The following is a 56434-nucleotide window of genomic DNA, read 5'->3' as shown; positions in this document are numbered from 1 at the left end:
GCTTGACGAGATCGTCGAAGCTCTTCGGCGGTTCCAGCTTGTGATCGGCGAAGTACTTCTTGTCGTAGTTGACGCAGATGTCGCCGGTGTCGACGGGCGTGACCCGGTGCTCGCCCTGGTCGGCCCGGTACTCGGCCTTGATCTGCTCCGAGCCCTTCGCCTCGTACGGCTGGAACAGCCCGTTGTCGAGTGCTCGCGAGAGCAGGGTGTTGTCGACGCCGAAGAAGACGTCGCCCTGCGGGTTGTCCTTGGTCAGGATCGCCTTGTTCACGGCCTGCCCGGCGTCGCCGTCCTCCAGGACATTGACCTTGTAGCCGGACTGCTTCTCGAAGGCGGCGATGACCCCCTTGGACGCGGCCCACGAGTCATGGCTGACGAGGGTCACGGTCTTGGCGTCACCGGACCCCTGGCCGCCACCGGACGACCCGCACGCGGCCAGCCCGCTGACCATCCCGAGCCCGACGACCACGGCCGTCAGCCGCTTCTTGTTGTTGCTCACTGGATTCCTCCTGGATGACCAGGAGAAGACGCGGCCCCGCCCGGGACTTCCGTGGCCCCGGGCAGGGCGCAACAGCTCGAGTGATGACCGATCTCCCTACCCAGAATGACCTGGGCCAGGTTCGGAGGGTCTGCGGCCGTGTGCCGCACTCTCAGCGCTGTGGCGCTCCCCTGTCGGAATATGAAGGTGTTGGTACGACGGTCAGACTACCGTTCGGTGGCCGCGAGCTGACCACACGCCCCGTCGATCTCCTGTCCACGGGTGTCCCGGACCGTCACCGGCACACCATGGGCCGCGATGGCCTCCACGAACGCCTTCTCGTCCTCGGGCCGCGAGGCGGTCCACTTCGACCCGGGCGTCGGGTTCAGCGGAATCAGATTCACATGCACCGGCTTGCCCTTGAGCAGCCGCCCGAGCCGGTCACCGCGCCAGGCCTGGTCGTTGATGTCCCGGATCAGGGCGTACTCGATGGACAGCCGCCGCCCGGACTTGGCGCTGTACTCGAACCCGGCGTCCAGCACCTCCCGCACCTTCCACCGCGTGTTCACGGGGACGAGGGTGTCGCGCAGCTCGTCGTCGGGAGCGTGCAGCGAGATGGCCAGCCGGCACTTGAAGCCCTCGTCGGCGAACCGGTGGATCGCCGGCACGAGACCGACCGTCGAGACGGTGATCCCGCGCTGCGAGAGCCCCACGCCGTCGGGCTCGGGGTCGGTGAGCCGCCGGATGGACCCGATGACCCGGTTGTAGTTGGCGAGCGGCTCACCCATGCCCATGAACACGATGTTGCTGAGCCGCGCGGGCCCACCGGGAACCTCCCCGTCCCTGAGCGCCCGCATACCGTCGACGATCTGGTGCACGATCTCGGCGGTGGACAGATTCCGGTCCAGACCCGCCTGCCCGGTCGCGCAGAACGGGCAGTTCATCCCGCACCCCGCCTGCGAGCTGATGCACATGGTCACCCGGTCCGGGTACCGCATCAGCACGGACTCCACGAGCGTCCCGTCGAACAGCCGCCACAGCGTCTTGCGCGTAGTGCCCTGGTCGGTCGAAAGATGCCGCACTACGCTCATCAGCTCGGGCAGCAACGCCTCCCGCAGCTTCCCCCGGGCACCGGCCGGAATGTCGGTCCACTGCTCCGGCTCGTGCGCGTACCGCGCGAAGTAGTGCTGCGAGAGCTGCTTGGCACGAAACGGCTTCTCCCCGACAGCCGCGACGGCCTCCTTGCGCTCGGCAGGAGTGAGATCAGCGAGATGCCGCGGCGGCTTCTTGGCTCCGCGGGGGGCGACGAAAGTGAGTTCTCCGGGCTTAGGCATGGCTCAACCAGTGTCGCAGATCGTCAGCGGTGGCCCGTGCCCCGCCCGCGGCACCCGGAGAGAGGCGTTCTAGTCGCCCGTGTGCTCCAGCCGGTTCTTGAGGAGTTGCTCGTTGCGCGGGAGTTCCTTGCGAACCTGGGGGCGGACGACGAGCGGTACCAGGACCTTGCCGACGCCGTGGCCCTCGACGTCGACGTCGATCGTCACGTGGGAGCGCTTCCCCTCGTCGAACGACTCGACCTCGCCGTGCACCCGTGGTCGGACGGGTCCGTCGACACCGCGCATGCCCCAGCTGTGCGGTGGGTCGTACTCCGTGACCTCCATGGTCATCGGCATCACACGGCGACCGATGTGCCGGGTGACCCGGACCCGGGAGCCGATACCGAAGGGCCCCTCGTCGAGGCGTTCCGCGGACACGGCGCTCAGCTGCCACTCCGGCATGCGCGGGGTGTCCATGACGTAGTCGTAGACCTCCTCAGGACGGCGGTCGACGTCGATGCTCTCTCGGATGATGGCCATGATGGCCTCCTTTGGGAGGTACATCTAAATCGTCCCACTTCGCCCCCTTGGACGTCTCCCCGAGACGGCGACGAGCCCCCGCCCTGACGGACGGGGGCTCGCTGACGAAGTCGGTCGGCTCAGCCGGACCCCACGAACAGCACGAGCAGCAGCCACACCACCGGAGCCGTGGGCAGCAGGGAGTCCAAGCGGTCCATGATGCCGCCGTGACCGGGCAGCAGCGTGCCCATGTCCTTGATGCCGAGGTCCCGCTTGATCATGGACTCGCCGAGGTCGCCGAGCGTGGCGGTGACAGCGACCGCGAGGCCGAGCACCAGGCCCTGCCACCAGGCGCCGTCGTCGATGAGGAACTCCATGCACAGCGCCCCCGCGACCATGGCGAAGGCGACCGCGCCGAGCAGGCCCTCGCGGGTCTTGCCGGGGCTGATGCGCGGGGCGAGCTTGGTCCGGCCGAAGCGCCAGCCGACGGCGTAGGCACCGGTGTCGCTGACGACCGTGAGCAGCAGGAAGGTGAGCACCCGCTGCGGCCCGTCGTCCGCGGTGAGCATCATCGCGACGAAGGTCGCCAGGAACGGCACGTAGAACGCCGCGAAGACGCCCGCGGTGACATCCCTGAGGTAGCCCTCGGGCGGTTCCGTCATGCGCCAGACGAGCACGGCCAGCGTGGTGAGCGCCATGGCGACCCAGGCGCCCTCGGCGCCCCGGACGTACCCGGAGACGACCATCGCGGCACCGCCGAGCGCGAGCGGAACGAGCGGCGCCCGGATGCCCTTGCGTTCGTCCAGCCGCTTGGTCAGCTCCCACAGACCCACCACGACGGCGACCGCGACGACGCCGACGAACACGGCCTTGACGACGAACAGCGACGCGACGATCACCGCGCCGAGTCCGACCCCGACCCCTATGGCGGCACTCAGGTCGCGGCCCGCGCTCTTCTTCGGCGGCTTGGGGGCCGGCTGCGAGGCGTCGGGCATGGGTTCCGGATTCGTCTCGTTTCGGACCGAGGGGCCGCTCAGCCGAGCAGCCCTCCGGCCGTCATCCTGGTTTTCGCCGTGGTCGGCTACGTCAGGCACGATGGGCATGGGGCGAGTCTGAGGCGCTTCATACGCATCGTATGCGGGACCCGCCGGAGCGGCCCCCTGGACGTGCCCATGGCCAGGGCTCTGGACGTGGCCCGGGCTCTGTACGTGCCCGTGGCCATGCCCTTGGTCGGTGGGCCCCCAGTACCCGGCCTGTGGCGGCGCCCCCCAGGAAGAGTCGTTCATCAGACCTCGAGCAGCTCCGCTTCCTTGTGCTTCAGGAGCTCGTCCACCTGCGCGACGTACTTCGCGGTGGTGTCGTCGAGCTCCTTCTCCGCACGGCGGCCCTCGTCCTCGCCGACCTCGCCGTCCTTGATCAGCTTGTCGATGGCCTCCTTGGCCTTGCGGCGCACGGAGCGAATCGAGATCTTCGCGTCCTCGCCCTTGCCCTTGGCGACCTTGATGTACTCGCGGCGGCGCTCCTCGGTCAGCTCGGGGAACACCACCCGGATGATGTTGCCGTCGTTGCTCGGGTTGACGCCCAGGTCGGAGTCACGGATCGCCTGCTCGATGTTGCGCAGGGCCGTCTTGTCGAACGGGGTCACTACCGCCATGCGCGGCTCCGGCACGGAGAACGAAGCCAGCTGGTTGATCGGCGTCGGCGCGCCGTAGTAGTCGGCCACGATCTTGTTGAACATCGCCGGGTGCGCACGGCCGGTGCGGATCGCGGCGAAGTCCTCCTTGGCGACCACGACGGCCTTCTCCATCTTCTCCTCGGCCTCGAGGAGGGTCTCTTCGATCACCACTTGCTCCTGCGTGTCTTGAAGTAGGCCCGGCTGCGGTTCCATGTGGGGCGGCGGCCGGCTGCGTCGCGTCTTCTTCCTGCACGGTTCCCGACCGGCAGGACATTGTCCATCCCCCGGCCCGCCTCCGTCCCGTCCGTCCCCCGGACGGGGTGGTGCGGGTCGGTGCTCAGTCCCGGTCGGCCGCGTCCCCGACGAGCGTGCCGATCTTCTCACCCTTGACGGCGCGTCCGATGTTGCCCTCCGCCAGCAGCTCGAAGACCACGATCGGGAGCTTGTTGTCGCGGCACAGCGTGACGGCCGTGGCGTCGGCGACCTTGAGGTCGCGTGTGATGACCTCGCCGTAGCCGAGGTGGTCGAACTTGACCGCGTCCGGGTTGGTCTTCGGGTCGGAGTCGTAGACCCCGTCCACGCCGTTCTTGCCCATCAGCAGCGCCTCGGCGTCGATCTCCAGGGCGCGCTGTGCGGCGGTGGTGTCGGTGGAGAAGTACGGCATGCCCATACCGGCGCCGAAGATCACCACGCGGCCCTTCTCCAGGTGCCGTACGGCGCGCAGCGGGATGTACGGCTCGGCGACCTGACCCATGGTGATGGCGGTCTGCACGCGCGTCTCCACTCCGACCTTCTCCAGGAAGTCCTGGAGGGCGAGGCAGTTCATGACGGTGCCGAGCATGCCCATGTAGTCGGAGCGGGCACGGTCCATGCCGCGCTGCTGGAGTTCGGCACCGCGGAAGAAGTTGCCGCCGCCGATGACGACCGCGACCTGCGCGCCGTCACGCACGACGGCCGCGATCTCGCGCGCGATCTTGTGCACCACGTCGGGGTCGACGCCCAGGCCCCCGCCACCGGAGAAGGCCTCTCCGGACAGCTTCAGCAGAAACCGGCCGCGCACTTTGCCGTCGTCGCTCTTCTGGGGCTTGGTGGTCATGGGGGATTCCGCCTCTTTCACGTGTTGCGCATACCAAGAAGGCCATTGCCGGTGGGGCGTGTTTCGCATCCCATACGGCAATGGCCTCCTTGTCAGATCTGCTGTCGTCCGCCACCCATGTGACGGCGTACACGGACGACTGCTGCCGACCTTATCGGGGTCGGGCGTCGATCGCGGTACGGACTCAGATGCCGACCTTGATGCGCGAGAAGCGCTTCAGGGTGACACCGGCCTCGTCCAGTACCTTCTGGACGGACTTCTTGTTGTCCAGCGCGTAGGGCTGGCCGAGCAGCGTGGCGTCCTTGAAGAAGCCGTTGAGGCGACCCTCGACGATCTTCGGCAGGGCGGCCTCGGGCTTGCCCTCGGCGCGGGTGGTCTCCTCGGCGACGCGGCGCTCGGACTCGACGACCTCGGCCGGCACGTCCTCCTTGGAGAGGTACTTCGGCGCGAACGCGGCGATGTGCTGGGCGACGCCCTTGGCGATCTCGGCGTTCGGCTTGTCCAGCTCGACGAGGACACCGATCTGCGGGGGCAGGTCGGGCATCGTGCGGTGCATGTACGCCGTCACGTAGCCGTCGGCGAACTGCGCGAAGCGGTCCAGGACGATCTTCTCGCCCAGGTTGGCGTTGGCTTCGTCGACGAACGCCTGGACGGTCTTGCCGGCCTCGATCTCGGAGGCGAGCAGGGCCTCGAGGTCGGCCGGGGAGGTCTTGGCGACGTGCTCGGCGATGGTGGTGGCCACGGCCTGGAACTTGTCACCCTTGGCGACGAAGTCCGTCTCGCACTTCAGCTCGACGATGACACCGGAGGAGTTGTCGTCGGCGATGATCGAGACCACGGCACCGTTCTCGGCGGAACGGCCTTCGCGCTTGGCGACGCCCTTCTGGCCCTTGATGCGGAGCGCCTCGACGGCCTTCTCGACGTTGCCCTCGGCCTCGTCCAGCGCCTTCTTGCAGTCCATCATGCCGGCGCCCGTGAGCTCACGGAGCTTCTTGACGTCGGCGGCGGTGTAGTTCGCCATGAGTCTGTGAATCTTTCTCGAAGTCTGGAAGATCGAAGATCTGCGGATGCGCCCCCCATGGAGCCGGAGGGCGCTGTCTTTCCGCTGACCTACGGGTGAACGGCGGGAGCGGACTTCACCGCGCCGAAGGCGCTATTGGTTGCGGTCTCGCTCCCGCCGTCACCTCGGACTGACGGGTCAGGCCTGCTCGGCCTCGGCGGCCTTCTCGCCCTCGGCCGGCTTCTCGGCCTCGGCGGCCGGAGCAGCGTCGGCGGCCGGAGCGGCCTCGGCCTCGGCGGCCGGAGCAGCCTCGGCAGCCGGAGCGGCCTCAGCGGCGGGGGCGGCCTCGTCGGCCTTCTTCTCGCCCTCGAGCAGGTCGCGCTCCCACTCGGCCAGCGGCTCGCCCGCGGCCTTCTCGCCCTTGTCGCCGGTGGCGACGCCGGAGCGGGCGATGAGGCCCTCGGCGACGGCGTCGGCGATGACGCGGGTGAGCAGGGTGACGGAGCGGATCGCGTCGTCGTTGCCCGGGATCTTGTAGTCGACCTCGTCGGGGTCGCAGTTGGTGTCGAGGATCGCGACGACCGGGATGTTCAGCTTCCGGGCCTCACCAACGGCGATGTGCTCCTTCTTGGTGTCCACGATCCAGACGGCGCTGGGCACCTTCTGCATCTCGCGGATACCACCGAGGGTCTTCTCCAGCTTGGCCTTCTCGCGCGAGAGCACGAGAAGCTCCTTCTTGGTCAGACCGGACGCGGCGACGTCCTCGAAGTCGATCTGCTCGAGCTCCTTGAGGCGCTGCAGACGCTTGTAGACGGTCGAGAAGTTGGTGAGCATGCCGCCCAGCCAGCGCTGGTTGACGAAGGGCATGCCGACGCGGGTGGCCTGCTCGGCGATGGCCTCCTGCGCCTGCTTCTTCGTGCCGACGAACATGACCGTGCCGCCGTGGGCGACGGTCTCCTTGACGAACTCGAAGGCGCGGTCGATGTACGACAGCGACTGGAGCAGGTCGATGATGTAGATGCCGTTGCGCTCCGTGAAGATGAAGCGCTTCATCTTCGGGTTCCAACGACGGGTCTGGTGACCGAAGTGGACGCCGCTCTCCAGCAGCTCCCGCATCGTGACGACGGCCATGGCCGTATCTCCTTGAATTTCTCGGTTGTGCCGCGGATGCCGGACGGCTTCCGCTCCTGACGCCCACTGCGCGCCGTTCCACGAGGGACCGAGGGGCGCTGATACAGCCCGTTGCCGGGGTGCGTATCGGGGCGTGCGAAGTCGACCCGGTGACCCGGGTCGCCACCAGAAGTGTACGGGACCCGCAGGGTGCCGGGTGACGCCGTTGTCCACAACCGGGCCGTGGTCCACAGCCACGCACGGTGATCGCGGTGGTGCGGGACGCTCTGCGCATGCGAGCGAAGCGATGTGTGCGTGTGTGTACGCGGCTGATCCTGCTGCTGGTTCTGACGCTGGCCGTCCTGCTGTCCCCGCCGCCACGGCTGTTCGCGGCCCCGCCCGGCCCGGACACCGGCGTGCCGGCGGTGGGACGCGCCTGGCCTGTCGGATTACGCCCGCACGTCCTGCGCGGCTGGGAGCCCCCGGCGACGGCGTACGGCCCGGGCCACCGGGGCGTGGATCTGGCGGTGGCCCCGGGAGCGCCGGTACGGGCGGTGGCCGGGGGCCGGGTGGCCTTCGCGGGCCGGGTGGCCGGCAAGGGGGTCGTGTCCGTGGAACTCACGGGAACCGGCGATCCACCCCTGCGCACGACATACGAACCAGTGACGGCGACGGTGGAGGAGAGCGAGGAGGTGGAACCGGGCGAGGTGATCGGCACGGTGGACACGACGGGCTCCCACTGCACGGCCACCTGCGTGCACTGGGGCCTGCGCAGGGGCGAGACCTACCTGAACCCGCTGCTCCTGCTCCCACCCTGGCTCCTGCACAGGGGCCCGTCGAGGCTGTTGCCCGTGTACTGAGCCACTGAGCCTGCGGGCAGTCGCGCCTCCCCCGTGCCCTGAGGGCCTGGGAGGTGCCCCCATGGGCGGCACGGGTGGGCGGTGGCGGTGTCCCCCCGCTCGAGCGAAGCCGAGAGTGCGGGAGGCACCCCGCTACGCCGGGCCGCGCACCCACCCGGCCTCAGCACCCACGCTCCTCAGCCCAGCACACCCCGCAGCGCCATACCCACCGCCGCATCCGCGATGGCGTCCGGCTCCTCCGCGGCCCCCAGTTCGATCCGCCGTACGGCCGCGTCGACAACCCCCTGCAACAGCATCGCCGCGAGCCGAGGCTGCGCATGCCCCATCTCGGCCAGCGCCTCCACGATCATCGCGACCAGCCCGCCGTGCGCCGCCCGGATCTTCTCCCGGGCCCCCGCGTCGAGCTCGCTCGCGGAGATCGCGACCACGGCACGGTGCCGCCGGTCGCCGACCAGCTCCAACTGCTGGCGTACATACGCCTCGACCTTGGCCTCGGCCGTATCGGCCCGCTCCATCGCCGCCGACACGTCCGCCGCCCAGACGGGGAAGTCGACCTCGCACAGCTCCTCGACCACGGCCGCCCGTGACCGGAAGTACTCGTAGACGGACGATCGCGCGAGGCCCGTCCGCTCGGCGAGGGCCGGGAAGGTCAGCGCTTCCGTACCGCCCTCGGACAACAAGGAACGAGCCGCGTCCAGCAGGGCGGCTCGCTGCATCGACCGGTGCTCGGCCACGGAGGCCGCTCGAATCCTTGGCACGTCAACACTCTACGGACGCGTCGCGCCCGGCGGGAGTGGCTCACCCCGACCGATCGGTATCCGCCCAGGTCAGCGGCCGAAGCTCGCCAGTTTCGCTCTGAGCTGCAGCACCGACTTGGTGTGGATCTGGCTGACACGGCTCTCGGTCACGCCCAGCACGTTCCCGATCTCGGCCAGGGTGAGCCCCTCGTAGTAGTACAGCGTGACCACGGTCTTCTCCCGCTCGGGCAGCGTGTTGATCGCCCGCGCCAGGAACCTCCGAAGCTCCCGGTCCTCAGCGACCTCCACGGGGTTGTCGGCGGCGGTGTCCTCCAGCGTGTCCATCACGCTCAGCCCGTCGCCGCCCTCGCCGCCGCCGTGCAGCAGCTCCTCCAGGGCCACCACGTTGGCCAGCGACAACTGGCTGAACACCGCGTGGAGTTCCTCCACCGCGATGCCCAGCTCGCCGGCCACCTCACCCTCCGTCGGCGTCCGCCGCAGCCGAGCCTCCAGCGTGGCGTACGCCCGCTCCACGTTGCGGGCCTTCTGCCGCACCGAGCGGGGGATCCAGTCGAGCGCACGCAGCTCGTCGATCATCGCGCCCCGGATCCGGGTGATCGCGTACGTCTCGAACTTGATCTCCCGGTCGATGTCGAACTTCTCGATCGCGTCGATCAGCCCGAACACGCCGGACGAGACGAAGTCCGCCTGCTCCACGTTGGACGGCAGGCCCACGCTGACCCGTCCCGCGACGTACTTCACGAGCGGCGAGTAGTGCAGGATCAGCTGCTCCCGCAGCCGCTCGTCCCCCGTCGCCTTGTACGACCGCCACAGCTCGTCGAGCGTCGAGGGAGCGGGCGGCCGTACGCTGCCACCGTCACGGGCGGCTGGGGGGATCGCCGCCCGGTCGGACCCGGAGGTGTGCTGGGGCATTCGTCGCCTTGTGCCGTTCTGCTGCGGAGTGGTGCTGCCGGGGTGAGCTGTCTGTCTGATGTCGAGTTGCCTGTCCGTATCGGAATCCTCGTGAGCGTAGCGTGACTGTGGTGTCGCGGTGTGCGAAGAACAGAGGCCAAGGCGGACACGGATGCGTTCCGGAGGCGTCCCGGAGGATCGCCGCGGTCGCTCAGCGTGATCACAGGAAGACCCCAACTGGGCGCATTTCCAAGGGATGTCGAGGTTCCCCCGGACGGCCGAACACGTGCGGTCAGCATGGTTCGGGATCACCGCGGACCGACATCACCGCCTGGCGTGTCAACTTCCAGCCATCGCCGTGTCGTTCGACGTAACCGAGTGCCCTGAGTTCGTACAGTCTCGCGACTGCGTCCTCCTGCGCGGTCTGTGCCCGGCGCGCGATCTCGTCCGGCCGGGCGGCCCGGCCACCCGGCAGGGCGGCGAGCACCTGCCGGGTGGCGGGTTCCAGCAGATCCCGGGGCAGGACGGGGCCACGCCGGACGGGAGCCAGCTGTCCCATGTCGCCCACCAGCTCGACGACGTCCGCGGCGTCGGTGACCAGGACCGCCTCGCCGCGCAGCAGTTCGTGCACTCCGGCGGAGAGTCCGCTGGTGGCCGGGCCCGGTACTCCCATCGTGTGACGGCCGAGGCGCTGCGCCGCCCGCGCCGTGACCAGAGAGCCGCTGCGGTGGGCGGCCTCGACGACCACGGTGCCGCGGGTGAGGGCCGCGATCACCCGGTTCCGCAGGATGAACCGGCTCGGTGTCGGATGATCCCCGGGCGGCAACTCGCCGACGACCAGGCCCTGTTCGGCGATTCTGCCGATCAGCTGGGTGTGTCCGCGAGGGTAGGGGCGGTCGACGCCGCAGGCGAGGACCGCGACGGTGGCGCCGCCCGCGCCCAGGGCCCCGCGGTGGGCGGCGCCGTCGACTCCGTAGGCGCCGCCGGACACCACGACCCAGCCCTGCTCGGCCAGGCCGGCGGCGAGGGTGGCCGCCATGTGCGCCCCGTACTCGGTGCAGGCCCGGGCGCCGACGAGGGCCACGGACTTCAGCGCCCACATCCGCAGGCCGGCCGGGCCCCGCACCCACAGCCCGAGGGGCCGGGAATCCCCGAGATCGTCGAGCTGCCCGGGCCACTCCGGGTGCCCGGGGCACACGAACCGCACACCGGCCTCCCGGGCGACGGCGAGGTCCTCGCGGGGCCGTGCCGTCCCGGCCCTGGCGAGCATGCCGGTCCACCGCTTGTGGCTGACCCCGGGAAGGGGCCGCGCGCCCTCCCTCAGCCGCCGAACCACTTCCCCGGCGCCGAACTCCCGCACCCACCGTCCACCGGCCTCGTCACCGGGCTCGAGGACCCGGGTGAGGAAGACCCGGGCGAGCAGTTCGCCGTCCGGTTCGCCGACGCCGCTCACGTCAGTGCTCCGATGGCCATCGGGACGCCTCGCGGCACACCGGTGCGCAGCTGGAGCGCGAGGGCGACGTCCGTGGCATCGGGCCGGTCGTGGCCGACGAGGTCGGCGACGGTCCAGGCCACCCGCAGGACGCGGTCCAGTCCGCGGGCGGTCAGGACGCCCCGCTCCAGGTTCCGCTCGGCCTCCTCCATCGCGCCGGGCAGCGCGTACCAGCGGCTGCGCAGCTCGCGGCCGGGTGCCTCGCTGTTGGTGCGCCAGGGAGTCCCGGCGAATCGCTGCGCCGCCCGCTCCCTGGCCGCGCGCACCCGGTCGGCGACCGTCACCGTGGACTCGCCCCGGGAGCCCACGGCTGTCAGCTCGGTGCGGGTGACGCGATCCACCTCGACGCGAAGGTCCACCCGGTCGAGCAGTGGGCCGGAGAGCCTCGCCTGGTAGCGGCGGATCGCCGAGGGCGGGCATTCGCACAGGTCGTCCCGCTGCGAGAACCGGCCGCACGGGCAGGGGTTGGCCGCGAGCACCATGAGGAACTTCGCCGGGAAGCGCACGACTCCCGCGCTGCGCGCGATCACGACATGCCCGGCCTCCAGCGGCTGGCGCAGGGCGTCCAGGGCCCGAGTGCTGAATTCGGGTGTTTCATCCAGGAACAACACCCCGCGGTGGGACAGCGACACCGCGCCGGGCCGCGCGATGCCCGGGCCGCCGCCGACGAGTGCCTGCATCGTGGCCGAGTGGTGCGGGGCGCAGTAGGGGGCGACGTCGATCAACGGCTTGCCCGGGGGCAGCAGGCCCGCCACGGAGTGGACCGCGGTGACCTCCAGCGACTCCTGCCGGCCGAGCAGGGGCAGGATGGCCGGCAGCCGCTCGGCGAGCATCGTCTTGCCCGCGCCGGGAGGCCCTTCGAGGAAGAGGTGGTGCCCGCCCGCCGCGGCCACCTCCACCGCCGTGCGCGCCGATGTCTGCCCGACGACGTCCGCGAGGTCGTGACCGTGGTCGTGCTGGGCCGCGCCGACGCTGTGCATGCCCGTGGCCGCGCCCGTACCGGGCACGCGCAGCCCGGCGAGGAGCGGGTCCGGGCGGCCCTGCTCGTCCGGCTCCTCGTCGGGCACGGGTTCGTCGGCCAGGATGGCGATCAGCTGCCGCAGGCTCCTGACGCCGAGCACCGACACACCGGGCACCAGGGACGCCTCGGCGGCGGCGCACTCCGGCACCACCACCTGTTCATACCCCGCGTCCGCCGCCGCCAGCACCGCGGGCAGCACCCCGCGGACCGGCCGCACCCGCCCGTCGAGACCCAGTTCCCCGATCATCACGATGTCGGCGAGGACCCTCGGGTCGATGCGCTCCGCCGCGCCGAGGACGGCTGCCGCGATGGCCATGTCGAAGCCGCTGCCGGACTTCGGGACGGAGGCCGGGCTCAGGCCGACCGTGAGCTTCTTCTGCGGCCAGGCCGTGCCCGAGTTGACGACCGCGGCACGCACCCGGTCCCGGCTCTCCGTCAGGCTCTTGTCGGGGAGCCCCACCAGCGTGAACGCCGCGACCCCCGGTTCGAGATCGGCCTGGACCTCGACGACCACACCCTCGACGCCCACCAGCGCCACCGAACACGTACGGGCGAATCCCATCAGGCCACCCCCCGCACATGCTCGACCACGGCCGCGCCACGGTTCGGCAGCAGTACGCCGACCACGTCGATGCGGACCCCGCCGGGCGGTGCGCCCCCATGGCTCTGGATCCACCGCTGGGCGAGATCTCTCAGTCGCTCCGCCTTCTGCGGGGTCACGGCCGCCATCGGATGCTCGAAGGGGCCCTCCCTGCGGGTCTTCACCTCGCAGACGACCAGGACGTCACCGTCTCTGGCCACGATGTCGATCTCACCCGTCCGGCCGGAGCGCCAGTTGCGCTCCACGACCGTCAGACCGGCCTCGGCCAGCCGCCGCGCGGCCAGGCTCTCGCCGTACTTGCCCATGGCGCTGCGCGCCCGATGTGCGTTCATGTCGGCACCTCCGGCGCCAACGATCACGCACCCGCCTCCACGAAGTGGATCTTGGTGGATGGCTCAGCGGTTGTGGACAACTCCGTCACCCGCACGAGGAACGTCAGCCGCTCGGCAGCTCGAGATCGCTCTTGTTCAGCTCCTCGATGTTCACGTCCTTGAACGTGAGTACCCGAACCTGCTTCACGAACCGCGCCGGCCGGTACATGTCCCACACCCAGGCGTCCGCCATGGACACCTCGAAGAACACCTCACCCTGGACCGAGTGCACCTGCATCTCGTAGTCGTTGGTCAGGTAGAAGCGCCGCTCGGTCTCGATCACGTATTTGAACAGACCGACGACATCGCGGTACTCCCGGTAGAGCTTCAGCTCCATCTCGGTCTCGTACTTCTCGAGGTCCTCGGCGCTCATGGCATGTTCCCCTTCAGCCGTGCGATCCCACCATTGTGCGCCAGTCCTGTGAGCCCCTAGACGATTTCCGGGTCAAGGATCACGGGCCTGGCCGGGGGACCTTCGTCGAGCAGCGTACGCAGCAGCCCGGCGAGTCTGGTCGGATACACCGTCTCATGTGCCCGGGTCAGTTCCGGACACGTCCACCAGCGCGCTCCGGCGACACTGCGCCGCTCCAGCTCGGTCAGCCCGGCGGCGGCGATCTCCGTACGGTCCGTACGAGCCAGGTAGTACCACTCGTCCTGGTTCCAGCGGCGGCCCGCGAACGGGAACGAGCACTTCCGCCGCCACAGCACCGGGCCGAGCTCGACCTCGGTGATGCCCGTCTCCTCGGCGAGTTCCCGCAGGGCGGCCTGTTCACGGGTCTCGTCGCCCTCCACTCCGCCACCGGGGGTGAACCACCAGTCGTCGGCCGGATCGTCCGGCTCGTGCCCGTGCAGCAGCAGGATGCGGTCCTGCGGGTCGAGCAGCACCACCCGGGCGACCTTGCGCAGCCCGCCCTCGTAGGAGTCCTGGCCCGCTCCCACGGCCTCAGCGGACACCCGTGGGCTCCGCACCGCCCCGCCGGGCACGGGCCGCACCCGCCCGCTTGGCGATCGGTCCGTATGCGCCCCCGCCCAGGACGAGCACGGCGCCGGCGATCACCGCGGCGGTGATCGTCCGCAACGGTCCGGGCGAGGAGAGGCTGCCGAGCGCCTCGAAGCCGGTCGGGCTCTCCAGCATGCCCTTCATGGGGTACACGACGGAGTCGACGCGGGCGTCGACGGCGGAGCGCGCCACCGTGCCACTGGCGGCGTCGGTCAGGTGGGCGGTGGAGTCCACGGAGCTGCCGCGCTCGTCGCCGAGCAGGAACAGCCGCCCCTTGGGGACGGTCACGGTGGGGAAGTTGCTGATCTCGGCCGGCGTGCCCTTGGGCAGGTAGGGCTCGTCGATCTCCTTGCCGTTGACCTTGAGCCTGCCGTCCTGGCAGCAGGAGACCGTGTCGCCGCCGATGGCGACCACGCGTTTGACCATCGGCGCGTTGGCCCAGGTCGTGTCCTTGAAGACGACGACATCGCCGCGGCGCACCTCATCGCCGTCGACGCGCTGAGCGAGGATCCGGTCGCCCGCGTCGATCGTCGGCGTCATCGAACCGGTGGGCACGGTGTACGGCCGGTAGACCACGGCTCCCCAGGCGAACCCGCCGAGGAAAAGCACGAGGCCCAGTGCGACGGCCAGCCCGGACAACCGCTGTCCGGTCCGGCTGCCCACCGGGCCCGTACCTGTGCCACCGCTGCGCGGGGCCGTGTGCGTCATGCTCTCGCCACCCATGGGTCCGCACCCTACCCGGGGGTACCAGCCGGGGTCAGCCCGCGGTCGGAATCACCGCTTCCGGCGCCACCACAGCACCACGGGCACCGCGCCGACGAGCGCCAGCCCCTGCGGCGCCACCGTCAGGGCGGCCGCGGCCGGCAGGGCGTTCAGACCGGACTGGTCGAAGGTGTCCGGCACCGGCAGGTTGTCCCAGCGGTTGATCGGCCAGGCGATGACGACGGCCCGTCCGACGACCTCCTTCACCGGGACCATGCCCTTGTGCCGGTCCGCCTGGTTGTAGCGGGAGTCCCTGGAGTTCTGCCGGTGGTCGCCCATGACCCAGATGTAGCCCTCGGGGACCTTCACCTTGAACTGGCCGCCCTGGTCGTCGACGCTGCACGGCGTGTTGCCCGGGTAGACGTACGCCCCCTCGTTCAGCGCCTGGCCGTTGACCGTCAGCGGGCCCGTGCCCTTGCACTCGATCGTGTCGCCGCCGACGCCGACGACGCGCTTGATGAGGTCCTTCTCCTCGGCGGACGGCATGAGGCCGATCCAGCTGAGGAAGGTCTGCAGGGCGTTCGGATCCGTGGTCGGCTCCCCCGCCAGCCAGTTGTCGGGGTCGTGGAAGACCACGACCTCGCCGCGCTCGGGCTCGGAGCCGAACCAGGGGGTGAGCTTGTCGACCAGGACACGGTCGCCCTGCTGGAGCGTGTTCTGCATCGAGTCGGACGGAATGGAGAACGCCTGCACCAGGAAGGTCTTGATCAGCAGCGCCAGCACCAGCGCGATGCCGATCAGGATGGGCAGCTCCTTCCAGAAGGAGCGTGCCTTCTTCGGCGTCCGGTTCGTACCGCCCGGCCCCTGGCCATCGGCTGTGCTGTGCGTGCCTGTCACCCTGTCGCCCTCGGCTGCCCCGGAGTCATTCCCGGAGGTCACGGCGCTGTCCGTGGCCGGGACGGCGGATTCCGCGGGGCGCCCGCGATGCTCCTCGCCGTCGTGTCCGGACCGTGCGCCGACCGCCACATCCCCCACGCCAACTCCTCACTCTGTGCCGCCGCCTGCCCCATACACGGCGCAGGCCCACCACTCCCATAACGAGCGGGAGTTCCGCAGGGGTCGGGAGCTGGATCGTTCCGTTCGAATCGTCGGAGGCAACCCTATGCGACAGCGGGGCGGCAGCGGTCGACCCGGTGGCCGAGTCGGACACGGAGGCGTACGTGGTCGGTTCCTCCAGCATGTTCCAGTGGCCGAAGGGCCAGGCGATGACCATGGCGCGGCCCACGACCTCGTCCTCGGAGACCGTGCCTCCGTAGTCGGTGTCCTGGTGGGCGCGGGAGTCCGCGGAGTTGTTCCGGTGGTCGCCCATCACCCAGTACCGCCCTTGGGGAACCGTGACCTCGAACGGCGTGTCGGACGGGGCGTTGCCGGGGTACAGGTAGTCCTCGTTCAGCGGGATGCCGTTGACGGTCACGCGCCCCTGGGTGTCGCAGCACTTGACCTTGTCGCCGCCGACGCCGACGACCCGCTTGATGAGGTCCTTCTCGTCCTCGGAGGGCAGCAGGCCGATGAAGGTGAGCCCTTCCTTGACCTGCTTGATGACGACGGGGTCTTCCTTCGGGGTGGCGGTCTGGTCGTCCTGGAGCCAGCCGCCGGGGTCCTTGAAGACGACGACGTCCCCGCGCTGCGGCTCGGAGCCGAACCACGGGGTGAGCTTGTCGACCAGGACGCGGTCGCCGATCTGGATCGTCTGCTCCATGGAGCCCGACGGGATGACGAAGGCCTGGACGAGGAAGGTCTTCAGCACGAGGGCTATGAGGACGGCGACGCCGACGAGGAGCGGTATCTCCTTGACGGCGCCGCGCCTGCGCCGCCGCTTGACCTTGCGCTGGAGCTTGCGCCGCTCGGCGCGGGTACGTCCGCCGGACGGGCTCGCGGCGCGCCGGGCGCCGGTGGGCAGCAGGTTTTCCGCGGCGGTCGTGGCGACGCCGCGCGGCTTGCCGCGGTTACCCATGGGCGCCCGCCCCGTCCGCGGCGGGAGCGGGCACGCGCGCGTAGGCGTCCGGACGCTGCAGCCGGGTGGCGTGGCCGAAGGGCCAGACGATCCAGTCGGCGCGGCCGATCACGTCGCCGACCGGGATCATGCCGCCGCCCGGGGAGCCTAGGTGGTCGCGGGAGTCGCTGGAGTCGCCGCGGTGGTCGCCGAGCACGAACAGGGTGCCGTCGGGCACCACTACGTCGAAGGGAACCTCGGAGGGGCTGTCCCCGGGGTACAGGAAGCCCGACTCGTCGACCGGCCGGCCGTTCACCTGGATCCTCCCCTGCTTGTCGCAGCAGACCACGCGGTCCGCTCCCACACCGACAACGCGCTTGATGTAGTCCGCGTGCCCGAAGTACCCCGTCCCGTCGAACACGACGATGTCTCCCCGCTGCGGCTGGGCACCGAAACGGTACGCCAACTTATTTACGAGAACCCGGTCCCCGATCCTCAATCCCCGCTCCATGGATCCGCTGGGGATCTGGAACGGCCGCAGCACGAACGTACTGAGCAGCAGCAGGAAAAGCAGGCAGGTCAACAAGGTCAGAGTGACCCGGCCGCCCGGCACCCATGCGCTGACACGCGACACCAACGCGAAACGCGACCGTTCCTCCGGCCCTCCTGGGTCCGAGGTCTCCTCGGAGTCGGAAGGGCGGGAGGAGCGGTCGCGCTCCGTCGGCTGTGCTTCGGCGTCCATCGGAGCCAGATGCTATCCGGCTCCGACGCGAACCCCGGAGAGCGCTCAGTTCTCGCGCTTCTCCTTGATCTTCGCGGCCTTGCCGCGCAGCTCGCGCAGGTAGTACAGCTTGGCGCGGCGGACGTCACCCTTGGTGACGAGCTCGATCTTCTCGACGATCGGGGTGTGCACCGGGAAGGTGCGCTCGACGCCGACGGAGAAGGAGACCTTGCGGACCGTGAAGGTCTCGCGCACGCCGGAACCCTGGCGGCGGATCACAACGCCCTTGAACTGCTGCACACGGGAGCGGTTGCCCTCGATGACGCGGACGTGCACGTTGACGGTGTCGCCCGGGCGGAAGGCGGGAACGTCGCTGCGCAGCGACGCGGAGTCGACGGTGTCGAGCAAGTGAGACATTTCGTCTGCTTTCTTCGCTGATGCCACAGGTCATCAACGGAAACTAGGTGTTTCGGATCAGGGCTGTACGCGTCGGAACGGGCGTCATCTCCCCCTGTGGCAGGGGCGCACGCCGGACGGACGCACAACAGCGAGCTATTCTTCCACGCCGTCGGTCCTGCGCCAAAATCGGCCGTACGGCTCCCCCTCGGGGTTTGGTGCCCAGCCCAGGATGGAGAGCATCTCGCGGTCCTTCTTGTCGAAGGCCTTGGGGTCGCACCGCTCGATGAGGTCGGGCCGGTGGGCGGTGGTGCGCTTCAGCGCCTCGTCCCGGCGCCAGCGCGCGATCTTGCCGTGGTGCCCGCTGAGCAGCACGTCGGGGATGTCCCGGCCGCGCCACTCGGGCGGCTTGGTGTAGACGGGCCCTTCCAGCAGGCTCGCCATGGCACCGGGGGCGAAGGAGTCGTCCCGGTGGGACTCGGCGTTGCCGAGGACACCCGGCAGCAGCCGCGCCACGGCCTCCGTGACGACGAGGACGGCCGCCTCGCCGCCGGCCAGGACGTAGTCGCCGATGGACACCTCGTAGACCGGCATCCGGGTCGCGTACTCGTCGACGACCCGCCGGTCGATGCCCTCGTAGCGGGCCGGCGTGAAGATCAGCCAGGGGCGCTCGGAGAGCTGGACGGCGAGTTCCTGGGTGAAGGGGCGCCCGCTGGGCGTGGGCACGATGAGGGCGGGCTCGCGGGAGCCGGCCTCGTAGCCGTCGGCCAGGACCGAGTCGAGCGCGTCCCCCCAGGGGTCGGTCTTCATGACCATGCCGGGGCCGCCGCCGTAGGGCGTGTCGTCGACGGTGTTGTGGCGGTCGTAGGTCCACGAACGCAGGTCGTGCACCTGGACGTCGAGCTGCCCACGCGCGCGTGCCTTGCCGACGAGGGAGACGTTCAGCGGTTCCAGGTACTCGGGGAAGATCGTGACGACGTCGAGGCGCATTACGACTCGTCCCGGCTGGAGGCGATCTCGGCGCGGTCGTCGATCAGGCCCGGCGGCGGGGTGATGACGGCCTTCTGCTCCTCGAGGTCGATCTCGGCGACGATCTCCTCGACGAAGGGGATCAGCACCTCGCTGCCGTCGGGGCGCTCCACGATGAACAGGTCCTGGGAGGGCAGGTGCGAGATCTCCGTGATCCGGCCGACCTCCGTGCCGTCCGCGGTCACCACGTCGAGGTCGATGAGCTGGTGGTCGTAGTACTCGTCCTCGCCCTCGGGCAGTTCCTCCGGGTCGATCTCGGCGATCAGGAGGGTGTTGCGCAGGGCTTCGGCGCCGGTGCGGTCGCTGACGCCCTCGAAGCGCAGGAGGAGACGGCCGCTGTGGACGCGGCCCGTCTCGATGGTGAGCGGTCCCGTGGCGGCGGGATCGGTGGCGAGTACGGCGCCGGGCGCGAGCCTGAGCTCCGGCTCGTCGGTACGGACCTCGACGGTGACCTCGCCCTTGATGCCATGGGCACGGCCGATCCGTGCGACTACCAGCTGCACGTGTCCATTCTCCTGTCACTCCTGTCATACGACTGCGGGCCGGGGACGGCCCTGTGGCCCTCCCCGGCCCGAGCCGGTGCTACTGCGAAAGCGTCAGCGGACGTGGTCCACGTCGACGAGGTCGACGCGGACACCGCGACCGCCGATGGCGCCCACGACGGTACGCAGGGCGCGTGCGGTGCGGCCGTTGCGGCCGATCACCTTGCCGAGGTCGTCCGGGTGGACCCGGACCTCGAGCACTTGCCCGCGGCGCAGGTTGCGTGAGGCGACCTGCACATCGTCAGGGTTGTCGACGATGCCCTTCACGAGGTGCTCGAGAGCCTCCTCGAGCATGCTCAGGCCTCGGTCGACGCGGACTCGGCGGCCGCCTCGTCCTTCTTCTCAGCCTTCTTCTTCTGGGTGATGGCCTCACCCTTGCCCTCGTCGTCGCCACCGAGGGCCTCGAACGACGGGCGGGCCGACTTCTCGGCGGCCTGCAGCAGCGGAGCCGGGGCGGGCTCGCCCTTGTACTTCTGCCAGTCGCCGGTCTTCTTGAGGATGGCGAGCACGGGCTCGGTCGGCTGCGCGCCGACACCCAGCCAGTACGCCACACGCTCGGCGTCGACCTCGATCACCGACGGGTTGTACGTCGGGTGGTACTTGCCGATCTCCTCGATCGCACGGCCGTCACGGCGGGTGCGGGAGTCGGCGACGACGATGCGGTAGTGAGGCGAACGGATCTTGCCCAGACGCTTCAGCTTGATCTTGACTGCCACGGGAGTGGATTCTCCTGGATTTGACGTGGTTGGGCACGGCGAGACTGCCGCGTGGGGTTGCGGTACCCGAGTGCCCGATGGACGCGTCAGCCGGAGGAGAGAGGGGTCCTGTGCGACTGTCGAGTACAGCTAGCCATTGTGCCACACCCTGCCGGGCGGCTCTGCCGGGGGTGCGCCGCTCCATGGACATGCCGGGCCGGCACCCGGCGCGGAGGTGAGGTGCGTCGGGTGCACACCCCGGCAGCGCGTCTCGACCGGCAGCCACGAGATGCCGGTGCCGACGTCAGCCCGCCACCGCTCCCGCCCCCACCACGTCCGGGATACGGAACGGCTTGCCGCAGCCGCCGCAGACGATCGGCGCCTGGGCGAGCACGGACGGCACCACGCGGACGTTGCGACCGCAGTCGCAGACCGCCTTGACGCGTACGCCGCCGCCGGAGGAGCCATGGCGCGCGGCCGGGCCCCGGAAGGTGCGGGAGGTGTCGGAGGAGGTCGCGGCCGTGTGGGCCTTCAGGGCTCGCTGGAGGCGCTCCATCGTCGGGCGGTAGCGGCGCTTCGCCTCGGGGGTGAGCGTGACCAGGGAGAAACCGCTGCTGGGATGCGGTTCCTCGGGGTGGTCCAGGCCCAGCTCCTCGGCGATCGCGAGGAATCTGCGGTTGTGGTAGCGGCCGGCACGGGAGGTGTCGCGGACGCCGCGCGAGGCGGCGATGCCATGGACTGCCTCATGGAGCAGTCGCTCGAAGGAGAGCTCGTGACCGCACGCGGACGACGACTCCCCGATCAGGGACTCTGGCGCGGCAAGGTCGGGCAACTCGGGGTGGTACCGCTGAATGTCGGCCCACGCCTGTGCCAGCTCTGCGGCGAGAACAGGTGGTGTCTGTGTCGTGCTCACGTAATGACAACGAGCCGGGGTGCCACAGTGTTCCGATTCCGGGCCATCCCAAATAATTTGCACGTACCCGTCAGTTGCCTCTGATGCGTCCTGACGAGGGCGCGTGCGCTGATCTGTGGAGAAGCCTCGCAGCTCACCACAAGGTGGTGCGTAGTTCCGCGTACGCCCCGGCATGTAGATCGTGTCCGCGCGCCGAGGAGCCAGAGGTCCGCACATACGCAAGAGGCGTTTCGGCCGCCTTGCGTCCCGCTCAGTAAGCGCGTGCCACGACGGCGACGTTACCGGGTGCGTCGTCGGCGTCCGGCACCGCCCCGTCCTCGGTGACCAGACACCGTACGGTCGCGGCGTGATCGGCGAGCTTGGACTCGCCCTCCTCGCCGAGCACGGCCCAGGGGATGCGCGCCCAGCCGCCGGCGGTGACCGCCTCGACGGCCTCCTCGAACGTGGAGACCTCGGTCGTACGGGACTCGCGGCGTTCGCGGGACTGCTTCAGCAGCAGCGCCTGGTCCTCCTCCAGGACCTTGGGCAGCAGCGACACCAGGGAGTCCAGGGACACCGGCTCCTTGCCGCCCGGGATGCGGCGCGCCAGCATCGCCGTGCCGTTCTCCAGGTCGCGCGGGCCGACCTCGATGCGCACCGGGACCCCCTTGAGCTCCCAGTCGACGGCGCGGCGGCCGAAGGGGATGTCGGTGCGGTCGTCGACCTGGACGCGGACACCGGCCGCCGTCAGCCGGTCGCCGAGTTCGCGGACCTTGGCCAGAACCGCGTCGTCGCCCTTGATCGCGAGCACCACGGCCTGGATCCGCGCGAGCCGCGGCGGGACGCGCAGGCCGTTGTCGTCGCCGTGCATCATCACCAGGGCACCGATCATGCGGGTGGTGGAGCCCCAGGAGGTCTGCCAGACCAGCTCCTGCCGGCCGTCCTTGGACAGGTACCGGGTGTTGAAGGCCTTCGCGAAGTTCTGGCCCAGTTCATGGCTGGTGGCCATCTGGAGGGCTTTGCCATCGCCCATCATGCCTTCGAGAGTGAGGGTGTTGACGGCGCCGGCGAACCGCTCCTTGACGGTCTTGCGGCCCGGGACCACGTCCATCGCGAGCACGTTCACCATGAAGTCCTCGTAGACCCGCCGGTGAATGCGGGCGGCGAAGTCGCGCGCCTCCTCGTACGTGGCGTGCGCGGTGTGGCCCTCCTGCCAGAGGAACTCGGAGGTGCGCAGGAAAAGGCGGGGCCGCAGTTCCCAGCGCACGACGTTCGCCCACTGGTTGATGAGCAGCGGCAGGTCGCGGTAGCTCTGCACCCACTTCGAGAAAGAGGCATTGATGATCATCTCGGAGGTGGGCCGGACCACGGCGGGCTCTTCGAGTTCCTTGCCGCCGCCGTGGGTGACGACGGCCAGTTCGGGCGCGAAGCCCTCGACGTGCTCCGCTTCCCGGGTCAGGTACGACTCGGGGATCAGCAGCGGGAAGTACGCGTTCTGGGTGCCCGTCTCCTTGATGCGGGCGTCCATCTCGGACTGCATCCGCTCCCACAGCCCGTATCCGTACGGTCGGATGACCATGGTGCCGCGCACCGGACCGTTGTCGGCGAGTTCCGCCTTGGTGATCAAGTCCTGGTACCAGCGCGGGAAATCGTCCGCCCGGGGGGTGAGAACGGGTGCCTTGGCCATGGCGAGATCGTACGGGCCCAAGTTGCCGGAATGTGAAATCTCGCCATAGGCACATGACAACTCACATGCCCGGGCGCATTCCACTGGACGACGGGTCGAGGGGGGAGTTTCCTGGCATACGGGGGTAGTGCGAGCGCACTGTCACGGGGGCCATGGAATCGGGCAAGAGGCAACTCTCGGCGGATTGGGGCGCTTACTTATGACACCTACGCTCGTGCGGCAGCACCTGCCTCACGCGGGGGCCGCACCCCGCGTGGACCTGCGTGCACGCGCGCGTGACTGGTCCGAGATCCAGGAGCGGATGCTCGTGCCGCTCTACGAGGCCGTCCACGAGCGACTGGACGTGGGTCCCGCCACGCGGCTGCTCGGCCTCGGCTGCGGTTCCGGGCTCGCCCTGCTGATGGCCGCCGCCCGGGGAGCGGCGATCACCGGTGTCGACTCCTCCCCCGAAAGAATGACCTTCGCGCGGGAGCGGCTGCGGCCCGAGGCATGGGGCACGCGCGCGCGTGCGGAGGCCCGGCTGGTCGAGGGCTCACCCCGGGACGCGGCGGTGCCGGGTGCTCCCGCTTACACCCTGGTGACCGCCTTCGAACCGATCGGGTGCCTGGCGGGCGACTCGGAGGGGATGAGCGGGCTGCTCGCGGAGGCGACGCCGCTCGCCGAGCGCGGTGCGGCCGTGGTGCTGGCCGGCTGGGGTCCGCCGGAGCGGTGCGCCACGACGTCCGTGCTGCGGGTGGCCACGAAGCTGGCCGAGCCGCTGCGCAGCACGGGCAGCTGGCGTCCCGCCCTCCGTGACGACCTGGAGGACGTCGCCCAGCGGGCCGGGCTCAAGCCGGACGGGTCCGGGCGGGTGGCGTGCCCCTTCGGCTACGCGGACGTGGACAGCGCGGTACGCGGGCTCAAGTCGACAGGGCTGTTCGACGCGGCGATGACCGCGACCGACCAGGCGCAGGTCGACAAGGAGCTGACCGAGGCGCTGCATCCGCACCAGCGGCAGGACGGGACCGTGTGGATGCCCAATGTGTTCCGGTATCTGATCGCCCGGGTTCCTTGAGTATCGAGCTTTGTCCGGTGCAGGTGTGAATGGCGTGAAGAAAGCACGGTGGGGTGCTTCTGGTGCCATCAAGTGGATCTTGACCGCTTAATCTGATCCACCGTTCGGGGGATCTACACATCTGCATACAGGAGCTGCTTTGCCGCACCACCAGACCGCGCTGCGTCTCGTCGCGCCCGTCGCCGTCCTCGCCCTGTCGCTCACCGCCTGCGGAGGCGGCGGCGACAACGCCGAAGCGAAGAGCCCGGCCACCGAGAAGGCCAAGGTCTTCCCGTCGCCGGAGCCGACGTCCGGCGGCGAGATGGATAGCGGCGAGAGCGCCACGGGCAAGGTCGACGAGGACCCGGGCAAGGTCACCTACGAGATCCTGGCGCAGAAGGTCGACGTGGGCACCGAGGCCGAGGCCGCCAAGGCCGTCTCGGAACCGGACAAGGTCAAGGGCAAGGTGCTGGTCACCGCGTACCTGAAGTACACGCACAAGAGCGGCCCCGCCCTCACCGACGGCTCCGACGTGCACGACAGCACCACGGTCTCCGCCGACGGGCAGCGCGGCAGCGTCCTCATCGGCGCGGCTGAGGACGCCCCGGGCTGCGAGGACCCGTACGACGTCGACAGCTGGAAGCAGGGCGAGAGCCACGTCTTCTGCGAGACCTACGTGATCCCGGCGAACGCCAAGAGCGTCGAGGTCAACTGGTCCGAGGAGGACGGCGAGCCGTTCGTCTGGAAGTTCCCCAGCGCCTGACCTGCCGACGAACGACCGAGGGCGCCCCCTTCCGTTCCGGAAGGGGGCGCCCTCGGTGTCGTGCGCTACGGGCCGTCAGCCCATGAACTTCTTGAACTCGTCGGGGAGCTCGAAGTCCTTGCCGCCCTGCTGCGGCAGCCCGAAGGCACCGCCGCCCTCGGCCGCGGCGGCCCGGCGGGCGGCCTCCTCCTGCTCCTGCTGCTTGCGCTTCATCGGGTTGCCGGAGCGCTGCTTGCCCTTGGCCTGCTTCTGCTTCTTCTTCGTCCGGCCGGGGCCGCCGCCCATGCCCGGCATGCCGGGCATCCCGGGCATCCCGCCGCCCTGAGCCATGCGGGACATCATCTTGCGGGCCTCGAAGAACCGCTCGACCAGGTTCTTCACCGCGCTGACGTCGACACCGGAGCCTCGCGCGATACGGGCGCGGCGCGAGCCGTTGATGATCGTCGGCTCCTGGCGCTCGGCCGGGGTCATCGACTTGATGATGGCGGCCGTGCGGTCGACGTCCCGCTCGTCCAGGTTCTGGATCTGGCCCTTCATCTGGCCCATGCCCGGGAGCATGCCGAGCAGCTTGGAGATGGAGCCCATCTTCCTGACCTGCTCCATCTGGGCCAGGAAGTCGTCCAGGGTGAAGTCCTGGCCCTTCTTGGACGCCAGCTTGGAGGCCATCTTCTCGGCCTCTTCCTGGCTGAACGTCTTCTCCGCCTGCTCGATCAGGGTGAGCAGGTCACCCATGTCGAGGATGCGGGAGGCCATCCGGTCAGGGTGGAAGGCGTCGAAGTCGTCGAGCTTCTCGCCGTTCGACGCGAACATGATCGGCTTGCCGGTGATCTGCCGGATCGACAGGGCCGCACCACCGCGGGCGTCGCCGTCGAGCTTGGAGAGCACCACACCGTCGAAGCCGACGCCGTCGCGGAAGGCCTCGGCGGTGTTGACCGCGTCCTGGCCGATCATCGCGTCGACGACGAACAGGATCTCGTCCGGGGAGACGGCGTCGCGGATGTCCGCGGCCTGCTGCATCATCTCCTGGTCGATGCCGAGGCGGCCGGCGGTGTCGACGATGACGATGTCATGGACCTTGGACTTCGCGTGCTCGATGGAGTCCTTGGCGACCTTGACCGGGTCACCGACGCCGTTGCCCGGCTCCGGGGCGTAGATGCCGACGCCCGCGCGCTGGGCGACGACGCTGAGCTGGTTCACGGCGTTCGGGCGCTGAAGGTCGCAGGCGACCAGCAGCGGCGAGTGGCCCTGCTCCTTCAGCCAGCGGCCGAGCTTGCCCGCGAGGGTGGTCTTACCGGCACCCTGCAGACCCGCCAGCATGATCACGGTGGGCGGCTGCTTGGCGAAGCGCAGGCGCCGGGTCTCGCCGCCGAGGATGGTGACGAGTTCCTCGTTGACGATCTTGAGGACCTGCTGGGCGGGGTTCAGCGCCTTGCTGACCTCGGCACCGAGGGCTCGCTCCTTGACGTTCTTGATGAACGCCCGGACGACCGGCAGCGCCACGTCCGCCTCGAGGAGGGCGATCCGGATGTCCCGGGCCGTGGCGTCGATGTCCGCTTCGCTGAGACGCCCCTTGCCGCGCAGGTTCTTGAAGGTCGCTGAGAGGCGATCGGAAAGAGTATCGAACACGGCGCTCGCGGTCCTCAGGGTTGGTGGCTACAGGGAATCGCCCTCCAGGGTATCCCGGCGTGACAAGTCGCCGGGTCGGCCTCACCCACGCAGTGTCTCCTCCAGCTTCCGCGCCACCGACACCGCCTCGTCCCCGGGCAGGGGCGCGCCCTCCGGGCCGGTCACATAGAAGGCGTCCACGGCGTTGGCGCCGAGCGTCGAGACATGCGCGCTGCGCACCCGTACGCTCGCGTCCTCCAGCGCGCGGCCGATGCGGAACAGCAGGCCGGGGGCGTCCTGGGAGCGCACCTCGATGACCGTGGCCAGCCGGGACGCGGCCGGGTGGACCGACACCCGGGGCGGCGGGGCGACCACGCCCCGGCGGCGCGGATAGGCCGCGTCCCGTTCGGCGAGGCGGCCGGCGATGTCCAGGGAGCCGTCCAGGGCCCGGACCAGGTCCGCGCGCAGCCGGGCGGCCTGCGGCAGGGAGCCGTACTCGGCGGCGACCCGCCAGTCCAGCAGCAGGACGGAGCCGTCGACGCCGTCCGGGAGGGTCAGGGAGCGGAGTTCAGCCGTGCGCACGGTCAGCCGGTGCATGGCGAGGACACCGGCCACGGCGGGCAGCACGCCCGGCTGGTCGGGGACGGCGATGAGAAGTTCCACACCCAGCGGCTCGGGGTCGCCGGACGGCTCCTGACCTGCGGGCGGCTCGGTCTGTGCCCGCAGGGCGAGGACCGGGCTGCCCGTCGCCGCCGCCTCCAGGGCGAGCCGCTCCTGCTCGGCGGTCGGCGCGCCCTCCTCCGGGTCGTCCGGGGCGTCCCCGGCGAGCACCGCCGAGACCCGCTTGACGAGGTCGGCGACGAGCGAGCCGCGCCAGGACGACCAGGCGGCCGGTCCGGTGGCCAGGGCGTCGGCCTCGGTGAGCGCGTGCAGCAGTTCCAGGGTGCCCTGGGAGCCGACGGCATCGGCGACGGAGCGCACGGTGGCCGGATCCTCCAGGTCACGCCGGGTGGCCGTCTCGACGAGGAGCAGGTGGTGCCGTACGAGGGTGGCGACGACCGTCACGTCGTGGCGGTCGAAGCCGATGCGGGCGGCCACGTCCTTGGCGATGATCTCGCCAGCCACGGAGTGGTCGCCGGGCCAGCCCTTCCCGATGTCGTGCAGCAGCGCGGCGACCAGCAGCAGGTCGGGGCGGCTGACCCGGCGGGTGAACTCGGAGGCCTGCACGGCGGTCTCGATGAGGTGCCGGTCGACGGTCCACAGGTGCACGGCGTTGCGCTGCGGGCGGCAGCGCACCCGCTCCCAGTCGGGCAGCAGCCGGGTGATCAGCCCCTCGGCCTCCAGCGCCTCCCAGACCTCGACGGTCGGGCGGCCGGAGCCGAGCAGGGTCACGAGCTGTTCGCGTGCCTCGGCGGGCCAGGGCGTGGGCACCGGGCGCGTCGCGGCGGCCATGCGCCGTACGGCGTGCAGGGAGAGCGGGAGTCCGGCCTGCGCGGCGGCAGCGGCGGCGCGCAGCGGCAGCACCGGGTCGCGCTCGGGGCGCGCGGCACGGGCGAGCACCACCTCGCCGTCCTGCTCCACCACGCCCTCGGCCAGCGGAGAGCGCTCGGCGGTCGGTTTCCCGCCGCCCAGCATGGCGCGCAGCCGGGGCCGCACGGCGCGCGACCGCAGCACGCGCCCCACCTCGCGCCAGGTGACATCGCTGGCGTACGAGACGAGCCGCGCCGCCTCGTACACCTGCCGCAGCAGTGTGTCGGCGTCGAGCAGCCCGAGCTCGGCGGCCACCTGGTCCTGCTCCTGGAGGGCGAGCCGGTCGGTGGCGCGGCCGGTGGCCAGGTGCAGGGCGTCCCGTACGTCGAGGAGCCGGCGCCGGGCGTCGGCGAGGCCCTCGCGCGGGGCGTCGGCGAGCCAGGAGGCGGCGACGGCGCGCAGGGCGGTGGCGTCGCGCAGCCCGCCCCGGGCCTCCTTCAGGTCGGGCTCCAGCAGGTACTGCAGCTCGCCCTGGCGCTCGGCGCGTTCGGCGCAGAGTTCCTGCAGTTCGGGGAGGCGTTTGGGCGCCTGGTTGCGCCAGTCGGCGAGCACGGCCGTGCGCAGTCCGGCGGTGAGGCCGAGGTCACCGGCGATGTGCCGGGCGTCCAGCAGGCCGAGCTGGACCTTGAGGTCCTCGCCGGCCGTCTTGCGGGCCTCGGCGGGCGTGCGGACGGAGTGGTCGAGGTCCAGACCCAGGTCCCAGACGGGGTACCAGAGCCGGTCGGCGAGGGCGGCGACCGCCTTGGTGTCGCCGCCGTCGTGCAGCAGGAGCAGGTCGAGGTCGCTGCGTGGCGAGAGCTCGCCGCGTCCGTAGCCGCCGACGGCGACCAGGGAGGCCCCGCGCAGTCCCTCCGCCCCCGCGGCGAACAGGCCGGTGAGCCACTCGTCCGTCAGTTCGGCCAGGGCCGCACGGCGCGGCGGCCCGGACCGCGTCTCCTCGGTGAGGAGACGCAGCCGGGCCGCCGCGTAGCCGCTGGGTCCCGAGTCCTCTGCTTCCTTCTGCACGTCCGTACCCGTCACCCGGCGACTCCTGTTCTGTTGCCTGCCTCAGCGAGGACCCTCAGAGCGCGTCAGGGCCGCGCTCGCCGGTCCGGACCCGTACGGCCGTCTCGACCGGGATGGACCAGACCTTGCCGTCACCGATCTTGCCGGTGCGGGCGGCCTTGACCACGACATCGACCAGCTGCTCGGCGTCGTCGTCCTCGACCAGGACCTCGATGCGGATCTTGGGGACCAGGTCGACGGTGTACTCGGCACCGCGGTAGACCTCGGTGTGGCCCCGCTGACGACCGTAGCCGCTGGCCTCGGTGACCGTCAGGCCGTGTACTCCGAAGGCCTGCAGGGCCTCCTTGATCTCGTCGAGCCGGTGCGGCTTCACGACGGCGGTGATGAGCTTCATGCGTCCACCTTCTTGCTCGCGGCTGCGGCGACCGGGGCCGTGACGGCCGTCTTGGCGGCACCGCCACCGGCGCCGCTGAAGTCGTATGCGGTCTCGGCGTGCTCGGCCTGGTCGATGCCGGCGACCTCCTCGTCCTCGGAGACCCGCATACCGATGGTCTTGTGGAGGACGAAGGCGAGGATCGCGGAGACGATCAGGGAGTAGGCGAGCACACCGCCGACACCGGCGAGCTGCTTCCACAGCTGGTCGAACTTGTGGTCGCCGTAGAACACGCCCGTCGCGTCGGACTGGCCCTTACCGCTGGCGAAGAAGCCGATCAGGATGGAGCCGGCGATACCGCCGACGAGGTGGACACCCACGACGTCGAGCGAGTCGTCGTAGCCGAACTTGTACTTCAGGCCCACGGCCATGGCGCACAGGACACCGGCGACGGCGCCGACGGCGATCGCACCCATCGGGGTGACCGAACCACCGGCCGGGGTGATGGCGACCAGACCCGCGACCGCGCCGGAGGCAGCGCCCAGCGTGGTGAACGCGCCGTGGCGGATCTTCTCGTAGGCGAGCCAGGCCAGCATGGCGGCGGCGGTGGCGACCTGCGTGTTGACGAACATCAGGGTGCCGACGCCGTCGTCGTTGCCGAGCCACGAGCCGGCGTTGAAGCCGAACCAGCCGAACCACAGCAGACCGGCGCCGAGCATGACCAGCGGGAGGCTGTGCGGGCGCATCGGGTCCTTCTTGAAGCCGACGCGCTTGCCGATGACGAGGATCACGCCGAGCGCCGCGGCACCCGCGTTGATGTGGACCGCCGTACCACCGGCGAAGTCGATCACGCCCATGTCGAAGGCCCAGCCGCCCTCGCCCCAGACCCAGTGGGCGACGGGGAAGTAGACGATCGTGGCCCACAGCGCGATGAACAGCGCCCAGGCGGAGAACTTCACGCGGTCCGCGAGAGCACCGCTGATCAGGGCGGGCGTGATGATCGCGAACATCAGCTGGAAGACCATGAAGGCCAGGAGCGGGATGTTGTACGTGCCCCACAGCTCGCCCTTGTCGACCCCGGTGAGGCCGACCCAGTCCGAGTTCCAGCCGATGAGGCTGCCGGAGTCGGTGCCGAACGCCATGGAGAAGCCGTACAGCACCCACAGGATGGTGACGATCCCGAGGCTGATGAAGCTCATCATCAGCATGTTCAGGGTGCTCTTGACGCGGACCATGCCTCCGTAGAAGAAGGCCAGACCGGGGGTCATGAGCATCACCAGGGCGGAACAGATGAGCATGAACCCTGTGTTGGCGGCAGACAGCTTGGGCGCCTCTGCGGCAAGGGTGATGGCTGGTGCCATCGGCGTCTCCTCGTCGTTGGTACGGCCCCGTGCGGGCGAAGCCTCGAGCGGATTGAGGGGCGGGCCGGTTATGCGCCACGAGATTGGCGCAGCGCGGTTTCGGTGGAAGCCCCTCGTTGTTTCGCCGCCGTGACGAAGGCGCGTGCTGTGTTACGCGTCGATGAACTGCCGGATCGCGGGCGCGCCGATCGTTATCTTGGCGCAACCTTCGGCTCCCGCGGCCGTGGGAACGGAAGGCCGGCCGCGGCCGGCCTTCCGATGACCTGGCATGGGGGAGCCGAGTCGGGCAGTTCGGGAGGGCCGGCCGCGGCCGGGGTTCAGGGGGTTCGGAGGGTGGCGGTCAGACCGCCTCCGCGGCCTCGGGCAGCTCGGCGGCGAGCCGCTCGGTGAGATCGACGACCTCGCCGAGGTCGCCGAAGTCCCGCGCGGCCGTGTCGACCGTCTTTCGGATACGAGTGTTGACCCGCTCGGAGCGGACCTTCTTGGCCACGTGCATGGCCTGGGTGGCGAAGACCGTGCTCTGTTCGGCCTCGCGCCGGAGGAGGTGCACGGTGGCCATGCCGATCAGGTTGAGCGCGTACGACCGCTGGTGCTCGCCGTCCTCGGCGAACAGCCGCACGGCCCGCTCCATCAAGGGCTCGGCCAGTGAGGCGTAGGTCGGGCTGCGGCCGGCGACATAGGCCAGGTCGCGGTAAGAGTGGGAGTTCTCGCCGTACAGCTCGGCCTCGGAGAAGAAGCGGATCCAGTCGGGGTCCGGCTCGTCCCAGTCGCCGGCGTCGGCGAAGGTGTCCTCGGCCATCCGGACCGCCCGCTTGCACTTGCCGGGCTGTCCCATGTTGGCGTAGGCGCGGGCCTCCATCGCATACAGCATCGACTGGGTGCGCGGGCTCGCGCAGTCCCGGCTGCCGTACTGCGCGAGGTGGATCAGCTCCAGAGCGTCGTCGGGCCGCCCGAGGTGAATCATCTGCCGGCTCATGCTGGACAGCACGTAGGAGCCGAGGGGCCGGTCACCGGCCTCCTTCGCGGCGTGCAGCGCGAGGACGAAGTACTTCTGCGCGGTCGGCTGCAGCCCGATGTCGTACGACATCCAGCCGGCCAGCTCGGCGAGTTCGGCGGCGACCTTGAACAGCCGCCGGGTGGTGGCCTCGGGCTGGGGCTCCTGGAGCAGGTCCGTCACCTCGTGCAGCTGGCCGACGACCGCCTTGCGGCGCAGACCGCCGCCGCACTGGGCGTCCCACTGCCGGAACATCACGGTCGTGGACTCCAGGAGGTCCAGCTCCGGCTTGGAGAGCCGGCCCCGGGCGCGCCCTGCCGAGCCGGGCTCGGGCTCCGACCGCTGGGCCGGGGGCGAGGGGACGAGCCAGCGCTGCATGGGCTCGATGAGGGCCGGGCCCGCAGACAGGACCAGCGAGCTCCCGAGGAAGCCGCGCCGCGCCAGCATCAGGTCGCTGCGCGAGAACTCGCTGAGCAGGGCCACGGTCTGCGGGCCCGTCCAGGGAAGGTCGACACCGGTCGCGGAAGGTGACTGGCGCGCGGCGCGCAGCCCCAGGTCCTCGACGGAGACGACCACACCGAAACGCTCCGAGAACAGCTCGGACAGGATCCTGGGAATCGGCTCGCGGGGGTTCTCGCCGTCGAGCCAGCGGCGCACGCGCGAGGTGTCCGTGGAGATGTGGTTGGCGCCCAGCTGGCGTGCCCGGCGGTTGACCTGGCGGGCGAGCTCGCCCTTGGACCAGCCGCTGCGGACGAACCAGGAGGTGAGCAGCTCGTTCGGGCGCTTGTCAGCGTGCGTCGCGCCCGCAGCGTTCGTTCCGCTTCCGCCGTTGCCGCTCACTGGAACGCCCCCATCCCTGAGACCACTTGTCGCCGTGTGCGCCAAGCCCTATCAGCATGCCGGTTCGTACGGCCGTCCGTCCGGCCCTTGTCACCCATCGAACGGAAGAGCGACTTACCTCCGGCATACCCACGAGTGCATATGCCCCCAGGACTCGTGCACACAAAGTAATCCTACGATCACCCGTCCAGCCACGGCTCACACGGAAACGCCACCATTCGCCACCCCTTCGAATGAACTCACGTACGGCTCCTCGCGATTCACTTGACACAGCACAACCAGGAGCGGGTGCAGCGATGCACTGAGGGGCGCGTGTCGTCGAGCACGCAACCCTGGGCACTTCCGGGCGCCGAGTGAACGGGACGACGCCCGGGAAGGCGGAAACAGAGAGTCACGCAGAGCGACCACTGCGTAACCACCGGTGCGTCGGACCCGTTGGAGGGGGCATGGTCTTCACGATCGGCATCAGCCGGGGCATGCGCGACATCCGGTCCGGTTCGCGCCGCCGCGGCCGCACGTCGGACGGCACCGCCGTGGCCGAGTACACCGGGCTGTGGGGCTGGGACGTGGTGCCGGGCGCACGGGCCTCCGCGGGCGCCTGTTCCTGCGGCCGCCGCGACTGCCCGGCGCCGGGTGCGCATCCGCTGGACTTCGCGCCGGTGATCCCCGCCGGGGCGACGCTGGACGACGTGACCGACTCCTGGGGCGAGTTCCCCGGGGCCTCGGTGATGCTGCCGGTCGGCAGGGCGTTCGACGTCATCGAGGTGGCCGAACCCGCCGGCTGCCGTGCGCTGGCCCGGCTGGAGCGCATGGGTCTGCCCGTCGGCCCGGTCGCGGCGACCCCGGACGGCCGCGCCCACTTCTTCGTCGCCCCCGGCGCCGCCGCCGATCTGTCCGGCCTTCTCTACCGCATGGGCTGGGACGACCCGGCCTCCCTCGATCTGCGGGGCCTGGGTCCCGGCACGCACATCACGGCGCCGCCCTCCGACCGCGGCGGTCTCGGCCCGGTGCGCTGGCTGCGCTCCCCCGCCCTGGACTCGGCGTCCAGGGCACCGGAGGCCCGCCTGGTGCTGGGCACGCTGGCGTATGTGGCGCATCGGTCACGGGCCTAGCCACAACACAGGAGTACACAGCGAAGCGCCCGACCCGACGGTGTCTCGGGTCGGGCGCTTCGCTGTGTCCACCCGGTTCTCCGGAGGTGCTCCACTCGGCTGGTCCGGAGCTCACTCCCCGATAAGGGCGTCAACGAACGCCTCCGGCTCGAACGGAGCCAGGTCGTCCGCGCCCTCGCCGAGCCCGACGAGCTTGACCGGAACGCCCAGCTCGCGCTGGACCGCGACCACGATGCCGCCCTTGGCCGTGCCGTCCAGCTTGGTGAGCACGATGCCGGTGATGTCGACGACCTCGGCGAACACCCGGGCCTGGACCAGGCCGTTCTGACCGGTGGTGGCGTCGAGCACGAGCAGTACCTCGTCCACCGGGGCGTGCTTCTCCACGACCCGCTTGACCTTGCCGAGCTCGTCCATGAGGCCGGTCTTGGTGTGGAGGCGGCCGGCGGTGTCGATGAGCACGACGTTCGCGCCCGTCTCCTTGCCCTCCTTGACCGCGTCGAAGGCGACGGAGGCCGGGTCGCCCGCCTCCGGTCCGCGCACGGTGTGGGCGCCGACGCGCTCGCCCCAGGTCTGGAGCTGGTCGGCGGCGGCGGCCCGGAAGGTGTCGGCGGCGCCCAGGACCACGCTCTGGCCGTCCGCGACCAGGACGCGGGCGAGCTTGCCGGTGGTGGTGGTCTTGCCGGTGCCGTTGACCCCGACGACCATCACGATGCCCGGCTTGCGGTCCTCCGGCTCGGTCTTGACCACACGGTCCATGTCGCGGCCGACCAGTGTGAGCAGTTCCTCGCGCAGCAGGGTGCGCAGCTCGACGGGGGTGCGGGTGCCGAGCACCTTGACGCGCTCACGCAGCCGCTCGACCAGTTCCTGGGTGGGCTGCACGCCGACGTCGGCGGTGAGCAGCGTGTCCTCGATCTCCTCCCAGGTGTCCTCGTCGAGGTGCTCGCGCGACAGCAGCGTGAGCAGCCCCTGGCCGAGGGCGTTCTGCGAGCGGGAGAGACGGGCCCGCAGCCGGACCAGGCGACCCGCGGTGGGCTCCGGGATCTCGATCTCGGGAGCCTCGGCGGGCGGCTCCTCGACGGCGACGGGAGCCGAGCCGTCCGGGAGATCCACCTCCTCTATGGTTCGCCGCGGTTCCTCCCGCGGCGTCTCGGCCTCGTCGCCGACGTGCGGCTCGGCCGGTGGGGCGGTGATGTCGGGCGCTGCGGGCGGGGGCGGCGGCGGCTGCTTCTTGCGCCGGCTGCCGACGATGAGCCCGCCGAGCGCGACGAACACGACCACGGCGATGACTACAGCAAGGATGACGATTTCCATAACAAGCCCAGTATGGCGTGACCACCCGCCCGGCTGTTCGTTGTCCACGCGGGGCCGCGAAAGCCCCACCGGGCTGGTTCCAACCCGGCTGGTGTTGATCGCAGTCAGACTCGGCCGCTCGCCGAGCGACCGAGCGGCGTGAGCCAGGAATCCCCCTCCAGGGGAGGGTTCAAAACGCGTCCAGTATCAGCTCGGACACGCGGGGTGTGCTGAGCAGCGCCCCCAGGGTGTGTCACGACCCATGCGGTGTGTCGTAACACACCCTTATCGTTTCCGGGAAAGCACCTATAGCAACCTGACGACACGTCAGCTACTGTCTCCCGACCCAACGCCGGTGGAGGGAGACGTCCCCATGCCCGTCTCGGTCGCACGTTTCAACCTCGTCGCTCCGGGGGCCTCCCCCGCCGAGCTCGGCGCCCGGTACCGGGCGGCCCTGGAGATGGCCTCGTACGCCGACGACCGAGGCGTCACCACCGTGCAGACGGAGGAGCACCACGGCGCCGGCAACAACTGGCTGCCGTCGCCGTTCGCCTTCGCGGGGGCCGTCTTCGGCGCGACCCGGCGTGTCGCGGTCACCGTCTCGGCGATCATCGGCCCGCTGCACGACCCGCTGCGGCTGGCCGAGGAGATCGCCGTACTGGACCTGCTGAGCGGCGGCCGGCTGGTGACGGTCGCCGGGATCGGGTACCGGCCCGAGGAGTACGACCTGTTCGGCGTGGACTTCGCCCGGCGCGGCCGGCTCCAGGACGAGCTGCTGGAGACGTTGCTGAAGGCGTGGACGGGCGAGCCCTTCGCCTACCGGGGCCGCACGGTCCGCATCACCCCGCGCCCGTACACCGACCCGCATCCGCTGCTCCTGGTCGGCGGTTCCTCCCAGGCCGCCGCCCGCCGGGCCGCCCGGCTCGGCCTGCCCTTCTTCCCCAGCGCGCACCTGCCGGAGCTGGAGGCGTACTACAAGGACCGGCTCGCCGAGTACCGCACCGAGGGCTGGGTCATGATGCCCGCCGCCGAGACGCCGCTGCTGCACCTGGCCGAGGACCCGGACCGGGCCTGGGCGGAGTACGGCGAGCACTTCCTGCACGAGGCGCGGACGTACGCCGCCTGGCAGTCGAGCGGGGTGCGCTCCGCGGTGAAGTCGGCCGCGACGACCGTCGGGGAACTGCGCGCCGAGGGCGTGTACCGCATCCTCACGCCCGAGGCGTGCGCGGATCTGGGCCTGGACTCCTATGTACTGCATCCGCTGGCGGGCGGGATGCCGGTGGAGGAGGGGTGGCGGAGCCTGCAGCTGTTCTGCGAGCGGGTCCTGCCGAGGCTGACCGCGTGAGACGACAGACCGCCGCCCCGGCTCGGGCAGTGGCCGAACCGGGGCGGCGGCGGGTTACGGGGAGAGGGGCAGCGGGGACTTTGGCCCTTCTCCCCGAGTGCGGGGGCGGGCTCAGCCCATCTCCTCCAGGGCCTTGCCCTTCGTTTCGCTGACGAACTTCAGGATGAACGGGATGGAGAGCGCGGCGAAGGCCGTGTAGATCACGTACGTCACGGAGAGGTTCCACTCGGCCAGCGACGGGAAGCTCGCGGTGATGGCCCAGTTGGCGATCCACTGCGCGGCGGCGGCCACGCCCAGGGCGGCGGCGCGGATCCGGTTGGGGAACATCTCACCGAGCATGACCCAGACGACCACACCCCAGGACAGGGCGAAGAAGAGGACGAAGACGTGCGCGGCGATCAGGGCGATCCAGCCCTGCGCGGCCGGCAGCGTGCCGTCGACCAGGGGGTGGGAGAACGCCCAGGCCTCCAGTGCCAGGCCGACGACCATGCCGACCGAGCCGATGATCGCGAGGGGCTTGCGGCCGATGCGGTCGACGAAGATCATCGCGATGACGGTGCCGACGATGTTGATGATCGACGTGGTGAAGGAGTAGAAGAACGAGTCCGCCGGGTCGACGCCGACCGACTGCCACAGCGTCGAGGAGTAGTAGAACGCGACGTTGATGCCGACGAACTGCTGGAAGACCGACAGGCCGATACCGATCCAGACGATCGGCTTGAAGAAGAAGCTCCCGCCGAGCAGGTCCTTGAAGCTGGACTTGTGCTCGCTGGTCATGGCGTGCTCGATCTCGGCGACGCGGGCGTCCAGGTCGATGTCCTTGCCCTCGACCTGGGTGAGGATCTCGCGGGCGCGCTCGTGCTTGCCGACGGAGATCAGGAAGCGCGGGGACTCGGGGATCGCGAAGGAGAGCAGGCCGTACAGGACGGCCGGGACGACCATGACGCCGAGCATGACCTGCCAGGCCTCCAGGCCCATCAGCTTGCCGCGCTGGTCGCCGTCGGCGGCGTTCAGCAGAGCCCAGTTGACCAGCTGCGACACGGCGATGCCGATGACGATGGCGGCCTGCTGGAAGGAGCCGAGCCGACCGCGGTAGGCGGGCGGGGCGACCTCGGCGATGTAGGCCGGGCCGATCACGGAGGCCATGCCGATGGCGAAGCCGCCGACGACGCGCCAGAAGGCGAGGTCCCACAGGGCGAAGGGCAGCGCGGAGCCGACGGCGCTGACCGTGAAGAGGACCGCGGCGATCTGCATGCACCGGATGCGGCCGATGCGGTCGGCTATCCGGCCGGCGGTCGCGGCGCCGATGGCGCAGCCGATGAGGGCGACGGCGATGACCTGGGCGAGGGCTGCGGAGCCGATGTCGTAGCGGCCGCGGATGGCCTCGACGGCGCCGTTGATCACGGAACTGTCGTAGCCGAAGAGGAAACCGCCCATCGCGGCCGCCGCCGCGATGAAGATGACGTGCCCGAGATGTTCGGGGTGAGCCGTCCTGGCTCCGGACTTGGGTGCCTGCGCTGTGCTGGTCACGTGAACTCCTCAGGCCACCGGCAACGCTGCCGGAGGGGATCAGCCCTTCGAGGTGCCACCTGAAGGTACCTGAAGGTAAAAGGAACGTTGCCGAGACTATGCCTTCAAGTTTCGAAGTCAATAGGTCAGGAGACGTGAATCTGCGTTAGGGGTGTGGGGGTCATGTGTTCAAGAATTGAAGTCATCGAGCGTCGCAGGTGAGGCAGGTGTATACAGCATCCACCTAGCGCAGGCGCTGGCTGATGACCTTCGACACACCGTCGCCCTGCATGGAGACGCCGTACAGCGCGTCGGCGACCTCCATCGTGCGCTTCTGATGGGTGATCACGATCAGCTGCGAGGCCTCCTGCAGCTCCTGCATGATCCGGATGAGCCGCTGCAGATTGGTGTCGTCGAGGGCGGCCTCGACCTCGTCCATGACGTAGAACGGACTGGGCCGCGCCTTGAAGATCGACACGAGCAGCGCCACGGCGGTCAGCGACCGCTCCCCGCCCGAGAGCAGCGACAGCCGCTTGACCTTCTTGCCCGGCGGCCGGGCCTCGACGTCCACGCCCGTGGTGAGCATGTTGTCGGGGTCGGTCAGGATCAGCCGCCCGTCCCCACCGGGGAACAGCCGGCTGAAGACGCCCTCGAACTCCCGGGCCGTGTCCCGGTAGGCCTCGGTGAAGACCTGCTCGACGCGCTCGTCGACCTCCTTCACCACCTGGAGGAGGTCCGCCCGCGTCTTCTTCAGGTCCTCGAGCTGCTCGCTGAGGAACTGGTGGCGTTCCTCAAGTGCCGCGAACTCCTCCAGGGCGAGCGGGTTCACCTTGCCGAGTTGCTGGTAGGCGCGCTCGGCCGACTTCAGCCGCTTCTCCTGCTCGGAACGGACGAACGGCCTCGGCCGGTTGCGCGGGTGCTCCGGGTCCTCCGGCAGCTCCTCGCCCTCGGCGGGGGGCGAGGGCGGCACGAGCTGGTGCGGTCCGTACTCCGCCACCAGTCCGGCCGGTTCGACACCCAGCTCCTCCAGCGCCTTCGTCTCCAGCTGCTCGATCCGCAGCCGCTTCTCGGCGCCGAGTACCTCGCCTCGGTGGACCGAATCCGTCAACTTGTCGAGTTCGGCCTTGAGATCGCGACCCTCGGTGCGGGCGCGGGCGAGTTCCTGCTCGCGGCGGGCCTTGGCGGCCTCGGCGGCGACGCGCTCCTCGTCGGCGCGGGCCAGGGAGACCTCGACGTGCGCGAGCAGCTGCCGTGCGCCCGAGCCGACGGCCTCGGCGACGGCCGCCTCGTGCCGCAGGCGGGCCCGCCGCTGCTCCGCACGCGCGCGTGCCTCGCGTTCCGCGCGGGCGGCCCGGTCCAGCGAGTCGGCCCGTCCGGCCAGGCCCTTGACCCGTTCCTCGTGCGTACGGGCCTGAAGGCGGGCCTCCATCTCGGTCTGGCGGGCGTTGGCACCGTCGGCGGCGAGCCGGTCCCGTACGGAGGTGTCGGGCTCCTCCTCGATCGGCATCTCCTCCGCGACGGCGAGCCGCTCGGCGAGCTCCTCGACCTCGGCGAGGGCCTTGTCGAGGGCCTCCTGCGCGCGGGCGGCGGCGGCCGTGGACCGCTCGGCCTCCCCCGCCGCGCCCCGGGCCTGCCCTGCGAGCCGGCCGAGCTGCTGGGCGACGGACGACTTCTCCCGGTCTGCGGCCCGGCGCCGCTCCCCCACGTCCTCGACGAGCGCGGCGCACTCCTTGCGCCGTTCGACGGCCTCGTGCTGGACCTCGGTCAGCTCCTCGCAGCGGACGGCCAGCTCTTCCAGCTCTGCGGCGGCCTCGTCGACGGAGGCCTGTACTTCCAGGAGGCTGGGGGCGCCTGCCGATCCGCCGTGGGCGATGTGGGCGCCGAGGAGGTCGCCCTCGGCGGTGACGGCGGTGAGGTCGGGGTGGGTGTAGACGAGGTCCTCGGCGTCTTCGAGGGTGTCGACCACGACCATTCCTCGCAGGAGGCGGCGTACGGCGGGCATCAGCTCGGCGGGGCCGCGGACCAGGTCGGCAGCGAGATCTCGGCTTGCGTCTGCGGGTACGTCGTGGTTGTTCGCGCAGTTCCCCGCGCCCCCGAGGACGGGAGCTCCTGCCAGGAGCAGAGTCGCTCTGCCTCCGTCCTGTTTGCGCAGGAGTCTGATGGCGTCGGCCGCCGAGGCCGGGGTCGTGACGGCGATGGCGTCCGCAGCCGCTCCGAAGGCCGCTGCCAGGGCGACTTCGTAGCCGGGGGTCACCGTCAGGAGTTCCGCCGCCGGGCCGAGCAGGCCGGAGAGGCGGTCCTTCGCCGCGAGCAGTATTCCGGTGCCGTCCTTGCGGCGCAGGCCCAGGGCCAGGGCCTCGTGGCGGGCCTGGGTCGCGGCGCGCTTCCGTTCGGCCGCCGTGGCGGCCTCGCGGGCTGCCGTGAGGGCGGACTCGGCGTCGGCGAGCCGCTGCTTGGCGGCCTCGTGCTGTTCGGCGAGTTGGGCGTCGCCCGCGTCGAGGCCGTCGACCTCGGCCTTGAGCGCCTCGTATTCCTCCTGGGCGGCGACTGCTCGCTCTTGGGCCTCGTCGCGGGCGGCGGCCAGGCGTTCGATCTCGGCCTGGGCGGAGGCCGCGCGCGAGCGGGCCGCGTTGACCTGGCCGTTCAGCCGAGCCAGGCCCTCGCGCCGGTCGGCGATGGCGCGGGCGACGTCCTTCAGGCGCCGCTCCTCCTCGATGAGTGCGCGCTCCAGCTCGGCGCGGTGGGCGACCGTGTCCTCCAGGGCCCGTTCGGCCGCCTCCAGGGCCGCTTCCAGCTCGGCCTCCTGCTCACGGATGCGGGCGGCCTCGCGCTCCATGTCCTCGGGGTCGCGGCCGCGTCGCTCCTCGGGGGGCGCGGAGGTGGCGCTCTTCACGCGGGCGTCGGCCAGCGAGATCGTGCCGCGCACCCGCTCGGCGAGCTGGGAGAGCTCGTACCAGGTCTGCTGGGCGCGCTGGAGGCGCGGCGTGAGCTGCCGTACCTCGTCCTCCAGGAGTGCCTCGCGCTGGAGCGCCTTCTTCAGCTGCTGCTCGGCGGCTTCCTTGCGCTCCTTCAGCGCGGCCTCGTCGGCGACCTCGGCGTTGAGGGCTTCCTTCAGTCGTACGAGGTCGTCGGCCAGCAGCCGCAGGCGGGCGTCGCGCAGGTCGGCCTGGATGACGGCGGCCCGGCGGGCGACGGCGGCCTGGCGGCCGAGGGGCTTGAGCTGGCGGCGCAGCTCGTCGGTGAGGTCCTGGACGCGCGCGAGGTTGGCCTGCATCGCGTCCAGCTTGCGCAGCGCCTTCTCCTTGCGCTTGCGGTGCTTGAGGACGCCGGCGGCCTCCTCGATGAAGGCGCGACGGCCCATGGGGTCGGCGTGCAGTACACCGTCGAGCTGGCCCTGCCCGACGATCACGTGCATCTCGCGGCCGATGCCGGAGTCGGAGAGGAGCTCCTGGATGTCGAGGAGGCGGCAGGTGTCGCCGTTGATCTGGTACTCGCTGCCGCCGTTGCGGAACATGATCCGCGTGATGGTGACCTCGGCGTACTCGATGGGCAGGGCCCCGTCGGAGTTGTCGATGGTCAGCGACACCTCGACGCGGCCCAGTGGGGGGCGGCCGGTGGTGCCGGCGAAGATGACGTCCTCCATCTTGCCGCCACGCAGCGACTTGGCGCCCTGCTCGCCCATGACCCAGCTGAGCGCGTCCACGACGTTGGACTTGCCCGAGCCGTTCGGTCCTACGACGCACGTGATCCCCGGCTCGAACCGGAGGGTGGTGGCCGAGGCGAACGACTTGAACCCGCGGAGGGTCAGGGCCTTGAGGTGCACGCCGCCGGACTCTACCGCCCGGGTTCGTCTCACTCCATGAACCCACGGTTTCGCCGCTGAACGCGCAGGGCACACCACACGTTAAAGACGGTGAAAGGATGCGGGGGAAAGAAAGAAGGGACGCCGACGGCGTCCCTTGCACTTCTGACAACTCAGCGGTTATGACGGGCGGCCCAACCACTGCTGTGCTGTTGTGGAGCGGTGCAGTGATCAGGTGAGCGCAGGCTCCGCCTGGTGTGCGTCAACGCTCTCCATGATCCTGTCGTGAGAAGCGGCAGCCGTCAGCGCCTCGTTCTCGGCCTGGATCCGTCCGAGCTCGGATTCCAGGTCCTGGACGCGCTGCTGGAGCCGTCGCATCTCGGCGAGGAGTCGAGGGTCGGAGCCGCCGACGTAACCGAGAAGCGCCTTTGCCATGATGGATGGTCCTCCACAATACGTGACCGACCGATGCGGTGTGGGTCGTGAGGGATTCGCACCCGCGATGCTTGGCAGGGCCTGGAGTTGTACCGCCGTTCAGCCATGCCAAACAGCTAAGGTGCGCGGGGCTTTCAGCGTCTCACCAAAAAGTTTGACGGTCAACACGATCACGCCCCGTATTGGGGGCCGACCGGGCGCGCGCGGCCGGATACGGCGGCACAGCGGCTTCTGCGGGGCCCTCGGGGCGTGGCGATCATCCTTGCGTGCCGAGCTTGCCAAGGCAAGCGATTCTTGGCAATCACCAGCCGGTTTCCGTCCGGGGCGGCCTTCCACGGCCTGCCGTCGGGCGGCCCTGCGGGCGGTCCGGCGGTGCGGGATCAGCGGATGGCGAAGCCGTCGTAGCCGCCGCGAGGTGTGTCCCAGATCTCGGTGACGCCGTCCACACGGCCGGGCGTGTCGTCGCCCTCGAGCCACTCCAGCAAGCCTTCACAGCCTTCTCGCGCGCCCTCCGCGACCACTTGGACCCGGCCGTCGCCCAAATTGAGAGCAAAACCACTCAGGCCGCCGATCTCCAGCGCCTTGGCCCGCGTGAACCAGCGGAAACCCACACCTTGGACGCGTCCCCGCACCCAGGCGACCAGTCGCACATCCTCGCTCATGACTGCAACCTAACCGCCCAAACTCCCTCGGGCGCACTTCCTTCACTTGCGCCATGCGGTACCGTCCCCACCCAACGAATCTCATATGAAACTCACACCATCGAGTGAGTTTGGTGTTGATCTCGAGGACGAGTCGACCGCCAGGACGAGGAAGGCCAGAACATGGGACGCCACCGTCGCTCCGACGCCGGCCGCGCCGCCACGGGCAGCGCCACGGGGATCACGCAGGCCGACGGCACCGCGGAGGGCCACGATCCGCTGCGCGGCACGGATGACGGCCCGACCATGGGCATCGCGCCCTATCTGAACCCGGAGGCCTACGCCGACACCTACGCCCGGAGCGAGGCCTACCTGTTCGAGACGGAGGCCACCGCGGCGGGTGACGGGTATGTGCCCATCCCCCGCCAGCGGACCGCCGAGACGGCCGTCTTCGCGAGCGACGGCTTCACCCCCGAGGGCGGCTCCCCGCGGGCGGGCTCGCACCGCCGCCGGAAGAAGGCCGCACGGCCGATGCGCACGGGCCTGCTCGGCGTGTCCGCGGCGGTCGCCATCGGTACGGTCGCGCTGGCCACCGGCGCGGTTCCCGGCCTCGAGAACTACAAGCTCGGCGGAGACGGTGGCGCCGACAAGGTGCAGGCCGCCGACACGCCGACCAACACCCCGAGCGGGCAGGGCGGCACCTCCGGCAGCACCGACAGCCGCGGGGGCACGCCCACGAGCCGGGACGCCGAGCGCTCCCTGTCGCCGTCGCCGTCCGCCTCGAAGTCGTCGGCCGCGCCGACGAAGACGCCCGAGAAGCCGGAGAAGACGCAGGAGAAGACGCCGGAGCAGAAGAAGCCGGCGGCGACCCCCAGCAAGAAGCCGGAGAACACGCCCTCCCGCACGGCCACGCAGGCGCCCGAGAAGCCCAGCGCCCCCGCCGCCCTCTCCGAGGAGTCGGCCGCCGCGGCCCAGGTGCTCAAGCTGGTGAACGAGGAGCGGGCCAAGGTGGGCTGCAGCGCGCTCGCCGCGAACAGCGCGCTGACCGAGCTGGCGCAGAACTACAGCGAGGACATGCGTGCCCGAGGCTTCTTCGACCACACCGACCCCGACGGCAAGACGCCGTGGGACCGGGCCGAGGCCGCCGGGATAGCCAACCTCGGCGGGGAGAACATAGCGCGCGGCCAGGCGGACGCCGCGGCCGTGATGGACGCCTGGATGAACAGTCCCGGCCACCGCGCCAACATCCTGAACTGCGACTTCAAGACGCTGGGCGTCGGTGTCGAGATGGGGTCGGGCGGCCCGTGGTGGACCCAGAACTTCGGCTACTAGACCCTCAGGCCGCACTAACCAGGAGTTAGCGCAACCTGTTGGCCAGCGCTGTGCTGGCGTATTCTTGGAGGATGACCACCACCCAGGAGCTCACGGAGGGGCTGGGCGACCTCCCGTACAGCGTGTTCGCCAAGGCCTGCCCTTCACGTGGCACGCTGGAGCACGCCACGGGCCGCTGGGGCGGGCTCGCGCTGGGCGCTCTGTACGAGGGCTCGCTGCGCTTCAACGAGCTGCGCCGCCGGGTCGACGGTGTGAGCGAGAAGATGCTGTCCCAGACACTGCACGCGCTGGAGCGCGACGGCCTGGTCCACCGCGAGGCCCAGCCGACCAACCCGCCCCGGGTGGACTACGAACTGACGCCGCTGGGACGCGGGGTGGCCGAGCGGCTGCTCGCCCTGATCCACTTCGTGGAGGGCAGCATGGACGACGTGCTGGCCGCGCGCGAGCGGTACGACTCCGCTAGGGCGTGATCCGCGGCGGCCGCTGGCACTTCGGGCAGTAGTAGCTCGACCGGTTCATCCAGGGGCGTCGGCGCATCGGTGTGCCGCAGCGCCGGCACGGCAGGCCCTCCCGGCCGTACGCGTCGAGGGACCGGTCGAAGTAGCCAGACTCGCCGTTGACGTTGACGTAGAGGCTGTCGAAGCTGGTGCCGCCCACCGCGAGGGCGGAGTTCATCACGTCCCTGACATGACCCAGGAGCAGCAGTGTGCGCGGGCGCGTGAAGGTCGCGGTCGGGCGTTCGTAGTGGATACGGGCGCGCCACAAAGCCTCGTCCGCGTAGATGTTGCCGACGCCGCTGATCAGCGACTGGTCGAGCAGGGCCCGTTTGATCGTGGACCGTTTGCGGCGTAGCGCCTGGTGGAAGGCTTCGTCGTCGAAGAGTTCGTCGAGCGGGTCGCGGGCGATGTGCGCGATGACGTCGGGCAGGCCGTCGGGGGTGTTGTCGTGCAGCGACAGACCGCCGAAGGTGCGCTGGTCGACGAAGCGGAGTTCGGTGTCCAGGGCGTCCGTGAAGCGGGCGCGGATACGCAGGTGCTTCTCGTCGGGAGCCGTGTGCGGCTGCACCAGCAGCTGGCCGCTCATGCCGAGGTGGGCCAGGATCGACTGGTCCGTGTCCTCCAGGGGCAGCCACAGGTACTTGCCCCGGCGGCTGGGCGTGCCGATGCGATGGCCTTTCAGGCGGTCCGCGAAGTCGCCGCCGCCCGCGAGGTGGCGGCGGACCGCGCGCGGGTGCAGTACCTCGACCTCGGCGACGGTCCGGTGGGCGACCCACCGCTCCAGGCCGCGCCGGACGACCTCGACCTCGGGCAACTCGGGCATGGGCTCCCCCGCTGTACGAGCCGAGCGCCCGCCCCCAGGCAGGGGCGGGCGCTCGGGTGCGCTGTTTCTGTTCGGTCAGGCGGACGCCGGCTCGGGACCGGCGCTCTCGTCGGCGGCCTGTTTCGCGGCCGCCTCCTTGGCGCGCTCGTCCGCCGCGGCCCGGATGGACCGCCAGGCGGACTCGGCGGCCTGCTGCTCCGCCTCCTTCTTGCTGCGGCCGGTGCCGGTGCCGTACGAGACGCCTCCGACGCGGGCGGCAGCAGTGAAGGTCTTCTCGTGGTCGGGGCCGGTCTCCGTGACCAGGTACTCGGGCACGCCGAGCCCCTCGGTCGCGGTGAGCTCCTGGAGACTGGTCTTCCAGTCCAGGCCGGCTCCGAGGTTCGAGGACTTCTCGATCAGGGGGTCGAACAGGCGGTGCACGAGCTCCGCCGCGGACTCCAGTCCCTGGTCGAGGTAGACCGCACCGATCACCGCTTCGAGGGTGTCGGCGAGGATGGACGCCTTGTCCCGGCCGCCCGTGCCCTCTTCACCGCGGCCGAGCCGGATGAAGGAGCCGAGGTCGAGCCCACGGCCCACCTCCGCCAGCGCACGCGAGTTGACCACCGCGGCCCGCAGCTTGGCCAGCTGGCCTTCGGGCAGGTCGGGGTGGGTTCGGTACAGCGTGTCCGTGACCACGAGACCCAGGACGGAGTCCCCGAGGAACTCCAGGCGCTCGTTGGTCGGCAGACCGCCGTTCTCGTACGCGTAGGAACGGTGGGTCAGCGCACGCACCAGAAGGGCGGACTCGAGCTTGTACCCGAGCCGCCCTTCCAACAGCGTGTGGGACGAGGCCTGGTTGTCCGCAGAGTTTTTCTTCGGCGTGGACACAGTGCCTCTCACCAGCCGCTCAGACCTCGAGGACCTGGCGCTTGTTGTAGGTGCCGCAAGACGGGCACGCGATGTGCTGCTGCTTGGGCTCGTGGCAGCGCTCGCACGCAACCAGGGTGGGGACCGCAGCCTTCCACTGCGACCGGCGGTGGCGCGTGTTGCTGCGCGACATCTTCCGCTTCGGAACAGCCACGGCTACTTCTCCTGCTTCTCGTCGACGCCAGGTTCGGCGCCGCTCATCTCGTCCTTCTCGCCGTCCTTCATGGTGCCGGCGAGTCCCTGCAAAGCCGCCCAACGGATGTCGACGGCGTCGTGGTGGTGGTCCGGGTCGTCCGCCAGTCGCGCGCCGCACTCGGCACACAGACCAGGGCAGTCTTCCTGGCACACCGGCTGCATCGGCAGTGCGAGCACCACCGCATCACGCAGCACGGGCTCGAGGTCGAACAAGCCGTCCTCGAGGAAGAGCCTGTCCTCGTCGTCCTCGGCGTCGTCGCCCGGTTCCGCGATCACGCGGCCCCGGTCGTCGGCGTCAGGGTACGAGAACATCTCCTGGAATTCCGCTTCGACGTCGAGCTGAAGCGGCTCCAGACACCTTACGCACTCCCCCTTGGCCCCGGCACGGGCGGTGCCTGTGACAAGCACCCCTTCCATGACCGACTCCAGACGGAGTTCGAGCTCCACCGGGGCGCCTTCCGGCACTCCGATGACTCCCCCGATACCGAGGTCCTGGGGAGCGTCGACCGTGCGGGTCAGGCGCTGTAGCGCACCGGGCCGCCGGCCCAGCTCGTGCGTGTCGAACACGAGGGGGTTGCGGTGGTCGAGGCGGGCGTTCAGAGCCATTCCTGCTTTCGATCTTTCGAGCTGAGAGGTTGCCGCCCTTGAGCGTTCCGGGCAGCGTTGATCGCGGACGTACGCGCGACCGAAGAGCCAGGATACTGGACCTTTCGCTGTCGGCCCAATCCGGTGCTCAGCCGTTGCCGCGGCCCTGTTCGTAGGCCCTCAGCTGCTCGGCACTGATCATGCCGGTGTCGAAAAGGCTGGTCTCGTCGAGGGCGTATCCCTGCTGGGCTTGTTGGGCCTGCTGGGCCTGCTGCACCTGGTTCGGGTCGTACGCGGCCTGCTGGGCGTCGTAACCCTGGTAGGAGTAGGGATCGGCGTGCTGGTAGCCGTACGGGTCCTGCTGAGCCGCGTAGGCCTGCTGCGGGTAGCCGCCGCCGTAGGGGTCGGGCTGCTGCTGGTAGCCATAGGCCGGCTGCGGCTGTGCGTAGTCCTGCTGCTGCGCGGGCTGCTCGGCCGGGGGCTTCTGGTCCGCGAGGGCGGCCAGGTCGGCGAGGTAGTCGGCGTCGCTGGAGTGCTGGACCGTGCTGAGATCGTCGGCGAGGGCGCCGAGGTCGTCGCTGGCGATACGGCCGTGCAGCTTCTGCCGGCCGCGGCCGACGGCCTCCAGGGTCTTGGCGAGGACCGCCTCGAAGGAGCCCAGCTTGGCGTGGACGTACTCGTCGGCGGTACGGCGCAGGGTCTCCGGGTCCTGGCTGCGCTCGGGGGCGTCCTCGTCCTCGTAGCCCTGCTCGTCGACGCCGGGGCCGGTACCGAGGAGCTTCTCGCGGCCGCGGCCGACGGAGCCGAGGGTCTTGGTGAGGACGACCTCGAAGTTGGCGAGCTTGGAGTCGACGTACTCGTCGGCCTCGGCGCGGACCTCCTCGGCCTCCTGGCGGGCCTCGGCGAGGATCCGGTCGGCCTCGGCCTGGGAACGGCGGGCGACCTCGGTGTCGGAGATCAGCGAACCGCGCTCGGCGTGTGCCTGCCCGATGATGCGCTCGGCCTCCTGGCGGGCGTGCTCGACCATCTGCTCGCGGCCGCCGATCAGCTCCTGGGCCTGGGCGAGCGAGTCGGGCAGCGCCGCGCGCACCTCTTCCAGCAGCGCGAGCAGTTCGGCGCGGTTGACCACGCACGAGGCCGACATGGGCATGGACCGGGCGCCGGAGACCGCGGAGACGATCTCGTCGAGCTTCTTCTGCACGTCCACGGTGTGCTCGCCACTCTCTACGGATGCGTTGGAGACGGACGGGACGACTGTAGTCCCCTCAGTGGCCCCATCAGTCCTTGCGCAGGCGCTCGTTGAGGACTTCGAGGACCTCCGGCGGGACCAGGTGGGAGACGTCCCCGCCCCAGGTCGCGACTTCCTTGACCAGGGAGGACGACAGGAAGCTGTAGGTGGGGTTGGTGGGGATGAAGAGGGTCTCCACGCCCGAGAGGCCGTTGTTCATCTGGGCCATCTGCAGCTCGTAGTCGAAGTCGCTGACCGCGCGCAGGCCCTTGACGATGGCGGGGATGTCGCGCTGCTTGCAGAAGTCGACGAGCAGGCCGTGGAAGGCCTCGACCCGGACGTTGCCGTACTCGGCGGTGACCCGGCGGATCAGGTCGATCCGCTCCTCGATCTCGAACAGGCCCTTCTTGGCCTGGTTGATCATCACCGCGACATAGACCTCGTCGTACAGCCTGGAGGCGCGGGAGATGATGTCGAGGTGTCCGTTGGTGATCGGGTCGAACGACCCGGGACAGACGGCGCGGCGCACTTGTGTTCCCTCGCTCTCCGGTCCGGTCATCGTGCGTCTTCGCACGTTGAGGCGGCGCGACCGTACCAAAACGTTCCCTCGCCGTAGCGGCGGGCCCGCAGGGCTTCGAAACCCTCGGGCCACCGGAATTCACCGCCTCTGGTGCTGCGCTCCACGGTGACGAGGGCTTCTTCGGCGAGCCAGCCCTCCGTGCGGAGTGTGAGCAGGATCTCGCGAAGATCGTCGTCCGTGACGGCGTACGGGGGGTCGAGGAAGACGAGGTCGTAGGGGTCGCCGGGGTGTGATGCTCGGATGATCTGTTCCGCTTTGCCCGATCTGACTTCGGCGCCGGGGAGGCCGAGGGACTTCACGTTCTCGCGGACCGTGCGGGTCGCTCGCGCGTCGGCCTCTACGAGGAGGGTGTGGGAGGCGCCTCGGGACAGGGCCTCCAGGCCTACCGCTCCGGAGCCGGCATAGAGGTCGAGGACGCGTTCGCCTTCCAGGGGGCCGCCGAGGAGAGACTGCCAGGTGGAGAAGAGGCCCTCTCGGGCGCGGTCCGATGTGGGGCGGGTTCCGGTGCCTGGCGGGACGGCCAGGCGGCGTCCGCCGGCCCGGCCGGCGATCACGCGGGTCATCTGTGGTCCTTGGTCGTGGGCGGCTTCGGGTATCAGTGTGGCTGGTCGCGCCCGCGCGGCGGTAGCCGCAAATGGATACAGCCCCGCGCCCCCAAGAGAGTCGCTCGTCCTCAGCCCTTGTCCAGGTACTGCTCCCTCTCCTCGTCCAGGAGGGCGTCCAATGCCGTCCGGAGGGCGGGGAGGTGGGTCAGGTCCGGGTCGGCCGCCACCACCGCTGTCGCTTCCTCCCTGGCCTCCGCGATGATCTCCTCGTCCTCGATGACGGCGAGCATCCGGAGGCTGGTGCGGGCGCCCGACTGGGCCTGGCCGAGGACGTCGCCCTCGCGGCGTTGTTCCAGGTCGATGCGGGAGAGCTCGAAGCCGTCGAGGGTTGCGGCGACGGCGTTCAGGCGCTGGCGGGCCGCGCTCGCCTCGGGCATCTCGCTGACCAGGAGGCACAAGCCGGGCGCCGAGCCACGGCCGACGCGGCCGCGCAGCTGGTGGAGCTGGGAGACGCCGAAGCGGTCGGCGTCCATGATCACCATCACGGTGGCGTTGGGGACGTTGACGCCGACCTCGATGACCGTCGTGGCGACCAGGACGTCGGTCTCGCCGGCGGCGAAGCGGCGCATGACCGCGTCCTTGTCGTCGGGCTGCATACGGCCGTGCAGGACCTCGACCCTCAGGTCTTGGAGGGGGCCCTTCGCGAGCTGGTCGGCGACTTCCAGTACGGCGAGGGGCGGGCGCTTCTCGGCGGCGTCCTCCGGGGACTCGGGGGATTTCTTCTTGCCGGACTTCTTGGGGTCGTCCTCCTCGTCGCCGATGCGCGGGCAGACGACGTAGGCCTGATGGCCGTTGCCCACTTCCTCGCGGACCCGTTCCCACGCGCGGGCCAGGAAGTGGGGCTTGTCGGCGGCCGGGACGACATGGCTGGCGATCGGTGAGCGGCCGGCCGGGAGCTGGTCGAGGACGGAGGTCTCCAGGTCGCCGAAGACCGTCATGGCCACCGTGCGCGGGATGGGCGTGGCGGTCATGACCAGGAGGTGCGGGGGCTGTTTGCCCTTGCCGCGCAGGGCGTCGCGCTGCTCGACGCCGAAGCGGTGCTGTTCGTCGACCACGACCAGGCCCAGGTCGTGGAACCGCACCTTGTCCTCGATCAGCGCGTGCGTGCCGATGACGACGCCGGCCTCGCCGGTGGTGAGGTCGAGCAGGGCGTGGCGGCGGGCGGCCGCGCCCATGGACCCGGTGAGCAGCACCACCTTGGTGGCCTGCTCGGCCCCGCCCAGCATGCCGCCCTCGGCCAGTTCGCCCATCATCTCGGTGATGGAGCGGTGGTGCTGCTGGGCGAGCACCTCGGTGGGCGCGAGCATGGCGGCCTGGCCGCCGGCGTCGACCACGGCGAGCATGGCGCGCAGCGCGACCATCGTCTTCCCCGAACCGACCTCCCCCTGGAGCAGCCGGTGCATCGGATGGTCGGTGGCCAGGTCGTCGAAGATCTCCCTGGAGACGCGCTGCTGGCCGTCGGTGAGCGTGAAGGGGAGGCGGGCGTCGAAGGAGGCGAGGAGGCCGTCGGGGGTGGGCTCGCGGGGCACGGCCGGGAGTTGGGCGTCCGCGTGGCGGCGGCGGGCGAGGGCGACCTGGAGGACGAAGGCCTCGTCCCACTTGAGGCGGGCGCGGGCGTCCTCGATATCCGCCTTGGTGTGCGGGCGGTGGATCTTCAGCAGGGCCTCGGGGAGGGGGACCAGGCCGCGGCCCTGGCGCAGGGAGCCCGGGAGCGGGTCGTCGGCCTCCTGGGCCGTGGGCAGGACCGTCTGGAGGGCCTTGCCGATCTTCCAGGACTCCAGCTTGGCGGTGGCGGGGTAGATCGGGATCAGGGCGCCGGCCCAGGTCTCGACGGATTCATCCGGATCGCCGCGCAGCAACTCGTATGCCGGGTGGGCGAGTTGGAGGCGGCGGTTGAAGACGGAGACCTTGCCCGCGAACATCGCGCGCGTGCCCGGCAGGAGCTCTTTGTGGGGCTTGTGAACACCGGCGCCGAAGAAGACCAGTTGGAGGCGGCCGCTGCCGTCCGTGATGGTGACCTCCAGGCGCTGGCCCTTGCCGCGCGGGGCCTTGGCGGAGGCGAAGGTGTGCAGGCGGGCGTCGGCCACCTGGGCGACCACCGTGACGTGCTCGTCCATGGGGAGGTCGGCGAGGTGGGTGAGCTGGCCGCGCTCCTCGTATCTGCGCGGGTAGTGGTGGAGCAGGTCGCCGACGGTGAGCAGGCCGAGGTGCTCGGCCATCACCTTCGCGGTGGCGGGGCCGAGCACCGACTTCAGCGGTTGTCGCAGGGGTTCTTCCAGTGCGGGCACGAGATCCATTGCACACCACGCCACTGACAATGCCGTAGAGGCGGTGGCGCACGTTGCCGTATACGTCCCGGAAATCGCTGGTCAGACGGCTGGTTCGGGCCATAGGATGACGCGCTCCCGGCCCTTCTTCGCGGTCACCGCCCCACCGGGACCGCCCGACCCCGCGCCGTCGCGAGTCCTCCCACCGGCGCCGTGATGATGGATTCCGAGACCTCACAGGCTTCCCAGGCACCCCGTTCGCCCCAGTCACCTCATACGTTTCAGGTCGACCTGCGTGGTCTGGTGGACCTGCTCTCCCACCATCTCTACTCCAGTCCCAAGGTGTATCTGCGCGAGCTGCTGCAGAACGCGGTGGACGCCATCACCGCCAGACGCGCCGCGGAGCCCGACGCCCCGGCCCGGGTGCGGTTGACCGCGCGGGGCGGCACGCTGCGGGTCGAGGACACCGGCGTGGGGCTCACCGAGGCGGATGTGCACAGTCTGCTCGCCACGATCGGGCGCAGCTCGAAGCGTGCCGAGGGTCTTCAGGAGGCCCGCTCCGATTTCCTCGGGCAGTTCGGCATCGGGCTGCTGGCCTGTTTCGTCGTGGCCGAGCGGATCCGGGTGGTCAGCCGCAGCGCCCGTACGCCCGGGGCGCCGCCCGTGGAGTGGACGGCGCGGGACGACGGTTCGTACACCGTGCGGACGCTGCCGGACGCCGAGCGGCCCGAACCGGGCACGACCGTGCATCTGGTGGCCCGGGCGGGGGCGGCGGAGTGGCTCACGCCCGAGCGGGTCGCGGCCCTGGCACGGGACTTCGGATCGCTGCTGCCGTACGACGTCCGGGTGGGCGACGAGGCGGTCACCGACCTGCCGGCGCCGTGGGACCGTTCGTATCCGAGTCCGGCCACCCGCCGTGTCGCCCTCGCCCGGCACTGCCACGACCTGTTCGGCTTCACCCCGCTGGACACGATCGACCTGGCCGTGCCGCTGGCCGGCATCCGCGGGGTGGCGTATGTGCTGCCGTCGGCGGTCAGCCCGGCCCAGCGCGCGGGTCATCGTGTGCATCTCAAGGGCATGCTGCTGACCGAGCGGGCCGAGCAGCTGCTGCCCGACTGGGCGTTCTTCGTGCGCTGTGTGCTCGACACGGACAGCCTGCGGCCGACGGCCTCGCGCGAGTCGCTGTACGAGGACGAGACGCTGGCCGCCGTACGGGAGGCGCTGGGCGAGCGGATCCGCGGGTGGCTGACGGGCCTGGCGGCCGGTGACCCGGAACGGCTGGCCGCGTTCCTCTCGGTGCACCACCTGGGTGTGAAGTCGCTGGCCCGGCACGACCGCGAGATGCTGCGCACGATGCTGCCGTGGCTGCCCTTCGAGACGACCGACGGGCGGCTGTCCCTGGAGGAGTTCGCGCAGCGGCACCCGGTGGTGCACTTCACGCGGACCGTCGAGGAGTACCGGCAGGTCGCGCCGATCGCGTCCGCGCAGGGCATCGGCGTGATCAACGGCGGTTACACGTACGACAGCGAGCTGGTGGAGGCGTTGCCGTCGGTTCGGCCGGGGACCGTGGTCGCCGAGCTGGACTCGGACACGGTGACCGCCCACCTGGACGCCGTCGACCCGGCCGAGGAGCTGGCCCTCTCGGACTTCCTGGCGGCGGCGCGGGCCCGGCTCGACCAGCTGGGCTGCGATGTGGTGCTGCGGGCCTTCCACCCGCTCTCGGTGCCCGCGCTGCACCTCGACGACCGGGACGCCCGGCACGAACAGGCCCGGGCCGATGCCGAGGCGCAGGCCGACGACCTGTGGGCGGGCATCCTCGGCTCCCTGCGCGGCAGTGCTCCACGCGCGCGCCTGGTGCTCAACCACCTCAATCCGCTGGTCCGGCGGATCAGCTCGCTGCACGACCCGGAGCTGATCGGCACGGCGACGGAGTCGCTGTACGGGCAGGCCCTGCTGATGGCGCAGCGGCCGCTGAGGCCGGCCGACTCGGCGCTGCTCAACCGCGCGTTCATCGGTCTCCTGGAGTGGGCCACGCACAGCGAGGACGGTCAGGCATGAGTGAGATCACCGACTTCGACGCGCTGCGCCGGGCGATGGCGGAGAACTCCGACGAGCCGGAGGGGCCCGCCCGCAACGCGCGCGCGGAGGAGCTGCTGACGGCGGCCGAGAAGCTGAACATCCCGCTCGCCGTGATCGAGGCGCTCGGGCACCAGCTGAAGGTCTACAACTACAGCTCCGAGAAGGGGAAGATGTTCGTTCCCTTCGCGCGTCTGCTGCGCCTGTGGGACGAACACCCCGAGGACTTCGACGAGTACGAGACCCACTCGCTGCACTGGGTCTTCAAGTGGGTGTCGTCCGGCATGCTCGACCAGCCGCACATCCCGCTCGCGTCGATCGAGAAGTGGCTCGGCGAGATGGAGCACCGCTACCGGCTCGCCGGGTACTCCGAGCGGGCCGTGCGCAGCGCCGAGCACAGCGTGGCCGCCCATGTCGGGGACGTCGCGCGGGCCGAGCGGGCGTACGCCGCGTGGCTGGCCGCCGACCGGGACGGCATGGCCGACTGCCACGCGTGCGAGCTGCACGGGCAGGGCTGGTGGCAGGCGGAGCTGGGCCGGGACGCGCAGGCCGTGGAGCTGTGGCGGCCGGTGCTGGAGGGCGAGTACGCCTGCGCCCACGAGCCGCACACGGCCCTCGCCTCCTCCCTGGTGCCGCTGCTGCGGCTGGGCCGCCTCGACGAGGCACGCGCGCACCATCTCCGGGGCTTCCGGCTCGTACGGGCCATGGAGAGCATGCGCGGCGCGTACGCCGACCACGTGGAGTTCTGCGCCCTGACCGGCAACGAGGCGCGCGGCCTGGAACTGCTCGCGGAGCGGCCCGCGTACTTCACGGACGACGGGCAGCCGCAGAGCAAGCTGGACTTCATGAGCGTGGTGGCCCTGCTCATGGACCGCCTGACCGGCCTCGGTCTCGGCGACCGTCAGGTGCCGGGCCCGGCCGGCCGGGAGTGGACCGCCCGGGAACTGGCCGCGCACGCGCGTGCGGAGGCCCTCGCGCTGGCGGCACGCTTCGACGAGCGCAACGGCACGGGCCACGTCAGCGAGCGGGCACGCGCGCGTATGGCGCGGCAACCCCTGGTGGAGCGGCTGCCGCTGGGGGTGCGGTCGGTGCGGACGGCCCCTGCGTCCGCTCCCCCGGCCGTGACGACCGCTGCCACGGGGCAGCCGGATCTGTCCGCCCTGCTGGCCGAGGCACGGCGGCTGTCGGACAGCCTGCGGCCGAACGCCGTGGAGGCGTGGGCGGCGGTCGCCGGGGCCGCGGAGGGCGTCGAGCTGGACGCGCGCGACCGGGCCGAGATCGCGGACCACGAGGCGATGGGCCTCGGCCCTGAGGGTGCCGCGCTCTTCGAGCGGGCCGCCGGGCTGTACGCGGAGGCGGGCGACCCGGGCGAGGCCCTGGCCGCACGCGCGCGTGCGGCGTATGTACGCGCTCTCGGGGGCGACGTGGCCGAGGCGGTCGCGGCCGTCGCCGGCCCGTACGACGAGATCCTCGCGCTGTACGCCGCCGGCGGCACGGGCCTGCGCCAGACGGCGTCCGTCGTGATGGGACGGGCCCGGATCCTGATGCGGCGGGCGCACGAGGCCGAGGGCTCCGGGACGGAGGCGGTGCTCGCCGAGGCCGAAGCCGCCGTCCGCGAGCTCCTGGCGCTGGTCGACGGTCGGACCGGTGAGGACGTACGGCTGGCCGCGCGGGCCGCCGAGGCGCAGGCGATGCTCGCCGAGCTGGCTGGGCTGGCCGGGGATCTGAGGTCGGCCGCGGAGCTGTTCGCGCGGGGCGCCGCGGCGTTCGTCGCGGCCGGGCTGCCCTGGTACGCGGTGGAGTACGAGGCCCGGCTGGCCTCCCTGGCCCACCACCTCGACGACATGGCGGAGGCGGAACGGGCGCTGCGGGCGGCCCTGGAGCACGGCGGGGCCCAGCTGGAGGCGCCGGGGAGGGCCCAGCTGCACCTCCAGCTCGCCGAGGTGACCGGCGGCCGGGGCGAGGCCGTGGAGGCCGCGGAGCACGCCCTGCAGGCCGCGCACTGGGCCGACGAGGCGGGCGAGAGCGCGACGCTGGGTGCCTGGGCACGGCAGCAGCTCGGCGGGTTCCTGCTGCGGCAGGAGCGGTGGGCCGAGGCCGCCGAGGTGCTGGAGTCGGCGCTGCCCGATCTGACCGCCGAGACGCACGGCGACGGGGCGGTCGTGCAGACGCGATGGTGGCTCGGCGACTGCCTGAGCGAACTCGGCGAGCACCGCGCGGCGGCCGAACAGCGCCTGCGGGCGGCCGAGATCGCCCGGCACTGGCCCGAGCAGCACGACCACGCCACCCTCGCCCACCTGGCCGGTGAGTCGCTCGCGCAGGCCGGGCTGGCCGCCGAGGCGGACCGGGCCTACACGCGGGCGGGCGACCTGTGGCGCGAACTCGGCAACACCCACGGGCTGGTCCGCTCCCTGCGCGCCCGCGCCTGGCTGGCATTGCGGGCGCCGGACGGGCCGGAGGAGGCTCGCGGCCTGATGGCGAGCGCGGTCCGGGAGTGCGAGGCGGCCCGGGACACGGCCGCCGACGAGGAGTCCCGGCTCCTGCTCGCAGCCGAACTCGGCCACACCCACCGGCAGTTCGGCGACCTGCTGGCCCGCTCCGTCACCGAAGGTGCCGAAGGCGTCGAAGACGCCTCTACCCGGGCTGTGTTCGAGGACGCGCTGTCCCAAGTGATCCGGTCGGTCGAAGTATTCACGGCCCTCGGGGACAGCGCCCTGCACAGCCGCACCGGCGCCGAGCTGGCCGCGGGCTGGCTGGAGGCCGACCTGGGCCGCCCCGCCGAGGCGGTGGCACGCGCGCGTGCGGTGCTGGCGGCCTACGAGGGACACGACGACTCCGACGACACGGGAGGCGTCGAGGG

53 protein-coding genes and 1 riboswitch (2 of these 54 only partly in view) are annotated in these 56434 nt (G+C 70.7%); of the genes, 9 read left to right on the top strand and 44 right to left on the bottom strand.

Translation table 11 applies throughout. The features are described 5' to 3' along the window. The 8 genes from ACFZBT_RS14555 to rpsB form a co-directional block, all read right to left on the bottom strand. Positions 1 to 451 carry the 5' portion of a thiamine ABC transporter substrate-binding protein gene (locus ACFZBT_RS14555; RefSeq protein ID WP_391102958.1) on the bottom strand. Its footprint begins 587 nt before the window's first position, so the window shows 451 of its 1038 coding nt (coding positions 1–451); its start codon is at positions 449 to 451; its stop codon lies beyond the left edge, outside the window. A gap of 123 nt (positions 452 to 574) precedes the next feature. Continuing rightward, positions 575 to 681: riboswitch (TPP riboswitch) on the bottom strand. A gap of 24 nt (positions 682 to 705) precedes the next feature. Beyond that, entirely contained in the window at positions 706 to 1812 is a 1107-nt protein-coding gene (gene rlmN / locus ACFZBT_RS14550; protein WP_382496865.1) for a 23S rRNA (adenine(2503)-C(2))-methyltransferase RlmN, read from the bottom strand. Positions 1813 to 1881: 69 nt separating this feature from the next. Continuing rightward, positions 1882 to 2331, bottom strand: a complete 450-nt coding sequence (locus ACFZBT_RS14545; protein WP_391102742.1) for an SRPBCC family protein — start codon at positions 2329 to 2331, stop codon at positions 1882 to 1884. A 119-nt stretch (positions 2332 to 2450) separates the two neighbouring features. After that, positions 2451 to 3596: a phosphatidate cytidylyltransferase gene (locus ACFZBT_RS14540; protein WP_391102740.1), complete on the bottom strand. Its 1146-nt coding sequence runs from the start codon at positions 3594 to 3596 to the stop codon at positions 2451 to 2453. Then, positions 3596 to 4153 carry a ribosome recycling factor gene (gene frr, locus ACFZBT_RS14535; protein ID WP_215118279.1) on the bottom strand — a complete coding sequence of 186 codons (558 nt, stop codon included), beginning with the start codon at positions 4151 to 4153 and terminating at the stop codon, positions 3596 to 3598. Before frr ends, ACFZBT_RS14540 begins: the two co-directional genes overlap by 1 nt. 169 nt (positions 4154 to 4322) lie before the next feature. Next, positions 4323 to 5081, bottom strand: coding sequence for a UMP kinase (gene pyrH / locus ACFZBT_RS14530; RefSeq protein WP_391102736.1), 759 nt, complete (start codon positions 5079 to 5081; stop codon positions 4323 to 4325). 184 nt (positions 5082 to 5265) lie between these two features. Next, a complete protein-coding gene (tsf, locus tag ACFZBT_RS14525; protein WP_391102734.1) occupies positions 5266 to 6102 on the bottom strand; it encodes a translation elongation factor Ts in 837 nt (278 codons plus the stop codon). A 177-nt stretch (positions 6103 to 6279) separates the two neighbouring features. Then, positions 6280 to 7212 (bottom strand): 30S ribosomal protein S2, encoded by a 933-nt coding sequence (gene rpsB / locus ACFZBT_RS14520; RefSeq protein ID WP_391102731.1) that lies wholly within the window; start codon positions 7210 to 7212, stop codon positions 6280 to 6282. 272 nt (positions 7213 to 7484) lie between these two features. Here rpsB and ACFZBT_RS14515 point away from each other — a divergent pair, with 272 nt between their 5' ends. Continuing rightward, positions 7485 to 8051 (top strand): peptidoglycan DD-metalloendopeptidase family protein, encoded by a 567-nt coding sequence (locus tag ACFZBT_RS14515; RefSeq protein ID WP_391102729.1) that lies wholly within the window; start codon positions 7485 to 7487, stop codon positions 8049 to 8051. Positions 8052 to 8227: 176 nt separating this feature from the next. Here ACFZBT_RS14515 and ACFZBT_RS14510 read toward each other — a convergent pair whose 3' ends face one another. The 18 genes from ACFZBT_RS14510 to proS form a co-directional block, all read right to left on the bottom strand. After that, complete coding sequence (locus tag ACFZBT_RS14510; protein ID WP_391102956.1) at positions 8228 to 8785, bottom strand: TetR family transcriptional regulator; 558 nt, start codon at positions 8783 to 8785, stop codon at positions 8228 to 8230. Positions 8786 to 8878: 93 nt separating this feature from the next. Continuing rightward, entirely contained in the window at positions 8879 to 9721 is an 843-nt protein-coding gene (whiG, locus tag ACFZBT_RS14505; protein ID WP_184598498.1) for an RNA polymerase sigma factor WhiG, read from the bottom strand. A gap of 271 nt (positions 9722 to 9992) precedes the next feature. Continuing rightward, on the bottom strand, positions 9993 to 11153 hold the full coding sequence (dprA, locus tag ACFZBT_RS14500) for a DNA-processing protein DprA (RefSeq protein WP_391102726.1): 1161 nt from the start codon (positions 11151 to 11153) through the stop codon (positions 9993 to 9995). Next, positions 11150 to 12775, bottom strand: a complete 1626-nt coding sequence (locus ACFZBT_RS14495) for an ATP-binding protein (RefSeq protein WP_391102723.1) — start codon at positions 12773 to 12775, stop codon at positions 11150 to 11152. Before ACFZBT_RS14495 ends, dprA begins: the two co-directional genes overlap by 4 nt. Then, complete coding sequence (locus ACFZBT_RS14490; protein WP_391102720.1) at positions 12775 to 13173, bottom strand: YraN family protein; 399 nt, start codon at positions 13171 to 13173, stop codon at positions 12775 to 12777. The genes ACFZBT_RS14495 and ACFZBT_RS14490 overlap by 1 nt, the downstream gene beginning before the upstream one ends. Before the next feature lie 76 nt (positions 13174 to 13249). Continuing rightward, a complete protein-coding gene (locus ACFZBT_RS14485) occupies positions 13250 to 13558 on the bottom strand; it encodes a DUF2469 domain-containing protein (protein ID WP_003993268.1) in 309 nt (102 codons plus the stop codon). A gap of 56 nt (positions 13559 to 13614) precedes the next feature. Further along, positions 13615 to 14139, bottom strand: a complete 525-nt coding sequence (locus ACFZBT_RS14480) for an NUDIX domain-containing protein (protein WP_391102717.1) — start codon at positions 14137 to 14139, stop codon at positions 13615 to 13617. Further along, on the bottom strand, positions 14129 to 14908 hold the full coding sequence (lepB, locus tag ACFZBT_RS14475; protein ID WP_391102714.1) for a signal peptidase I: 780 nt from the start codon (positions 14906 to 14908) through the stop codon (positions 14129 to 14131). The genes ACFZBT_RS14480 and lepB (ACFZBT_RS14475) overlap by 11 nt, the downstream gene beginning before the upstream one ends. A gap of 51 nt (positions 14909 to 14959) precedes the next feature. Next, complete coding sequence (gene lepB, locus ACFZBT_RS14470; RefSeq protein ID WP_391102712.1) at positions 14960 to 15922, bottom strand: signal peptidase I; 963 nt, start codon at positions 15920 to 15922, stop codon at positions 14960 to 14962. Continuing rightward, positions 15810 to 16901 (bottom strand): signal peptidase I, encoded by a 1092-nt coding sequence (gene lepB, locus ACFZBT_RS14465; RefSeq protein WP_391102710.1) that lies wholly within the window; start codon positions 16899 to 16901, stop codon positions 15810 to 15812. The genes lepB (ACFZBT_RS14470) and lepB (ACFZBT_RS14465) overlap by 113 nt, the downstream gene beginning before the upstream one ends. Beyond that, entirely contained in the window at positions 16894 to 17622 is a 729-nt protein-coding gene (gene lepB, locus ACFZBT_RS14460) for a signal peptidase I (RefSeq protein WP_391102708.1), read from the bottom strand. Before lepB (ACFZBT_RS14460) ends, lepB (ACFZBT_RS14465) begins: the two co-directional genes overlap by 8 nt. Positions 17623 to 17667: 45 nt before the next feature. After that, on the bottom strand, positions 17668 to 18018 hold the full coding sequence (rplS, locus tag ACFZBT_RS14455) for a 50S ribosomal protein L19 (RefSeq protein ID WP_030852073.1): 351 nt from the start codon (positions 18016 to 18018) through the stop codon (positions 17668 to 17670). A 135-nt stretch (positions 18019 to 18153) separates the two neighbouring features. After that, positions 18154 to 18987: a tRNA (guanosine(37)-N1)-methyltransferase TrmD gene (trmD, locus tag ACFZBT_RS14450; RefSeq protein WP_391102706.1), complete on the bottom strand. Its 834-nt coding sequence runs from the start codon at positions 18985 to 18987 to the stop codon at positions 18154 to 18156. After that, on the bottom strand, positions 18987 to 19529 hold the full coding sequence (rimM, locus tag ACFZBT_RS14445) for a ribosome maturation factor RimM (protein ID WP_184598511.1): 543 nt from the start codon (positions 19527 to 19529) through the stop codon (positions 18987 to 18989). Before rimM ends, trmD begins: the two co-directional genes overlap by 1 nt. 93 nt (positions 19530 to 19622) lie before the next feature. Then, entirely contained in the window at positions 19623 to 19862 is a 240-nt protein-coding gene (locus tag ACFZBT_RS14440) for an RNA-binding protein (RefSeq protein ID WP_115744409.1), read from the bottom strand. Positions 19863 to 19864: 2 nt separating this feature from the next. Further along, positions 19865 to 20284, bottom strand: coding sequence for a 30S ribosomal protein S16 (gene rpsP, locus ACFZBT_RS14435; protein WP_382496902.1), 420 nt, complete (start codon positions 20282 to 20284; stop codon positions 19865 to 19867). A gap of 283 nt (positions 20285 to 20567) precedes the next feature. Further along, complete coding sequence (locus tag ACFZBT_RS14430) at positions 20568 to 21176, bottom strand: hypothetical protein (RefSeq protein ID WP_184598513.1); 609 nt, start codon at positions 21174 to 21176, stop codon at positions 20568 to 20570. Between the two features lie 250 nt (positions 21177 to 21426). Beyond that, on the bottom strand, positions 21427 to 22842 hold the full coding sequence (proS, locus tag ACFZBT_RS14425) for a proline--tRNA ligase (RefSeq protein ID WP_391102700.1): 1416 nt from the start codon (positions 22840 to 22842) through the stop codon (positions 21427 to 21429). 199 nt (positions 22843 to 23041) lie between these two features. Here proS and ACFZBT_RS14420 point away from each other — a divergent pair, with 199 nt between their 5' ends. Further along, a complete protein-coding gene (locus tag ACFZBT_RS14420) occupies positions 23042 to 23896 on the top strand; it encodes a methyltransferase domain-containing protein (RefSeq protein WP_391102698.1) in 855 nt (284 codons plus the stop codon). A gap of 139 nt (positions 23897 to 24035) precedes the next feature. After that, positions 24036 to 24638: a hypothetical protein gene (locus tag ACFZBT_RS14415; RefSeq protein ID WP_391102695.1), complete on the top strand. Its 603-nt coding sequence runs from the start codon at positions 24036 to 24038 to the stop codon at positions 24636 to 24638. Between the two features lie 75 nt (positions 24639 to 24713). On the opposite strand, the gene ffh is transcribed toward ACFZBT_RS14415, so the two are convergent. From ffh to ACFZBT_RS14390, 5 genes are all read right to left on the bottom strand, one after another. After that, positions 24714 to 26264, bottom strand: a complete 1551-nt coding sequence (gene ffh / locus ACFZBT_RS14410) for a signal recognition particle protein (RefSeq protein WP_391102693.1) — start codon at positions 26262 to 26264, stop codon at positions 24714 to 24716. A gap of 81 nt (positions 26265 to 26345) precedes the next feature. After that, the gene (locus ACFZBT_RS14405; RefSeq protein ID WP_391102691.1) at positions 26346 to 28793 is read right to left on the bottom strand and encodes a [protein-PII] uridylyltransferase; all 2448 of its coding nucleotides are present in this window, start codon (positions 28791 to 28793) and stop codon (positions 26346 to 26348) included. Positions 28794 to 28833: 40 nt separating this feature from the next. Beyond that, positions 28834 to 29172 (bottom strand): P-II family nitrogen regulator, encoded by a 339-nt coding sequence (locus ACFZBT_RS14400; RefSeq protein ID WP_384706960.1) that lies wholly within the window; start codon positions 29170 to 29172, stop codon positions 28834 to 28836. Then, entirely contained in the window at positions 29169 to 30512 is a 1344-nt protein-coding gene (locus ACFZBT_RS14395; protein ID WP_391102687.1) for an ammonium transporter, read from the bottom strand. The genes ACFZBT_RS14400 and ACFZBT_RS14395 overlap by 4 nt, the downstream gene beginning before the upstream one ends. A 340-nt stretch (positions 30513 to 30852) precedes the next feature. After that, positions 30853 to 32346 carry a hypothetical protein gene (locus ACFZBT_RS14390; RefSeq protein WP_391102685.1) on the bottom strand — a complete coding sequence of 498 codons (1494 nt, stop codon included), beginning with the start codon at positions 32344 to 32346 and terminating at the stop codon, positions 30853 to 30855. Positions 32347 to 32792: 446 nt separating this feature from the next. Here ACFZBT_RS14390 and ACFZBT_RS14385 point away from each other — a divergent pair, with 446 nt between their 5' ends. Then, positions 32793 to 33458, top strand: coding sequence for a bifunctional DNA primase/polymerase (locus tag ACFZBT_RS14385; RefSeq protein WP_391102684.1), 666 nt, complete (start codon positions 32793 to 32795; stop codon positions 33456 to 33458). Positions 33459 to 33569: 111 nt separating this feature from the next. Here the strand turns inward: ACFZBT_RS14385 and ftsY are convergent, their stop codons facing one another. Beyond that, positions 33570 to 34769, bottom strand: a complete 1200-nt coding sequence (gene ftsY / locus ACFZBT_RS14380; RefSeq protein ID WP_391102682.1) for a signal recognition particle-docking protein FtsY — start codon at positions 34767 to 34769, stop codon at positions 33570 to 33572. A 352-nt stretch (positions 34770 to 35121) separates the two neighbouring features. On the opposite strand from ftsY, the gene ACFZBT_RS14375 reads away from it, so the two are divergent. Then, on the top strand, positions 35122 to 36093 hold the full coding sequence (locus ACFZBT_RS14375) for an LLM class flavin-dependent oxidoreductase (RefSeq protein WP_391102680.1): 972 nt from the start codon (positions 35122 to 35124) through the stop codon (positions 36091 to 36093). A gap of 111 nt (positions 36094 to 36204) precedes the next feature. On the opposite strand, the gene ACFZBT_RS14370 is transcribed toward ACFZBT_RS14375, so the two are convergent. From ACFZBT_RS14370 to ACFZBT_RS14355, 4 genes are all read right to left on the bottom strand, one after another. Next, on the bottom strand, positions 36205 to 37623 hold the full coding sequence (locus ACFZBT_RS14370; RefSeq protein ID WP_391102678.1) for a sugar porter family MFS transporter: 1419 nt from the start codon (positions 37621 to 37623) through the stop codon (positions 36205 to 36207). Positions 37624 to 37846: 223 nt separating this feature from the next. Continuing rightward, complete coding sequence (gene smc / locus ACFZBT_RS14365; protein ID WP_391102676.1) at positions 37847 to 41425, bottom strand: chromosome segregation protein SMC; 3579 nt, start codon at positions 41423 to 41425, stop codon at positions 37847 to 37849. A 210-nt stretch (positions 41426 to 41635) separates the two neighbouring features. Beyond that, positions 41636 to 41839 carry a hypothetical protein gene (locus ACFZBT_RS14360; RefSeq protein ID WP_030852030.1) on the bottom strand — a complete coding sequence of 68 codons (204 nt, stop codon included), beginning with the start codon at positions 41837 to 41839 and terminating at the stop codon, positions 41636 to 41638. 380 nt (positions 41840 to 42219) lie between these two features. Next, positions 42220 to 42501, bottom strand: coding sequence for an acylphosphatase (locus tag ACFZBT_RS14355; RefSeq protein ID WP_189727968.1), 282 nt, complete (start codon positions 42499 to 42501; stop codon positions 42220 to 42222). Positions 42502 to 42663: 162 nt separating this feature from the next. Here ACFZBT_RS14355 and ACFZBT_RS14350 point away from each other — a divergent pair, with 162 nt between their 5' ends. Both ACFZBT_RS14350 and ACFZBT_RS14345 read left to right on the top strand, forming a co-directional pair. After that, entirely contained in the window at positions 42664 to 43812 is a 1149-nt protein-coding gene (locus ACFZBT_RS14350; protein WP_391102672.1) for a CAP domain-containing protein, read from the top strand. Between the two features lie 71 nt (positions 43813 to 43883). After that, the gene (locus tag ACFZBT_RS14345) at positions 43884 to 44282 is read left to right on the top strand and encodes a winged helix-turn-helix transcriptional regulator (protein WP_391102669.1); all 399 of its coding nucleotides are present in this window, start codon (positions 43884 to 43886) and stop codon (positions 44280 to 44282) included. On the opposite strand, the gene mutM is transcribed toward ACFZBT_RS14345, so the two are convergent. The 8 genes from mutM to recG all read right to left on the bottom strand — a co-directional run bounded on the left by mutM (position 44272) and on the right by recG (position 51528). Further along, the gene (gene mutM, locus ACFZBT_RS14340; RefSeq protein ID WP_391102667.1) at positions 44272 to 45132 is read right to left on the bottom strand and encodes a bifunctional DNA-formamidopyrimidine glycosylase/DNA-(apurinic or apyrimidinic site) lyase; all 861 of its coding nucleotides are present in this window, start codon (positions 45130 to 45132) and stop codon (positions 44272 to 44274) included. The two genes, ACFZBT_RS14345 and mutM, sit on opposite strands and share 11 nt — an antisense overlap. 75 nt (positions 45133 to 45207) lie before the next feature. Beyond that, entirely contained in the window at positions 45208 to 45999 is a 792-nt protein-coding gene (gene rnc, locus ACFZBT_RS14335) for a ribonuclease III (RefSeq protein WP_391102664.1), read from the bottom strand. Positions 46000 to 46018: 19 nt separating this feature from the next. Next, entirely contained in the window at positions 46019 to 46192 is a 174-nt protein-coding gene (gene rpmF / locus ACFZBT_RS14330; protein ID WP_003951102.1) for a 50S ribosomal protein L32, read from the bottom strand. A gap of 2 nt (positions 46193 to 46194) precedes the next feature. Continuing rightward, positions 46195 to 46839 carry a YceD family protein gene (locus ACFZBT_RS14325; protein WP_391102662.1) on the bottom strand — a complete coding sequence of 215 codons (645 nt, stop codon included), beginning with the start codon at positions 46837 to 46839 and terminating at the stop codon, positions 46195 to 46197. A gap of 127 nt (positions 46840 to 46966) precedes the next feature. Further along, positions 46967 to 48025, bottom strand: coding sequence for a cell division initiation protein (locus tag ACFZBT_RS14320; RefSeq protein WP_391102660.1), 1059 nt, complete (start codon positions 48023 to 48025; stop codon positions 46967 to 46969). A 70-nt stretch (positions 48026 to 48095) separates the two neighbouring features. Beyond that, the gene (coaD, locus tag ACFZBT_RS14315) at positions 48096 to 48575 is read right to left on the bottom strand and encodes a pantetheine-phosphate adenylyltransferase (RefSeq protein WP_391102657.1); all 480 of its coding nucleotides are present in this window, start codon (positions 48573 to 48575) and stop codon (positions 48096 to 48098) included. 26 nt (positions 48576 to 48601) lie between these two features. Further along, positions 48602 to 49189: a 16S rRNA (guanine(966)-N(2))-methyltransferase RsmD gene (gene rsmD, locus ACFZBT_RS14310; protein ID WP_391102655.1), complete on the bottom strand. Its 588-nt coding sequence runs from the start codon at positions 49187 to 49189 to the stop codon at positions 48602 to 48604. 110 nt (positions 49190 to 49299) lie between these two features. Further along, positions 49300 to 51528, bottom strand: a complete 2229-nt coding sequence (gene recG, locus ACFZBT_RS14305; RefSeq protein ID WP_391102652.1) for an ATP-dependent DNA helicase RecG — start codon at positions 51526 to 51528, stop codon at positions 49300 to 49302. 189 nt (positions 51529 to 51717) lie between these two features. Between recG and ACFZBT_RS14300 the strand changes: the two genes are divergently transcribed. After that, a complete protein-coding gene (locus ACFZBT_RS14300; protein WP_391102953.1) occupies positions 51718 to 53556 on the top strand; it encodes an HSP90 family protein in 1839 nt (612 codons plus the stop codon). Next, positions 53553 to 56434, top strand: the 5' portion of a protein-coding gene (locus tag ACFZBT_RS14295; RefSeq protein ID WP_391102649.1) for a tetratricopeptide repeat protein. Its footprint extends 67 nt past the window's final position; the window shows 2882 of its 2949 coding nt (coding positions 1–2882); the start codon lies at positions 53553 to 53555; the stop codon falls past the right edge of the window. Before ACFZBT_RS14300 ends, ACFZBT_RS14295 begins: the two co-directional genes overlap by 4 nt.

It is taken from the genome of Streptomyces sp. NPDC008137, assembly GCF_042957035.1.
Lineage (GTDB): Bacteria > Actinomycetota > Actinomycetes > Streptomycetales > Streptomycetaceae > Streptomyces.
Note: the sequence above shows the minus strand (reverse complement) of the source record. Positions and strands in the feature narration are given on the sequence as shown.

Coding starts and splice junctions, on each gene's coding strand:
- ACFZBT_RS14375 (WP_391102680.1), top strand. CDS start 35,122: ATGCCCGTCTCGGTCGCACGTTTCAACCTCGTCGCTCCGGGGGCCTCC.
- ACFZBT_RS14345 (WP_391102669.1), top strand. CDS start 43,884: ATGACCACCACCCAGGAGCTCACGGAGGGGCTGGGCGACCTCCCGTAC.
- ACFZBT_RS14495 (WP_391102723.1), bottom strand. CDS start 12,775: ATGGGATTCGCCCGTACGTGTTCGGTGGCGCTGGTGGGCGTCGAGGGT.
- trmD (WP_391102706.1), bottom strand. CDS start 18,987: ATGCGCCTCGACGTCGTCACGATCTTCCCCGAGTACCTGGAACCGCTG.
- recG (WP_391102652.1), bottom strand. CDS start 51,528: ATGGATCTCGTGCCCGCACTGGAAGAACCCCTGCGACAACCGCTGAAG.
- ftsY (WP_391102682.1), bottom strand. CDS start 34,769: ATGGAAATCGTCATCCTTGCTGTAGTCATCGCCGTGGTCGTGTTCGTC.
- ACFZBT_RS14420 (WP_391102698.1), top strand. CDS start 23,042: ATGACACCTACGCTCGTGCGGCAGCACCTGCCTCACGCGGGGGCCGCA.
- rsmD (WP_391102655.1), bottom strand. CDS start 49,189: ATGACCCGCGTGATCGCCGGCCGGGCCGGCGGACGCCGCCTGGCCGTC.
- ACFZBT_RS14545 (WP_391102742.1), bottom strand. CDS start 2,331: ATGGCCATCATCCGAGAGAGCATCGACGTCGACCGCCGTCCTGAGGAG.
- lepB (WP_391102714.1), bottom strand. CDS start 14,908: ATGGGTGGCGAGAGCATGACGCACACGGCCCCGCGCAGCGGTGGCACA.
- ACFZBT_RS14300 (WP_391102953.1), top strand. CDS start 51,718: ATGGATTCCGAGACCTCACAGGCTTCCCAGGCACCCCGTTCGCCCCAG.
- ACFZBT_RS14540 (WP_391102740.1), bottom strand. CDS start 3,596: ATGAACGACTCTTCCTGGGGGGCGCCGCCACAGGCCGGGTACTGGGGG.
- ACFZBT_RS14360 (WP_030852030.1), bottom strand. CDS start 41,839: ATGGCAAAGGCGCTTCTCGGTTACGTCGGCGGCTCCGACCCTCGACTC.
- ACFZBT_RS14485 (WP_003993268.1), bottom strand. CDS start 13,558: ATGAGCGCCGAGGACCTCGAGAAGTACGAGACCGAGATGGAGCTGAAG.
- lepB (WP_391102710.1), bottom strand. CDS start 16,901: ATGGGTAACCGCGGCAAGCCGCGCGGCGTCGCCACGACCGCCGCGGAA.
- ACFZBT_RS14350 (WP_391102672.1), top strand. CDS start 42,664: ATGGGACGCCACCGTCGCTCCGACGCCGGCCGCGCCGCCACGGGCAGC.
- ACFZBT_RS14395 (WP_391102687.1), bottom strand. CDS start 30,512: ATGGCACCAGCCATCACCCTTGCCGCAGAGGCGCCCAAGCTGTCTGCC.
- whiG (WP_184598498.1), bottom strand. CDS start 9,721: ATGCCCCAGCACACCTCCGGGTCCGACCGGGCGGCGATCCCCCCAGCC.
- tsf (WP_391102734.1), bottom strand. CDS start 6,102: ATGGCGAACTACACCGCCGCCGACGTCAAGAAGCTCCGTGAGCTCACG.
- pyrH (WP_391102736.1), bottom strand. CDS start 5,081: ATGACCACCAAGCCCCAGAAGAGCGACGACGGCAAAGTGCGCGGCCGG.
- lepB (WP_391102708.1), bottom strand. CDS start 17,622: ATGGACGCCGAAGCACAGCCGACGGAGCGCGACCGCTCCTCCCGCCCT.
- rlmN (WP_382496865.1), bottom strand. CDS start 1,812: ATGCCTAAGCCCGGAGAACTCACTTTCGTCGCCCCCCGCGGAGCCAAG.
- ACFZBT_RS14355 (WP_189727968.1), bottom strand. CDS start 42,501: ATGAGCGAGGATGTGCGACTGGTCGCCTGGGTGCGGGGACGCGTCCAA.
- ACFZBT_RS14325 (WP_391102662.1), bottom strand. CDS start 46,839: ATGGCTCTGAACGCCCGCCTCGACCACCGCAACCCCCTCGTGTTCGAC.
- ACFZBT_RS14515 (WP_391102729.1), top strand. CDS start 7,485: ATGCGAGCGAAGCGATGTGTGCGTGTGTGTACGCGGCTGATCCTGCTG.
- ACFZBT_RS14400 (WP_384706960.1), bottom strand. CDS start 29,172: ATGAAGCTCATCACCGCCGTCGTGAAGCCGCACCGGCTCGACGAGATC.
- mutM (WP_391102667.1), bottom strand. CDS start 45,132: ATGCCCGAGTTGCCCGAGGTCGAGGTCGTCCGGCGCGGCCTGGAGCGG.
- ACFZBT_RS14385 (WP_391102684.1), top strand. CDS start 32,793: ATGGTCTTCACGATCGGCATCAGCCGGGGCATGCGCGACATCCGGTCC.
- proS (WP_391102700.1), bottom strand. CDS start 22,842: ATGGCCAAGGCACCCGTTCTCACCCCCCGGGCGGACGATTTCCCGCGC.
- rpsB (WP_391102731.1), bottom strand. CDS start 7,212: ATGGCCGTCGTCACGATGCGGGAGCTGCTGGAGAGCGGCGTCCACTTC.
- rplS (WP_030852073.1), bottom strand. CDS start 18,018: ATGTCTCACTTGCTCGACACCGTCGACTCCGCGTCGCTGCGCAGCGAC.
- ACFZBT_RS14440 (WP_115744409.1), bottom strand. CDS start 19,862: ATGCTCGAGGAGGCTCTCGAGCACCTCGTGAAGGGCATCGTCGACAAC.